This is a genomic window from Paracoccus endophyticus, from assembly GCF_003286075.1.
Lineage (GTDB): Bacteria > Pseudomonadota > Alphaproteobacteria > Rhodobacterales > Rhodobacteraceae > Paracoccus > Paracoccus endophyticus.
Genome location: NZ_QLUV01000002.1, coordinates 165676 through 222465, shown reverse-complemented (window position 1 = coordinate 222465; position 56790 = coordinate 165676). Strand labels below are relative to the sequence as shown.

The following is a 56790-nucleotide window of genomic DNA, read 5'->3' as shown; positions in this document are numbered from 1 at the left end:
CGGGCGATGTCCTCGTGCGCGGCGGTTTCGGCCAGATGCAGGAAAAACCGCTGCGCCTGCTGCGGCTGGCCGGCCGCCACCAGCCAGATGCCCGCCTGGAACACGCGGTGGTCCAGCAGCGCCGCGCCGCGCCAGTCGGGCAGCGTCTCGACCGCCCGACCCGGCACGGCCAGGGCGGGGGTCATCCGCGCGCCGGTGCGTTCGGCGGCAAGCTGGCCGTAAAAGGCGGACTGATGCACCGCCGCGCGGGCAAAGGCCGCATCGGCGGCGGCGGTGTCGCCCGCCGCCTCGGCCGCGCGGCCGCGCCAGTAATGCGCCCGCGACAGGGTGATGGGGCCGCTGTCGCGGTCGGGCAGCCGGGCGAAATGCGCGGCCGCGCGGTCGGCGGCGCCTGCGCGCAGCGCCGCATAGCCGGCCAGCCAGTCCAGATCGACCGCGTCCTCTCCGCCCGGCAGGAAATGCCCGGCGGCCAGCCGTTCGGCCAGCGCCCAGTCGCCCGCCCGCAACGCGGCGCGGGCAAAGTCGCGGCGCGCGTCCGCCCAACGCGCGGGATCGCGCAGCGCCTCGGCCGATGTCGAGCGGTCCAGCATCAGCGCCCGCGCGGCGTCGCGCTGCTTGACCGCAAGGCGCCAGCGGAAACGGTCCATCGCCAGGCCCGCGTCCTCGCGCAGGGCCGCGGGCAAGGCCAGGATCAGCGCATCGACGCCCGTGCGGCGCGCCTGCACGGCGATCCGCGCGCGGGCCAGATCGGCATCCGGCCCGGGCACAAGGGCCAGCATCCGTTCCGCAGGCGCCCATTCCCCCGCATCCAGCAGCGTCCGCAGGCGGGCGGCATGGTGCGGCGCGACCTCGGGGCCCCAGGCGGCAAGGAAGGCGGCCTCGTCGGCGGGCTCCAGCGCGGTATGGGTCCAGAAATCGGCGACGGCCGCCGCGCGCGCGGGCCCCTCCAGCGCGGCGAACAGCGCCCGCGCGCCGGTCAGCGTCTGCGGGCGCCGGCTGCCGAACCAGGCCAGCACCTCGGCCGCGGGCGGGGCTGGGTCCATCCGCGCCTCGCCGCGCTCGAACAGCAGCTCCAGCCCCGGCCAGCCGGGGTTGCGGGCGGCAAAGTCGCTGTAGTGCGCCCAGGTGCCATGGCCCGCGCGCAACTGCTGCCAGGCGATCAGGTCCGCGGCGATCGGGCCCGACTGCGCCGCAGCGGCGGCGGCGGCCGTCCAGTCCCGCGCCTCGGCCGCGGCAAGCGCGCGGCGCAGCGCCGACGCATCCTCGGCCCCGGCCATGACCGGCAGGGTCAGCGCCACGGCGGTCAGCCAGGCGGTCAGGGTCGGACGGATGCGCCTCATGCGCGCAATCTGGGGGCAGGCGCGGGCTGCGGCAACTCACATCCTCGGCAGGCCTGCTTGGCAACACCGGTCTGCGGTTGTATGCCGCCCCAAACAAGCTGTCAGGACGCCCCCATGTTCAAAGGTTCCATGCCCGCGCTGGTCACGCCGATGACGGCCGATGGCGCCGTCGATCTGGCCGCGCTGGAACGCCTGGTCGAATGGCAGATCGAACAGGGCAGCCACGGCCTGGTCCCCGTCGGCACCACCGGCGAAAGCCCGACGCTGAGCCATGATGAGCATCGCCGGGTGGTCGAGGAGGTCGTCCGCGTGGCCGCGGGGCGCGTGCCGGTGATCGCCGGGGCCGGGTCGAACGCCACGGCCGAGGCGATCGGCCTTGCCCGCCACGCACAAGAGGTGGGCGCCGACGGCGTCCTGGTCGTGACCCCCTATTACAACAAGCCGACGCAGGCCGGGCTGATCGCCCATTTCACCGCCGTCCACGACGCCACCGACCTGCCGATCATCATCTACAACATCCCCGGCCGGTCGGTCGTGGACATGACGCCCGAGACGATGGGCGAGCTGGCGCAGCTGCCGCGCATCGCGGGCGTCAAGGACGCCACCGGCAAGCTGGAGCGGGTCTGCTTCCAGCGCATCACCTGCGGCCCCGATTTCATCCAGCTGTCGGGCGAGGACGCGACGGCGCACGGCTTCAACGCGCAAGGCGGGGTCGGCTGCATCTCGGTCACGGCCAACGTGGCGCCCGCCCTGTGCGCCCAAATGCAGGAGGCCTGCCTGCGCGGCGACTATGCCACGGCCCTGGCCCTGCAGGACCGGCTGATGCCGCTGCATGTCGCCATCTTCCTGGAACCGGGGCTGGTCGGGGCGAAATACGGGCTGTCGCGGCTGGGCAACGGGCTGTGCGGCGAAACCGTGCGGCTGCCGCTGACGCCGCTGTCGGCGGGCGTGCGCAGCCGCATCGATGCCGCCCTGGCCCACGCCGGGCTGATCTGACCGCGGCGCAGGGGGGCGGGACCGTGGCCATGGCCTATGCCGTCCTGATGATCGCCATCGTCCTCGAGGTGATCGCCACCTCGTTCCTGATGCTGTCGCAGCAGTTCACCCGCCCGCTGCCGACCGTCATCATGGCGCTGTGCTATCTGGCGTCGTTCTATTTCCTGTCCCAGGCGCTGCGCCACGTGCCCCTGGGCGTGGCCTATGCGGTGTGGAGCGGGCTGGGCATCGTGCTGACGGCGGGGATCGGCGTCGTCGTGTTCCGCCAGACGCCCGACCTGCCGGCGGTGATCGGGATCGGGCTGATCCTGGCGGGGGTGATCGTCATCAACGGGTTCTCGCAGGCCGTGCCGCACTGACGGGCGGCGGGACCCGACGCCACCGGGGCTAGCCCCGCGCCGCCGCCAGCGCGCCGGGCAGCGCCTCGGCCAGCGCGTCAAGTTCCGGGTCGGGGCCGCAGCTGATGCGGATGCAGCGGTCCTGGGGCGCGACCCAGGGCATGCGCGCAAAGACGCCGCGATCGGCCAGCCCGGCCAGCACCCGGCGCGACAGCGCGCCGTTGCCGCCGCAGTCGATGCTGACGAAGTTCGTGGCCGAGGGCAGCGGGTCCAGCCCGTTGTCGCGCGCGATGACGGCGATGCGGTCGCGCGCGGCGGCGACCTGCGCCACGGTGCGCGCCAGCCACGCGGGATCGTCCAGCGCCGCCAGCGCGCCCGCCTGCGCCATGCGGTTCACGCCGAAATGGTTGCGCACCCGGCCGAACGCCCGGATCAGGTCCGGCGCGCCCAGCGCATGGCCGATCCGGGCGCCCGCCATGCCATACGCCTTGGAAAACGTGCGGAACCGCAGCACGCGCGGGTCGTCGGGGTCGATCCGCGGCAGCGCGGGGGCGAACTCGGCATAGGCCTCGTCCAGCAGCAGCACGCAGCCGTCGGGCAGCGCGGCCACGGCCGCCTCGATCACCGCGGGCGCGTGCCAGCCGCCCATCGGGTTGTCGGGGTTGCACAGATAGATCACCCGCGCGCCGCTGTCGCGGGCGGCGTCGATCAGCCCCTCGGGGTCCTGCCGGTCGTCGCGATAGGGAACGGCGTGGCGCAGGCCGCCAAAGCCCGCGACGTGGAAATCGAACGTCGGATAGCCGCCCAGCGAGGTCACGACCCTGTCGCCGGGACCGACCAGCAGCCGCACGGCCAGGCCCAGCAGCCCGTCGATCCCCTCGCCCACGACCAGGTGGTCGGGGGTGCAGCCCAGGTGCGCCGCCAGCGCCGCCCGCAGGTCGTGGCTGGTTGGATCGCCATATTTCCAGGCCTCGGCCGCGGCGGCCTGCATCGCCGCCACGGCGTGCGGCGGCGGGCCGAAGCCATTCTCGTTCGCACCCAGCCGCGCGCGGAACGGCGCGCCGCGCTGACGCTCCAGCGTCTCGGGGCCGACGAAGGGGACCGCGTCGAGCAGGCTGGCGGGGATGGGCGCAAGGCGTGGGGTCATGGCGCAGGCAAAGCGCAAAGCGGCGGCCCGCGCAAGCATCCGGCGGCAGGCCCGCGGGCGCGGCCGGGTGTCGCGGGTGCCGCGAACCGCCCGCGGGCCGGGGCTCCGATGCGCCAGATGTGGCACCTAAGCGACGCAATCTCATAACATATGTTCCGGCTTGCAACCAATCCGTCACGGCCTCGTTATCACCCCGACAAGGCGCCGGCATCCTGGCCCTTTTGCAGTCAGGAGAAGGCATGAAAAGACGCATCGTGGCCGTGTCGGATTTCTGCGACCCCTCGCCTTCGGGCCCATCCGCACTCGACTATGATCATTTTCATGCTGCCTGGACGCAGATCTCCGTCCCTTCGTCCAACCCGCCCGGCCCGGTGGTCGGCGGCTATCTCGAGCGCCTGCCCCTGGCGGCGGTGGCCGCGGGGCTTGCCGACACGGCCGAGGTCTGGAGCTTTGCGGGCGCCGACGACCGGCCGCGCGACAGCGCCGGGCTGATCACCCCCGGGCCTGCCGGGCTGACCCGCCGCGTCTTTCGCGCCGACGGCCATGCCGCGCCCTACGGCTCGGCCGATGCGCTGGCCCATATCGCCGTCCATGGCGCGCCCGACATCCTGTGCGTCTGGGGCCTGGGCGTGAACGAGGCGCTGCTGGATGCCTGCCGCGACAGCGTCATCATCTACAACTCGATCGACGCGCCCGCGATCCGCATCCCGCCCGCCGTCAGCCGTCATGTGGACATCTTCCTGACCGGGGCCGACTGGCAGTCGGCCGAGATCCGCGCCCGCCATCCCGGCGCGCTGTGCGCGGTGCTGCCGATCGGGCCGGAATTCGCGTCGGACCTGACGTTCCATCCAACCGGCGCGGCCAAGGACTATGACGTGGTCTATGTGGCCGCGACCCAGCCTTACAAGCGCCACGACCTGCTGCTGGACGCGCTGGCCGCGCGGCCGGGGACGCGGGCGCTGTGCGTCGTGGGCTATGGCCACATGGCGGACGCGCTGCGCGACGAGGGGGTGGCCCGCGGCCTTGACATCGACTGGGTCGGTCCCGTCAGCCATGACGAGGTCAACGCGCTGATCAACCGCGCCCGCGTGGGCGTCGTCTGCGGCGTCCAGGACGGGGCGCCCGCCATCCTGACCGAATACATGCTGGCCGGGCTGCCCGTGCTGGCCAATGCAGGGCTGGTCTGCGGCCGCCAGTACATCCGCCCGGACACCGGGCTGACCGCAGCCGAGCCTGACTTCGCCGCCGCGCTGGACCGGCTGATCGCCCGCCACGCAACCTATGACACCCGCTCTGTCGTCCAGGCGAACTGGACATGGCGCCATTCGATCCAGCGCCTGTCCGACCTGATCGACACAGCCTTGGACCGGCACGCCAGAAAGGTTTCCGCATGACCATCGCCCCCCTCAACACGCCCGCAATGCCCGTCCACGCCCCGGTCGTGGCCCCGCTGATCTGTTTTTCGCATCTGCGCTGGGATTTCGTCCTGCAGCGCCCCCAGCACCTGATGGGCCGCTTTGCCGCCGACCGCCCCGTCTGGTTCTGGGAGGAGATGATCCCCGCCGATCACCATTTGCCCTATCTGGAGTTCCATGCCTTTCCCGGCACCACCGTGCAGGCGGTCCGCCCCCGCGTTCCCCGCCATTTCTCGCCCGAGGACACCACCCGTGCGCTGGCGGGCCTGCTTGACCAGTTGCTGGTCGTGACGGGCGCAAAGGCGCCCGTGCTGTGGTTCTACACCCCGCAGATGTGGCCGTTCGCCCGCCACGTCGAGGCATCGGCCGTCGTCTACGACTGCATGGACGAACTGTCGAACTTTCGCTTTGCGCCCCATGACCTGCGGCAGAACGAGGCCGACCTGCTGGCGGCGGCGGACGTGGTCTTCACCGGCGGCCACAGCATCTACGAGGCCAAGCGCAGGCGGCACGACAACATCCACCCGTTTCCGTCCAGCGTCGATGCGGCGCATTTCGCGCGCGCCCGCATGCCCTGCCCCGATCCCGCCGACCAGGCGGCGATCCCCCGGCCGCGGCTTGGCTATTACGGCGTCATCGACGAGCGGCTGGACCTGGAGCTGATCCGCGCCACCGCCGCCGCCCGCCCCGACTGGCAGATCGTGATGATCGGGCCGGTCGCCAAGCTGTCGCCCCACGACCTGCCCCGCGCCCACAACATCCACTGGCTCGGCCAGAAATCCTATGGCGAGCTGCCGTCCTATCTGGCGGGGTGGGACGTGGCGCTGATGCCCTTCGCCATCAACGAGGCCACGCGCTTCATCAGCCCGACCAAGACGCCCGAATACCTGGCGGGCGGCTGCCCCGTGGTGTCCACGCAGGTGCGCGACGTGGTGCGCCATTATGGCGACATCGCCGCGGTGCGGATCGCCGACGGGACGCATGACTTCATCGCCGCCTGCGAGGCGGCGCTGGCCGGCCGCGCCGATCCCGCGCCCTGGCGCGACGAGGCCGATCGCGCGCTGGCGACGCTCAGCTGGGACAGCACCTTCCGCCACATGAACCGCCTCGTGGCCGAGGCCGTGCAGGCCCGCGCCGCGACCCGCGGCCCCGACCGCTTTCCCGCGCCGGGCATCCGGCGGGGCGCGCGCGCCTATGACGTGGTGATCGCGGGCGCAGGCTTTGCCGGATCGGTGCTGGCCGAGCGGCTGGCGCAGGCCTCGGGCCAGCGGGTGCTGGTGGTGGACAAGCGCGACCATGTGGCCGGCAACGCCTATGACCACGCCGACGCCGCGGGCCTGCTGGTGCACCGCTACGGTCCCCACATCTTCCACACCAACAGCGACGAGGTGGTCAGCTATCTCAGCCGCTTCACGCGCTGGCGCCCGTACGAGCATCGGGTCCTGGCGCAGGTGGGCGACCGGCGGCTGCCGATGCCGATCAACCGCACGACGATCAACGGCCTGTACGGGCTGGACCTGACGACCGAGGCCGAGGCGGCCGCCTTCCTGGCCGCGCAGGCCGAGCCGGTGGCCGAGATCCGCAACAGCCGCGACGTGGTGGTGAACGCGGTCGGCACGCGGCTCTACGAGACGTTCTTTCAGGGCTATACCCGCAAGCAGTGGGGGCTGGACCCGTCGCAGCTGGACAAGTCCGTGACCTCGCGCGTGCCCACGCGCACGAACGCCGACGACCGGTATTTCACCGACAGCTTCCAGGCGATGCCGCTGGAGGGCTATACCCGGATGTTCGAGCGGATGCTGGACCATCCCCACATCGACCTGGCGCTGGGGCAGGATTTCCACGACCTGCCCGCAGGCGACCTGGCGCCCCTGACGATCTATACCGGGCCGATCGACGCCTTTTTCGGCCACCGCTATGGCCCGCTGCCCTATCGCAGCCTGTCGTTCCGCCACGAGACGCTGGACACCCGCCGCTTTCAGGAGGTGGGCGTCGTCAACTATCCCGCCGAGGACGTGCCGTGGACCCGCATCACCGAATACAAGCACCTGACCGGGCAGGTGCATCCGCAGACCTCGATCACCTACGAGATCCCGTCGGACGAGGGCGAGCCCTATTATCCGATCCCGCGACCGGAAAACCAGGCGCTGTTCAAGCGCTACGAGGCCCTGGCGCTGGAGCGGCCCGACGTGATCTTTGCGGGACGGCTGGGCAGCTATCGCTACTACAACATGGATCAGGTCGTGGGGCAGGCGCTGTCCATCCATCGCCGCATGGCGGCACGGCTGGCCGAGCGCCGCCCGGCGGGAACGCTGGTCGCCGGGGAATAAGGCGTGATCCTGACGAAGACCGCGACGGTCGTTCTGGCGACCGACAGCCCCGAACCGTCCGGCGTGGGCCGCCACATGCTGACGCTGGCGGCGGCCCTGGCGGGCGACCGCACGGCGCCCGCGCCGCGGCTGCTGTTTCCCGACCACGCCGCGGGCCGGGCCCTGGTGGCCGAGGCCGCATCCCGCGGCCTGCGTGCCGACGCCGTGCCGCCGCAGGGCTGGCCCGCCGCGCTGGCGGGCGCGGCGCTGGTCCATGTCCACGCCGGCATCGGCTGGGAGGGCCACGGGCTGGTGGCCGCCGCGCGCAAGGCGGGGGCCGCGGTGGTGCGCACCGAGCATCTGCCGTGGCTGGTCACCTGCCCCCACCAGCACGCCGAGTATGCGGCGATGGTCGAGGGCGTCGATGCCGTGATCACCGTCAGCCGGGCGGCCGCGCACGGCTGGCGGCGGGTGCTGGCGACGATGCCCGGCCCGCGCCTGCCCATGACCTGCATCCCGAACGGGATCGAGCCGCCGAAGCCCTGCCCCCAGGGTGGCCTGCCACCCTGGCCGCAGCGACCGGGCGCGCCCGTGATCCTGTGCGTCGCGCGCTTCACCCGGCAGAAGAACCACCGCACGCTGATCGCAGCCCTGGCGCGGCTGCGCCGCCGTCATCCCCGCGCGCATCTGGCGCTGGTCGGCACCGGCCCCGAGGAGGCGGCGATCCGCGCCCGCGTGGCCCGGCTGGGCCTGACCCGCGCGGTCGATTTCCTGGGCGACCGCCGCGATGTGCCGGCGCTGATGGCGGCGGCGGACGTGGTCGTGCTGCCCTCGGACTTCGAGGGGTTGCCGCTGGTCGTGCTGGAATCCATGGCGCTGGGCACGCCCGTCGTCGCCACCCGAATCGGCGGCGTGGTCGAGGCGCTGGGCCCCGAGCATCCCTGGCTGGTCGCGCCGGGCGATGCCCGCGCCCTGGCCGCGGCGCTGTCCGACGCGCTGGACGACGGCGCGCAGCGGGTCAAGACAGGGCTGGCGCAGCGCGCGCGTTTCGACGATTTCTACACCGCAACCCGCATGGGCGGCGACACCGCCCGACTTTACGCCGCCGTGCTGCGCGGCAGACCAAGGACCGACGACATGACGACACGGCTGGGCTTCATCGGGGCGGGCGGCATCGCGCACCGCCATTTCGGCGTGCTGGAGCAGATGGACGATGTCCGCATCGTCGCCGTGGCCGATCCCGACCTGCCCCGCGCCGAGGATGCCGCGCGCCGCTTTGGCGCGCAGGCCTTTGCCGATCATGCCGCGATGCTCGGGTCGGTCGAGCTCGACGCCGTCTACATCTGCGTGCCGCCCTTTGCCCACGGCGACGCCGAGCGCGCCTGCATCGCGCGCGGCCTGCCGTTCTTCGTGGAAAAGCCCCTGTCGCTGGACCTGGCGCTGGCCGAGGAGATCGCGGCCGAGGTCGAGCGGGCGGGCCTGATCACCGCCGTCGGCTATCACTGGCGCTATCTGGACACGGTAGACGAGGCGCGCGCCGTTCTGGCAAACAATCCCGCGCAGTTGATGACCGGGTTCTGGCTGGACCAGACGCCGCCGCCGCAGTGGTGGTGGCGCGAGGATGCCTCGGGCGGACAGGTGGTCGAGCAGGCGACCCACATCATCGACCTCGCCCGGTTCCTGTCGGGCGACGTGACCGAGGTGTTCGCGCTGGCGACCCACCGCGACCGCGCCGACTTCGACGGGCTGACCGTGCCCACGGCCACCACCGCCACGCTGCGCTTTGCCTCGGGCACCATCGCCAACCTGTCGGCGACGTGCCTGCTGCGCTGGAACCACCGCGTCGGCCTGCACGTCTTCGCCGACGCCCTGGCAATGGAGATCACCGACCACGACATCATGATCGACGTGGGCCAGGGCCGCCCCGTCCGCAAGGCGCAGGGCGACCCCGTCTGGCGAGAGGACCGCGACTTCATCGACGCGGTGCAGGGCCGCGAGAACCGCATCCGCTGCCCCTATGCCGAGGCGCTGGAAACGCACCGCGTGGCGCTGGCCGTGTCGAAATCCGCCCAGACCGGCGCCCTCGTGACCATGGAGGTGCTGCGGTCCAACCCGCAGCCCTTTTTTCGCCAGGCCTCTGCGTAGGATGCCGACCCTTCCGCACGAGCATCGCCACATCCGCAGCCTGGGGATCGAGCGCCCGAACGAGCCCTATTTCTTCGGCTACGACGAGGGGCCGGCGGGCGAGGGCCAGGTCCGGCTGGACCTGATGTACACCGGACTGTCCGCCGGGACCGAGCTGACCTTCATGAAGGGCACGAACCCCTATCTGCACAGCCGCTGGGACGACTGGCACGGCGTGTTCGTCCCCGGCGAGCCGTCGGCGCACTATCCGGTCAACTTCCTGGGCTACATGGAGGTCGGGCGCGTCATCGACAGCCGAACCCACGGGTTCCGCCAGAACGACGTGGTCGCCACGACCTTCGGCCACAAGACCGGCCACACCGCCAATCCCGCGCACGACCTGCTGCTGAAGATGCCGCCCGACATGGACCCGATCCTGGGCATCTTCGCGGCGCAGATGGGGCCGATCGCGGCCAACGGCATCCTGCACGCCGACGCCGAGCAGTTCGGCGCGGCCGTGCCCTGGCTGGGCGCGGGGGTCGAGGGGCGGCCCGTCCTGGTCTGGGGCGGCGGCACCGTGGGCCTGTTCTGCGCGATGTTCGCGCGGGCGGGCGGCGCGTCCGACATCGTCGTCGTGGACCCCTCGCCCTGGCGGCAGGACCTGGCGCGGCGCATGGGATTCGACGCCATGGGCGAGGACGAGGCATGGCGGCACGCCAAGGCGCGCTGGCACCACAAGGTCGGCGGCCGCGGGGCCGAGGTCGTGTTCCAGACCCGCGCCCGGTCCGAAAGCCTGAACCTTGCGCTGCGCGCGCTGCGCCCGCAGGGCACGGTGATCGACCTTGCGTTCTATCAGGGGGGCCTGGACGGCGCCCGGCTGGGCGAGGAATTCCACCACAACGGCCTGGCGATCCGCTGCGCGCAGATCAACCGGATGCCGCGGCCGCTGGCCCATGCGTGGGACCAGCGCCGTCTGGCGCAGGAAACGATGCAGCTCTTGGCCGACGAGGGCGACCTGATCCGGGAACACATGATCACCCATGTCGTGCCCTACGACGAGGCGCCCGGCTTCCTGCGCCACCTGGTCAACGACCGGCCCGAGTTCCTACAGATCGTGTTCGCCCATGAATGACCATCATCCGCTGAACGAGGCCGAGGCCGCAGCCGTCACCCTGACCCCCGCGGCCCTGGACGAGCAGCCCGCCCACCACGGCGCGGGGCTGAGCCAGCGCGAGCTGGACGACCGGGCGGCCGCGGCGGCGCTGTCGTCGGGACATATCCCGCGGCCGCACCATGACGCCGGCAAGATCCGCATCCTGTGGGTCTTTGCGTGGCTGGTCGTGGGCGGCGAGGAAACCGAGGTGCGGATGCTGGCCCGCACGCTGGACCGTTCGCGCTATCGCATCGACGTGATCCCGTGCTTTCGGCGCGAGGGGATGCCGGACCAGAGCCACGAGCAGTTGCGCGCCCTGGGCGTGCATGTGGACACGACGCCCTACGGGCTGAGCTTTGACGACACCGTCGACTATCTGCGCCGCAAGCTGAACGGCGCGGACATCGTGATCTCGTCGCAGGACGTGGCCGACATCTATCCGGCGCTGGAACGGCTGGCGGTGCGCCCGCCGCTGATCGAACACGGCGGGCTGGTGCGCGAGGCGCTGTCGGGCCCCAAGCATTTCACCGCCCGCTATGTGGGCGCCTGCGACAGTATCCGCGATGCCGCCGCGTCGAAGATGCCCGACCGGCGCCACCATGCGGTCCAGATCCCCTCGATGGTGGACCTGGCCGAGTTCCGCCCCGAGGCGCGCGACCCCGTCCGGGCCAGCCTGGGCATCGCCGGCGACCAGATCCTGATCGGCTGGGTGGGGCGGCTCGACCGCAAGAAGCGGGTCGAGGATTTCATCCGCGCCGCCGCGATCGTCGCGTCGGCCGAGCCGCAGGCCCGCTTTGTCGTGGTCGGCGGCCCCGACGCCTTCATGCCGGAATACCGCGACGAGCTGCACCGGCTGGCCCACCAGCTGGGCCTTGACGGGCGGCTGATCTTTACCGGCGACCGCAAGGACGTGCCCGACCTGATGGCGGCGATGGATGCGTTCTGCTGGCTGTCGCGCGGCGAGGGGATGCCCCATGTGATCGCCGAAGCCGGCGCCGCGGCCCTGCCCGTGATCGCCACGCCCGACAACGGCGCCTGCCAGCAGATCCGCGACGGCGAGACGGGCCTGTTCGTCGCGCACGAGGACCCCGGCGCGGTCGCGGACGCGATGCGTCGGCTGATCCGCGACCCCGCGCTGCGCCGCCGCCTGGGCGAGGGCTTGCGCGCCCATGTCGTGGCCAGCTATTCGGCCGAGGTGGTCGTGCCCCAATGGGAACAGCTGATCGCCACGGTGCTGGCCGAACGGCCGGCCGCGCCGCCGCCGTCCACCTTCTCCAGCTTCGTGCTGGGGGGCTGGGAATGCTCGACGCACCGGCTGCACCACGGGCGGCGGCTGGACGTGCTGGCGACGACCGGCCACGACGTCCACGCCGCGCAGGATTACCGGCAGTTGCAGGACCTGGGCATCCGCGCCTGCCGCGACGGCATCCGCTGGCATCGGATCGACCAGGGGGGCCGGCACGACTTCTCCAGCCTGACCCCGATGATCGAGGCGGCGCGCGACACCGGCACGCAGGTGATCTGGGACCTGCTGCATTACGGCTGGCCCGATGACGTGGACATCTGGTCGCCCGCCTTCGTCAACCGCTTTGCGGCGCTGGCCCGCGCGGTGGGCGAGCATCACCGCAGCCTGACCGACGCCGTGCCGTTCTGGTGCCCGGTGAACGAGGTCAGCTTCTTCGCCTGGGCGGGGGGGGATGCGCGCTATCTGAACCCCTTTGCCGCGGGACGGGGCTATGAGCTGAAGGTGCAGCTGGCCCGCGCCTGGCTGGCCGCCGCGGCCGAGCTGCGGGCGGTGGATTCGCGCGCCCGCTTCCTGATGGCCGAGCCGCTGATCGCCATCCACCACGTCGACTGGAGCGGCCGCCCCCTGTGGGAGGCGCATGGCTGGCACGACGCGCAGTTCCAGGCCTTCGACCTGGTGTCGGGGCGCATCTGGCCGCAGATCGGGGGCGATCCGTCGTTCCTGGACCTGGTCGGGGTCAACTATTACTTCGCCAACCAGTGGATTCACGGCGGCAGGCCGGTGGACGTGGACGACGTGATCTATCGCCCGCTGTCGGACCTGCTGGTCGAGGTCGCGGCCCGCTACGACCGCCCGGTGGTGGTCGCCGAGACGGGGACCGAGGGGATCCGCCGCGCGGCCTGGTTCGACTATGTGATGGACGAGACCCGGCGCGCCCGCGCCCGTGGCGCGCGGGTCGAGGGGGTGTGCCTGTACCCGATCGCCAATCACCCCGGCTGGGACGACGACCGGCTGTGCCCGAATGGCCTGCTGGGCGACCATGTGCAGGGCGGCCGCCGGGACGAGCATGGCCCCCTGGCTCACGCCGTGCGCCGCGAGGCCGCGCTCTGGGGGCCGCGCTAGGGCGGGGCGCCCGTCAGTCGCCCCGTCAGGCGCCCCGTCAGTCCCCGGCCCGGCCGTGCTGCGCAGCCAGGCCCTGCGCCCGCACCTGCGACAGGGTCGCGCCGGGGGTCAGCGCCTCGGGGTCGAGGCGCAGCTCGATAATGGCCATCCGCCCGGCCGCCACCGCCCGCGCGAAGGCGGGCGCAAACGCGGCGTCGTCCGTCACCGTCTCGCCGTGCCCGCCATAGGCGCGCGCCAGCGCGGCAAAGTCCGGGTTGGCCAGGTCGGTCCCCGACACCCGCCCCGGATAGTGCCGTTCCTGGTGCATGCGGATCGTGCCGTAGCGGCCGTTGTTGGCCACCACCACGATCACCGCCGCGCCGTGCTGCGTGGCGGTGGACAGCTCGTTGATCGTCATCTGGATGTCGCCGTCGCCCGCGATGCAGACCACCGTGCGGTCGGGGTGGTGCAGCTTGGCCGCGATCGCCGCGGGCAGGCCGTATCCCATCGACCCCGAGGTCGGCGCAAGCTGCGTGCCCACCCGCTTGAACCGGAAATAGCGGTGGATGAACGACGCGAAATTGCCCGCGCCGTTGGTGATGATCGCGTCCTCGGGCAGGTTGCCCGACAGCCAGGCCATCACACGCTCCATCCGGACGGCGCCGGGGGTGTCGCGCGGCGTCTGCCAGGCCAGATAGGCGGCGCGCAGCCCCGCCGTCCAGGCCTCGGGGCGGCGCGCGGGCGCAGGCGCGTCCGCCAGCGCGGCCAGCATGGCGCGCGGGCAGGCGGCGATGCCCGGATCGGCGCGCCACAGGTGCCCGATCTCGTCGGGGTCGGGGTGGACATGGACGATCCGGCGGCCCTGCCCGCGCGGGTTCATCAGCGTGAACCCGTCGGTCAGCGTGTCGCCCAGCCGCGAGCCCAGCGACAGCACGCAGTCCGACACCGCCAGCGCCCGGCCCAACGCCGGGTTCATGCCGATGCCCAGGTCGCCCACATAGACCGGCAGGCGGTTGTCGATCATGTGCTGGCGGCGGAACGGCACGGCCACGGGCAGGCCCCAGGCTCCTGCAAAACGCGCCAGCCGGTCGGCGTCGCGCTGATCCCAGACCGAGCCGCCGGGAATGACCAGCGGGCGTTCGGCGGCGGCCAGCGCGTCGATGACCGCCGCCCGCTGCGCCTCGGACACGCCGGGCACGGGGCGCGGCGCGGGCGGCAGGTCACGCGCCTCGCAGCGGGCCGACAGCATGTCCTCGGGCAGGGACAGCACCACCGGGCCGGGACGCCCCGACATCGCCAGGTCGAAGGCGCGGGCGACATATTCGGGGATGCGGTCGGTCTGGTCGATCTCGGCCACCCACTTGGCCAGCCCGCCGAACATCCGGCGATAGTCCACCTCCTGAAAGGCGTCGCGGTCGCGGTCGGCGCGCGCGATCTGGCCGACGAACAGGATCATCGGCGTGGAATCCTGCCGCGCGACGTGCACGCCCGCGCTGGCGTTCGCCGCCCCCGGTCCGCGGGTGACAAAGCACACGCCGGGCCGGCCGGTCAGCTTGCCCTGCGCCTCGGCCATCATCGCGGCGCCCCCCTCTTGCCGGCAGACGATGTTGGGAATGCCCACGTCGCGCAGCCCGTCCAGCGCGGCCAGAAAGCTTTCGCCCGGCACGGAATACACCCGCCCGACCCCGTGCGCCGCCAGCGCATCCGCCAGTATCCGCCCGCCATGCCGCATGATCGCCCCCCTTCGTGCGTGACCGCCGCGCCAGCTTGGGACGCCCGCCGCGCGGGGGCAACCCCGCGGCGCGCGCGGCCACCGGCTTTACACGCGCGGCCCCTGCCCCTATCTCTCGCCGATCATGGCGCAGCAGAAATCCGACCCCAACTACAAGATCATCGCCGAGAACCGGCGCGCGCGCTTCGACTATTTCATCGAAAGCGACCTCGAGGTCGGCATCGTGCTGACCGGGTCCGAGGTGAAGTCCCTGCGCACCGGCCAGTCCAACATCGCCGAAAGCTATGCCAGCGTCGAGCAGGGCGAACTGTGGCTGATCAACGGCTATATCGCCGCCTACAAGCAGGCCGGCGTCTTCGGGCACGAGGAACGCCGCCGCCGCAAGCTGCTGGTCAGCCGCAAGGAACTGTCGCGGCTGTGGCAGGCGATCGGGCGCGAGGGGATGACCCTGGTGCCGCTGGTGATGTATTTCAACGACCGCGGCATCGTGAAGCTGAAGATCGGCGTCGCCAAGGGCAAGAAGAACCACGACAAGCGCGACACCGAGGCCAAGCGCGACTGGGGCCGCGAAAAGCAGCGCCTGCTGAAGCAGGGCTGACCCGTCCCTTTGAAAGCCGCGCCACCGGCAGCGATTGCAGCCCCCCGCCCCGTTGGCTAAACCCGGCCAGAGGGGTTGGGAGAGGTGACATGACTGACGATCCGCGCACTGTGGTTTCGACCGACTGGCTGGCCGCGCATCTGGACGACCCCGACCTGCGGATTGTCGATGCCAGCTGGCACATGCCCGCCAGCGGCCGCGACGCGCAGGCGGAATACCGTGACGCCCACATTCCCGGCGCGCGGTTCTTCGACATCGACGCCATCGCGGACACGCGCAGCGACCTGCCCCACATGGCCCCCCAGCCTGAGCTGTTCATCAGCCGCCTGCGCGCGATGGGGATCGGCGACGGCCATCAGGTCGTCGTCTACGACAACTCGGACGTTCATTCGGCGGCCCGCGTCTGGTGGACGTTCCGCCTGATGGGCAAGACCGACGTGGCAATGCTGGACGGCGGCCTTGCCAAGTGGCGCGCCGAAGGCCGCCCGGTCGAGGACATGGCCCCGATCACGCGCGACCGCCACATGACCGTGCAGCGCCAGGCGGCGCTGGTGCGCGACGTGACCCAGGTCGCCGCCGCCGCCAAGCTGGGCGACCACGTCATCATCGACGCCCGCAGCCCGGCCCGCTTTCGCGGGGACGAGCCGGAACCCCGCCCGGGCCTGCGCGCGGGCCATATCCCGGGGGCGCGCAACGTGCCGCTGGGCCAGATCTACAACGCCGACGGCACCATGAAGTCCGAGGGCGAGCTGCGCGCCGCGTTCGAGGCGGCGGGCGTGGACCTGTCGCGCCCCGCCATCACCACCTGCGGGTCGGGCATCACCGCCGCCAGCCTGGCGCTGGCGCTGGAACGGATCGGCAAGCGGGACTGGTCGCTTTACGACGGCAGCTGGACTGAATGGGGCAGCTTTCCCGACCTGAAAATCGCAACCGGAGACGCCTGATGTTCGCCGCCCTCAAACCGCAAGCCCCCGACAAGATCCTGGCCCTGATGGGCGAGTTCAGGGCCGACACCCGGCAGGGCAAGATCGACCTGGGGGTCGGCGTCTACAAGGACCCGACGGGCGTGACCCCGGTGATGCGCGCCGTCAAGGCGGCCGAGCAGCGCATCTGGCAGACCGAGACGACCAAGGCCTATACCGCGCTGGCGGGCGAGCCTGCGTATCTGGCCGCGATGGGCCGCATGGTGCTGGGCGACGCGCAGGACGGCGCGCGCACCGCGTCGCTGTCCACCGTGGGCGGCACGGGCGCGATCCGGCAGGCGCTGGAACTGGCGCGGATGGGCAACCCGGACGTGACCGTCCATGTCTCGGACCCGACCTGGCCCAACCACCTGTCGATCATGCAGTTCATGGGCGTGCCCTTCGTCCAGTACCGCTATTTCGACGCCGCCACCCGCGGCGTCGACTTCGACGGGATGAAGGCCGACCTGGGGCGGGCGAAACGGGGCGACCTGGTGCTGCTGCACGGCTGCTGCCACAATCCGACCGGCGCCAACCTGACCGCGGACCAGTGGGCCGAGGTGGCGGACGTCCTTGATCGCACCGGCGCGGTGCCGCTGATCGACCTGGCCTATCAGGGCTTCGGCGACGGGCTGGAGGAGGACGCGGCCGGCACCCGCCTGATCGTGTCGCGCGCCCCCGAGGCGATGGTGGCGGCGTCCTGTTCCAAGAACTTCGGCATCTACCGCGAACGCACGGGGATGCTGATGGTGCAGGTGGCCGATCCGGCCGCGCGCGACGTGGCGCAGGGCACGCTGGCCTATCTGAACCGCCAGACCTATTCCTTTCCGCCGGACCATGGCGCGCGCATCGTTCAGACCATCCTGGACGACGAGGGGCTTGCCGCCGACTGGCGGGCCGAACTGGAGGAGGTGCGGCTGGGCATGCTGGCGCTGCGCGGGCAGCTGGCGGGCGAGCTGCGCGCGCTGACCGGGAGCGACCGCTTCGACTTCATCGCGCGGCACCGCGGCATGTTCTCGCGCCTGGGGGCGTCGCCCGAACAGGTGCAGCGCATCAAGGAGGATGCGGCGATCTACATCGTGGGGGATTCGCGGCTGAACATCGCGGGGCTGAACCGCGACAGCGTTCCGGTGCTGGCCCGCGCGATCGTGGACGCGGGCGTCTGACAGGCGCGTGCCGGGCCGCCTGACGGGCGCCCGGCCTGGGGGGCAGAACGACAAAAGGCCGGGCAAGACCCGGCCTTCATCAAGAACTCAGCAGTCTTGCGCGGTGATCAGAGGCCGCGCGCGATGCGGTCGATGTCGCTGCGGCACAGGCCGATGTCGTTCAGCTCACGGTCGCTGAGGCGGTTCAGTTCCTTGCGGGTGACCTGGACGTTGACCCAGGACGAGATCGTCTCACGCACGCGGGCGATCAGGCCGAACGAGGGGGCGGGGGTGCTTCTGCGGAAGGTTTCGATAGTGGCCATGATACACCTGTTTTTCTTGCGGGCCTGCCGGATGCAGGCATCAGCGGGGGATGCCGGAGATATAGCCACCCCCCCGCCCGCTCACCACGCACAGGCCGGCAGCCCAGTCATGCAGGGCGCGCAAGTCACGGGCTTGTTGCACGGCTGAAACATGGCTCGCAGCACCGTGAGGCCTGCAAGGATCGTCTGGAAACACTGGCGCGAACGCGCCCCCTTTGCGCGCAATCCCGCTTGTGCAGCAGAAACTTGACTGAAAAAGCCTTGTGTCAGAATGATGACCCTTTAAGGGCCGCGCCTGCCTGCGCATGCCTGACGCTACGTCAAGCGCGGCCCTTGAGTCCCGCTTCGCCCTTTGCCCGCCAATCGCCCAAGGCGGCCTGCCACAACGCCAGCGCAGCGACGGCGGCGGTGTCGGCGCGCAGCACGCGCGGCCCCAGGCTGATGCGCGTGACGCCCGCCATCCCCGACAGCCGCGCGCGTTCGGCGGGCGACCAGCCCCCCTCGGGTCCGATCAGGATCGCCCATGGTCCCTGCGGCAGCCCGGCCAGCGTTTCGGCGGGTCCCGCCAGCGCCTCGTCGGCCCACAGGATGCGCCGGCCGCCGTCCCAGCCGTCCAGCAGGCGCGACAGCGGCTGCAACGCCTCGACCGGGGGGACAAAGGTGCCGCCGCATTGCTCGGCCGCCTCGACGGCGTGCGCCTGCAGCCGGTCGCGGGCGATGCGGTCGGCGGCGGTGTGGTCGGTCTGCACCGGCAGGATGCGCGCGGCCCCCAGTTCGGCCGCCTTTTCCACGATGAAGTCGGTGCGCGCCTTCTTCAGCGGGGCAAACAGCAGCCACAGGTCGGGCGGATCGACCTGCGGGCCGCTGGGGGCCAGCGGTTCGACCTGGCCGCCACGCTTGCCGGCCTGTGTCAGCCGCGCGCGCCATTCGCCATCGCGGCCGTTGAACACCGCAAGCTCGTCCCCCGGGGCCAGCCGCATCACGCCGGACAGGTAATGCGCCTGTCCCGCGTCCAGCGGCACGGGTTGTCCCGCGCCCAGCGGGTGGTTAATGAACAGCCTGATCCGTCCCATCAGGCCGACCCTATGCAACGCCCTGCCCCGACGCAAACGGTCTTGGACGCGCCCCGCGGCAACTGGGTGGACCAGCGGGCGCCCGCGTCCTGGCGGCCCTGGCTGCGGCTGTCGCGGGCCGACCGGCCGATCGGCACCTGGCTTTTGCTGCTGCCCTGCTGGTGGGGGGTGGGGCTGGCGATGATCGTGGACCGGCCGCGCTGGATCGACCTGTGGATCGTGGTGGTCTGCGCGCTTGGCGCGATCCTGATGCGCGGGGCGGGCTGCACCTGGAACGACATCACCGACCGCGAGTTCGACGCCCGCGTGGCGCGCACCCGGTCGCGGCCGCTGCCCTCGGGCCAGGTAACGCTGCGCGGGGCCTATGGCTGGCTGGCCGTGCAGATGGCGCTGGGGGCGCTGGCGCTGTTCACGCTGAACGCGGCGGCGGTGCTGCTGGGGATCGCCTCGCTGGCGCTGGTGGCGGTCTATCCCTTCGCCAAGCGGTTCACCTGGTGGCCGCAGGTGTTTCTGGGCCTGGCATTCAACTGGGGCGTGCTTCTGGCCTTTGCGGCGCATGGCGGCACGCTGCATCCGGCCGCGGTTCTGGCCTATGCGGCGGGGATTTCCTGGACGCTGTTCTACGACACGATCTATGCCCATCAGGACACCGAGGACGACGCGCTGATCGGCGTGAAATCCACCGCGCGGCTGTTCGGGGCGGCCACGCCGCGCTGGCTGCTGACATTCGCCGCGACCGCCGTGCTGCTGCTGGGGCTGGCCCTTGCCGCGACGCGGCCCACGCCCGCGCAGGCGGGGCTGGCGACCCTGGGCCTTGCGGGCTTTGCCGCGCATCTGTGGTGGCAGATGCGGCGCTTTGATCCCGACGACAACGACCGGCTGCTGGCGCTGTTCCGGTCCAACCGCGATGCGGGCCTGTGGGTCGCGCTGTGCCTCGCCCTGGCCGGGCTGGTCTGATTGCGCCAGCGCGGCCGAGGGTGTAAGTCCCGTCAACCGCCCCCAGCGACAAGGCAGGCCTGATGGCCCGACCCTCTCCGCCCCCGGACACCCATGACAGCGCCCCCCCGTCGGTCGGCCGCGCCCGCCGCGGGCGGCCTGTACACCGCGCCCTGGTGGTGCTGGCCGTGCTGGGCCTGGCCGGTGCCGGGGCCTGGCAGGCGGCTCATCTGGCCGCCGACCTGATCGAGCAGCGGTCCGCCCAGGACGTGCGCGCCGCGCTGGACCGGGCGGGCCTGACATGGGCGCAGGTCGCCACCGACGGATTGCAGGTTCGCCTGACCGGCACCGCCCCCGACGAGGTCGCGCGGTTCCGCGCGACGACCGCAGCCGGCAGCGCGGTCGATGCGGCGCGCGTGCGCGACGACATGACCGTCGCACCGCCCAGGGCGGCGCAGCCCCCGGCGTTCCGGGTCGAGCTGCTCAGCAACGACCAGGGCATCTCGGTGATCGGGCTGGCCCCGGCCGGGCTGGACCGCGCGGCGCTGGTCGCGCGTCTGGAACGCAGCGCCGGGGCGGGGCGGGTCACGGACCTGCTGGACCTGGCCGATTATCCCGCCCCGCCCAACTGGGCCGCGGCACTGGACTTTGGCGTGCAGGCGGCCGGCCAGGCGCGCCGGGGCAAGGTGTCCATCACCGCCGACCGGGTCGTTGTCACCGCCATCACCGACGGCACGGCCGAGCAGACGCGCCTGACCGCGGCCCTGCGCCGCGCCGTGCCCGCGGGCGTCCGGCTGACCGCCGACATCAGCGCGCCGCGTCCGGTCATCACCCCCTTTACCCTGCGGCTGGTCCGCAGCAGCACGGGACTGCGCTTTGACGCCTGTTCCGCTGACAGCGAGGCCGCCCGCGACGCCATCCTGTCGGCCGCCGCCGCCGCTGGGGTGACCGGGCAAGCCGACTGCACCCTGGGGCTGGGGGCGCCCTCGCCGCACTGGGGCAAGGCCGCCGTCGCCGCGATCGAGGCGCTGGCCCGTCTGCCTGCCGGGTCCGTGACGCTGACCGGCGCGGCGGTGGCGCTGGACGCGCCCGCCTCGGTGCCCCAGGCGCTGTTCGACGAGCAGGCCGCGCGGCTCGACCAGGCCCTGCCGGCGGTGTTTTCCCTGACCGCGACGCGCGAACAGCCCACCCAGGCCAAGGCGCCCGCCCCGGCCGAGTTCACGGCCGAGGTCACGCCGGACGGCGTTCGCCTGCGCGGGCGGATCACCGACGCGCCGATGCGCGCCGCGGTCGAAAGCCTGGCCGCCGCCCGATTCGGCCCGATCGACAGCGCCCTGCGCGAGGATGACAGCGTGCCCTCGGGCTGGACGGTGCGCGTGATCGGCGCGCTCGAGGCGATGGGCCACCTGGACCGCGGCACGGTTACGGTCACGCCCGACCTGATCCGCCTGACCGGCGTGTCGGGCAGCCGCACCGCCACGGCCGAGGCGGCGCAGCGGCTGGGCGCGCGGCTGGGGCCGGGCGCGCGCTATGAGTTGGAGATCGCGTATGACGAGCGGCTGGACCCGGCGTTGGGACTGCCCAGCGGGCCGGACTGCGTGGCACGGCTGAACGCCGCGCAGGCGGCGACGCCGCTGGACTTTGTGGTGAACCGCGCCGTGTTCGACGGCGACCCCGCACCTGCGCTGGACGCGCTGGCCGGGGTTCTGGCCGACTGCGCCGATTTCAGGATCGAGGTCGGCGCGCACACGGATTCGCAAGGCTCCGACAGCTTCAACGCCCAGCTTTCGTCGGACCGGGCGCAGGCGGTTCTGACCGCCCTGCGCGAGGCGGGCGCGCCCACCGAAAACCTGACCCCCCGCGGATACGGCGAAAGCGAGCCGCTGGCCGACAACGGCACGGACGCGGGGCGCGCCGCGAACCGGCGCATCGCGTTCCGGCTGCTGTCGGATGTCGCGGTCAGCCCCGCCCCCGCGCCCGCGGCCGTCACCGGCGTCACCGCCGAGGGGGCGACCCTGCCCCCTGCGCCGGACGTTCCCGGTGCCCCGAACGCCGCAACCGACCGGCTGCCGGCGCTGCCCCCGGGGCTTGCGGGTCCGCCCGCCGCGGGGGCCACGCGTCCCGGGTCCGGGGCGACCATCGTGACCGCCCGCCCGCCTGCGGCGAACGGGGCGCAGCCCCCCGGCGCACTGCCGGACCCTGCGTCCGAAGCGCCCGACCTGAACCCGGACCCCGGCGCCATCGGCGGGCCGGACCAGGACGACGCCGCCGCACCGCAGACCGCCCCCGAGGCGGAACCCGACGGCGAGGACCCCGCGGCCGGCGAATCGGCCGCCGGACCGGACGGCGCCCTGCCCGACGCCCCGCCCACCCCCGACGAGATCGCGGCCGAGGAAGGGATCGCGCTGCGTCCGGCCCAGATCACCGTGGACGGCGCGCGCATCACCACGCCGGTGCCCCCGATCCTGCCGGGGTCGGCCGCCTCGACGGCGGGGCTGGGCGCGCCGGGCGACCAGGATGACCGCCCGCCCGCACGTCCCGCCACTCTGCCCTGAGCCGCGCCGCCCCGGCGGCGGGACCGCGCCCCCTTTCACGGCCCCGCGCCGCGTGCATAAGATGGCGGCATGGATCGATCCGCGTTCATCATCGCCACGGCCGTCGCGCTGTTTGCGGCGTTCCTGCTGGGCTGGTTCGCCAGCTGGCTGGTCCATCGGCTGACCCGTCCCACCGCGGCCGACCTGGGCGAGCTGGACCGCATGGCCCGGCGGCTGCACGATGCGGGTGTCGCCCGCGACCGCGCGCTGGGCGATCTGGAGGCCCTGCGGGCCGAGCACGCCACCCGCCTGGCCGCCGTCGAGGCAGAGGCCGCGGCCGCCGCCGAGGGGCTGCGCGAAAGCGGCCTCGAGATCGAGGAGCTGCGCCACTATATCGAGACGCGGCTGTCCCGAAACCGGCCGGTCTGACCGCGCGCCTGCCCGCCGCAGGGTGGCGCGCCCGCCCTGCGCCTCAGCCCTTGCGGACGACCAGCGTGGTCCAGTCGCCCAGATCCTCGCGGCGCTCGACCGGCGCGCCGGCGGCGGCATAGGCGTCGGCCACCGGCTCGGCCTGGGTGGTCAGGATGCCCGACAGAATCGCCCGCCCGCCCGGTTCAAGGTTGGCGGCCATCTGCGGGGCAAGGTCGATCAGCGGCTGCTTGAGGATGTTGGCGAAGATCAGCCCGTAAGGCGCGGCATCGGCCAGCAGGGGATGGGCAAAGCCTTCTGACACGACGCATTCCACCCGGCCCGCCAGCCCGTTGGCAATGACATTGGCGGCGGCCGTCTCGACCGCCTGCGGGTCGATGTCGCCCGCCAGCACCACGCCGGGCAGCACCCGCGCCGCCGCCATGGCCAGAACCGCAGTGCCGCAGCCGATGTCCGCCACGCGCCCCGACAGCGCCTCGGCCGTGACCAGGCGGTCCAGCGCCAGCAGGCAGCCGCGGGTGGTGTCGTGGTGGCCGGTGCCAAAGGCCATCGCGGCCTCGATGCACAGGGCCTGCGCGCCGGGCGGCACCCGGTCCGCGTCATGCGCGCCGTGAACGAAGAACCGCCCCGCGACAACGGGGGTCAGCTCGCGCCGCACATGCGCCACCCAGTCCACGTCCGGCAGCTCGGACACCGCAAAGGGGCGCGCGCCGTGGGCTGCGGCCAGCAGCGACAGCGCGATCTGGTCGGGGGGGTCCGTGAAATAGGCCCCGACCTCCCACAGGCCCGAGCCGTCCTCGATCTCGAAGACGCCGGTGCCGGACGGCTCGGGGGCCAGCCCCTCGCAAGACAGCGCCAGCGCCTCGGCGGCGTCGCGGCCTGCGGCGGTGGTCAGCGCCGTCCAGGTGGCCATCAGGCCGCGCCGCCGACCACGGTCGATCCGCCGCCCGCCGACGAGGGCGACGGCTCGGGGTTGCCGTCGCCGGCGCCGACCGCGGCCTCGTGCAGGGCGGCGGCCTGCGACGCCTGCACGCCGGTCCCGCGCAGCCCGCAATAGCCGTGCGGCACCTTGTGCAGATACTGCTGGTGATCCTCTTCGCGCGCGCGCCAGAACCGGGTCAGCGGCGCGATCTGGGTGGTGATGGCCGGAAAGCCTGCGACCGCCAGGCGGTTGTCGTAATCGACGCGGCTCGCCTCGGCGGCGGCAAGCTGGCTGTCGTTGGTCGTGAAGATGACCGAGCGGTACTGGTCGCCCACGTCGTTGCCCTGCCGGTTGCCCTGCGTGGGGTCGTGGTTTTCCCAGAAGATCTTCAGGATCTGCTCGACGCTGATGCGGCTGGGGTCGAAGACGACGCGCACCACCTCGGCATGGCCTGTGCGGCCCCCGCAGACCTGCTTGTAGCTGGGGTCGTCCACGCTGCCGCCCGCAAAGCCGACCTCGGTCAGCCAGACGCCGTCCTGCTGCCAGAACAGCCGCTCGACGCCCCAATAGCAGCCCATGCCCAGAACGATCTCCTCGAACCCGTGGGGGGCGGGCGCGCCCATGGGACGGCCGAATATCGCGTGATTGGGGGCTGTCATGGCGGGCTCCTGTTCCTGGTGGGCCACAGTTAGGGGCGAGGGCGCGATTGCACAACGCCTTGCGCCCTCGCCCGGTTCTGCCAAGCTGCGCCGGGGCGGAAATTCAGGCGGGCGGAGGGGATGGCGATGCGGCTCAGCGGCAAGACGGCGATCGTGACGGGCGGCGGGTCGGGATTCGGCGCCGGCATTGCCCGCAAGTTCGGCGCCGAGGGGGCGCAGGTGATGGTCGCCGACATCAACCCGGATGCTGCGGCCGCGCTGGTGTCCGAGGTGGGCGGGCTGGCGCAGGCGGTGGATGTATCGGATGCCGACAGCGTGGCCGAAATGGCCGCCGTGGCGCTGGAGGCCTGGGGCCGCGTGGACATCCTGGTCAACAACGCCGGCATCACCCACCTGCCCGCCTGCCTGCACGACGTCGACGAGGAAACGTTCGACCGCCTGTTCGCCGTCAACTGCAAGTCGGTCTACCTGACCGCGCGCGCGCTGATTCCCGCGATGGCGGCGGCGCGGCACGGGTCGATCATCAACATCGCGTCCAGCGCCGCCCTGTCGCCGCGCCCGCGGCTCAGCTGGTACAACGCGTCCAAGGGCTGGATGGTCGCGGCGTCCCGGTCGATGGCGATCGAACTGGCGCCCATCGGGGTGCGGGTCAACGCGCTGTGCCCGGTGGCGGGGGACACGCCGATGCTGTCGTCCTTCATGGGCGAGGACACCCCCGAGATGCGCGCCAAGTTCCTGGCCACGATCCCGATGGGCCGCTTCTCGACGCCCGAGGACCTGGGCAACGCGGCCTGCTTTCTCGCCTCGGACGAGGCGGCCATGATCACCGGCGCGGTGCTGACCGTGGACGGCGGCCGCTGCATCTAGCCGATGCGCCCCGGTCGGCTGAACCTCATCACCGATGTCGCCGGCCTGCGGGTCGGCCATGCCGGGGACGGCGCCCTGAAATCCGGCGTGACGGTGCTGACCGCCGAGGCGCCGTTTGCGGCCGGGGTCCATGTGATGGGCGGGGCGCCGGGGACGCGGGACACCGACCTGCTGGCCCCCGACAAGCTGGTGCAGGCGGTCGATGCGCTGGTGCTGGCGGGCGGGTCGGCCTTTGGCCTGGGGGCCTGCGACGGGGTGATGGCGGGCCTGCGCGCGGCGGGGCGCGGCTTTGCGGTGGGACCGGCGCGGGTGCCCATCGTCCCCGGCGCGATCCTGTTCGACCTGCTGAACGGCGGCGACAAGGACTGGGCCGACTCGCCCTATCCCGCGCTGGGGCGGCGGGCGTTCGAGGCGGCCGGCGTCCGCTTTGCCCTGGGCAGCGCGGGCGCGGGGACCGGCGCGCTGACGGCGCAGTGGAAAGGCGGGCTCGGGTCGGCCTCGGCGATCCTGTCGGACGGGACCACCGTGGGCGCGCTGGTCGCGGTCAATGCGCTGGGGTCGGTCAGCGCGCCCTCGGGCCAGTTCTGGGCCGCGCCCTGGGAGCTGGGGTCCGAGTTCGGGGGCCTGGGCCTGAATGGCCCGTTCCGCGCGGACGACGAGCCCGCCGCGCAAAAACGGCTGGGCGAGGCCACGACCATCGCCATCGTCGCGACGGATGCGACGCTGGACAAGGCGGGGCTGACCCGGATGGCGACGGCGGCGCATGACGGGTTGGCGCGCGCGATCGTGCCCTCGCACAGCCCCCACGACGGCGACCTGGTCTTTGCCGTCTCGACGGCGGCGCGGCCTGTGGCGGACGCCTTTGCCCTGTCGCACGCCGCCGCCTGCGTGCTGGCGCGGGCGGTGGCGCGCGCGGTGTTCAGCGCCACCCCGGCGCCGGGCGACCTGCAACCCTGCTGGTCGAACGACCAGGGGCGGGACCCTGCGGCCCCGCCCCCTCGTCCTGCGCGGGCAGAGGGATCACCCGGCGACGATCAGCGATAGATATAGACGATGCGGCGGTCTGCCGGATTGACCAGAACGGGCTGGCCGTTGACCACGACGTACTTGTAGTCGGGCTGCTCGGGAATGTCGTACAGCGTCACCGTCTCGGGGATGCCCGCGCCGACCACGACCTCGCCGTCCAGGACCACCGGGGTCTGGGGGTTCGCGGTGATGTAGGTGCGCACCTCGGGGGCCGGCTCGACGTTCGCGGCGGTGCCGCCCATCGCGGCGCCCACGACCGCGCCCACAGGACCGGCGATCAGCGCGCCGACCGCGGCACCCGCTGCCCCGCCCACCGCGGTGTCGGCCGCCTGGCGGGCGTCACTGACCGCCGGCGCCTCGACCACGGTGACGCCGATGGCCTGGCGGTTGGGATACAGCGGCTCGATCTTGTCGCCGACCTTGGTGGTCAGGTAATCGCCATAGGCCCAGCCGGTCTGGTCCTTGTAGGTGACCTGGCACCAGTTGGCCTGCTCGATGCAGCCGGTCACCGATACCTCGTCGCCGTTGGCGATGACGCCCACGACCTCGGCCGTCGAATTGGGCCCCGAGCGAAGGTTCAGGTCGGTGCCGGCCGTGGCCATCGTCTGGGCCGCGGCCGCGCCGGCAAGAGTGGCCGAGGCAAGAAGGGTGGTCAGGAAAAAGCTGCGCATCTGATCGTTCCTTGAAATCGACCGCCTTGCAGCGGCCCACGGGACGACAACCGTCCGCGGGCGGATCGGTTCGTTCACAACCGCGTTGCCGCAGGCGGCCGCTGGACAAGCCCGGCATCGCAGGGTCAGGATACGGGCCAGCAACCGCATCCGCCGAGGTTCCCATGACCGCCCATTCGACCGACCTGCGCACCCTGCTGCGCGACCCCTCGCTGCTGGAAACGCGCGCCTTCGTGGCAGGCGAGTGGGTGGACGCCGACGACGGCGCGACATTCCCGGTCAGGAACCCCGCGCGCGGCGATGTCATCGCCGAGGTCGCCGACCTGTCGCGCGCCGAGGTGCGGCGCGCCATCGAGGCCGCGGCGGGCGCGATGAAGGCCTGGGCCGCCCGCACCGCCAAGGAGCGCGCGCAGGTCATGCGCCGCTGGTTCGACCTGATGATCGAGAACCAGGACGACCTCGCGCGCATCCTGACCGCCGAGATGGGCAAGCCCCTGCCCGAGGCCAAGGGCGAGATCGCCTATGGCGCCAGCTTCATCGAGTGGTTCGGCGAGGAGGCCAAGCGCGTCTATGGTGAGACGATCCCCGGCCACATGCCCGACAAGCGCCTGACCGTGCTGCGCCAGCCGATCGGGGTCGTGGCCTCGATCACGCCGTGGAATTTCCCGAACGCCATGATCACCCGCAAATGCGGCCCGGCGCTGGCAGTGGGCTGCGGCTTTGTCGCGCGCCCCGCCGCGGAAACCCCGTTGTCGGCGCTGGCGCTGGCGGTGCTGGGCGAACGCGCGGGGCTGCCCAAGGGGATCCTGTCGGTCGTGACCTCCAGCCGGTCCTCGGACATCGGGAAAGAGTTCTGCGAGAACCCCGCGATCCGCAAGCTGACCTTCACCGGCTCGACCGAGGTGGGCCGCATCCTGCTGCGGCAGGCCGCCGAGCAGGTGCTGAAATGCTCGATGGAGCTGGGTGGCAACGCCCCCTTCATCGTTTTCGACGACGCCGACCTGGATGCGGCGGTCGCGGGCGCGATGGCGTCCAAGTTCCGCAACAACGGCCAGACTTGCGTCTGCGCCAACCGCATCTATGTGCAGGCGGGCGTCTATGACGACTTCGCGCGCAGACTGGCGGCGGCGGTGGACACGCTGACCGTGGGCGACGGGTTGACCGAGGGCGTGACCACCGGCCCCCTCATCAACGAGGCCGCGCTTGAAAAGGTCGAGGAACATATCGCCGATGTGCTGGCGAACGGCGGCCGGATCGTGACCGGCGGCAAGCGGCACGAACTGGGCGGGTCGTTCTTTCAGCCGACGGTGGTGACGGGCGTTCCCGCCGATGCCAAGGTCGCGACCGAGGAAACCTTCGGCCCCCTCGCGCCCCTGTTCCGCTTCGAGACCGAGGACGAGGTGGTCGCGAAGGCGAACGACACGATCTTCGGCCTTGCCGCCTATTTCTATGCCCGCGACGTGGGCCGCATCACCCGCGTGCAGGAGGGGCTGGAATACGGCATCGTCGGCGTGAACACCGGCATCATCTCGACCGAGGTCGCGCCCTTTGGCGGCGTCAAGCAGTCGGGCCTGGGCCGCGAAGGGTCGCGCCACGGGATCGACGACTATCTGGAGCTGAAGTACGTCTGCCTGTCGGTGTGACCGGCTGCGGCGCGCGCGGCCCGGTGCCTGACCGGGCGCGGGGTCAGGCCACGATCAGGTCGTCCTGCAGCAGGGCGACGGTCGTGCCGTCGATCAGCAGCCTTGTCCCGAACACCGTCAGGCTGACGCCCGAGACGGTGTCCAGCGCCGTGGCCAGAACGTCGGCCGCGGTCGCGCGGCCGGTCACGATCCGCAGCATGTCCAGATCATCCTGCCAGTCGGTGACGCGACCGCTGCTGCCGGGGCGGAACTGGAACACATCCGCCCCGCCGCCGCCCGACAGCACGTCCCACCCGCCGCCGCCGTCGATCACATTGGCCCCGGCGTTGCCGGCGATGCGGTTGGACAACCCGTTCCCCGTGACACGCGCCGCGGCGCTGCCGGTCAGCGTCACGTGTTCCACATGCGCGCCCAGCGTGACATCCCCGGGACTGAGGATGCGGTCGATCCCGCCGCCCGCCCGTTCCACGACGATGTCGCCCGCGGTGATGGCGAACACGTCGTTTCCCGGCCCGCCCGTCAGCCGGTCGATTCCCGCGCCGCCGGTCAGCGTGTCGGCCCCCAGCCCGCCCATCAGGCTGTCGGCCCCGCGGTTGCCCGCGATCCTGTTTGCGGCAGCGTTGCCCCAGACCACATCCGCCCCCGCGCCGCAGGACAGGTTCTCGATCACCGTGCCCCGCGCGATCGACAGGTTGCCGGTCAGGCCATAACAGCTGGACACTGTGCCGCCGGTCAGGTTGATGCGCTGTCCCCGACTGTCGTTGGCCAGGTTCAGCAGATCGACGCCGCCCTGGTCCTGGATCGTCATCGTGATGTCCGCGCCGGCGGCCATCAGGCGCGTGGCGGTGCCCATCGCGCCGCCGACGGTGCTGCCGGACCCCCATGTGGTGTTGCCCCCGAACAGCGCGCGCGGCGTGCCGTACAGGTCCTGAATGGCCAGAATGTCCGCGATCATCGGGGTCGCGGCAAAGGCGCGGGACGCATCGACGAAGGTGTTGTCCAGCTGGTCGAAATACGACATCACCGTCGCCTGCCAGCTGTCGTTGGGATAAAGTGCGTCGGTCGCATAGTCGCCGCTGCCGTTGTACAGCCCCGCATGGCCCAGGCCCAGGGCATGGCCGATCTCGTGGATATAGGTGTGGTATTCATAGCTGGCGTGGCCCGTGCCCGGGCTGCCGAACCAATAGGCCGGGATGCGGACCAGCGCCTGCGTGACGATGGCCCCGTTCAGGGCGGTGACGGTGCTGTAGGCGCCCTGGCCGTCGTCCACCTCGTCGAACACGATGTTGGCATCGGCGCGGGTCACGGGTTTGAACTGCAGCCCCGACACCTGCGCCCAGCTCGACAGCGCCGACAGCGCCAGGTCGCGCGCCACCGGCCGCAGCGCGGTCAGGTTCACCGTCAGCGTGTCGGCCGTCTGCGCGTCGAAGTGGTGCCGGGCCCACCCGCTGTCCTGCCAGTAGCCGTCGGTCAGGTACCGTGCGACATGGTCCATCGACCAGGGCTGTCCGGGCGACGGAAGGCGGTCCAGCCGCAGCGCATAGTCACCCTGCGATCCGCCGTAGCCGCCCGCGTCGATGTAATACGTCCCGCTTGTCGCCGCGGTCCAGGTCACGACCGAGTTGTCCCATGCGCCCGTGTCGTCGTTCGCGGCCAGCAACGCGCCCCCGGGCCCACGCACGGCGACGACCGTGTCGCGCATCGCGCCCGGCCCGTTCCCGGTCATCGTGACGCGATAGGTGTGCCCGGCGGCCAGCGTGATCGCCACCCAGTCGTGATCGTGGCTGCCCAGGATGGCGCCGCCGAAGACCTGGCCCGGCGCCATCCGCGCCGTGGTCGCGCGGCTTGCGGCGGCGTCCCCCTGTTCCAGGGTGGTGGGCCGCAGGTCGGTGGCCGATAGCGGCGGGACGCCGGTCGGGATCAGGGGTTGGGGCATGGCGGCTCCGTCAGCCAGGGCGGCGGGTCGCCTGGACCCGGTCCCCGTTGCTTAGCACCGCACCCGTTACGATTCGGTTAGCGCCCTCACAGCCGTTCGATGGCGATGGCCGTGCCTTCCCCGCCGCCGATGCAGATCGCGGCGATGCCGCGGGTCTTGCCGCGCCGCGCCAGTTCGTTCAGCAGCGTCACGACGATCCGCGCGCCCGAGGCGCCGATGGGGTGGCCCAGCGCGCAGGCGCCGCCATTGACGTTCACCCGGTCGGCATCAAGGCCCATCTTCTGCATGAAGGCCATGGGCACCACGGCGAAGGCCTCGTTGACCTCCCACAGGTCCACGTCCGAGCGGTCCCATCCCAGCTTGTCCAGCAGCTTTTCGGCTGCGGGAACGGGGGCGGTCGGGAAATCCGCAGGGGCCTGCGCGTGGCCCGCGTGGCCCACGATGCGCGCCAGCGCCCCTTCGGCCCGGTCCGACAGCACCAGCGCCGCCGCCCCGTCGGAAATCGACGACGAGTTCGCCGCCGTCACCGTCCCGTCCTTGCGAAACGCGGGCTTCAGCGACGGGATCTTGTCGGGACGGGCGTTGCCGGGCTGCTCGTCGGTGTCCACCACCATCTCGCCCCCCCGTCCGCGGACCGTGACCGGCACCACCTCGGACGCGAATCGCCCCTCGTCGATGGCGGCCTTGGCGCGGGTCAGCGACCGCAGCGCATAGGCGTCCTGCGCCTCGCGGGTGAACTGGAACTGCGCGGCGCAATCCTCGGCAAAGGTGCCCATCAGGCGGCCCTTGTCATAGGCGTCCTCCAGCCCGTCAAGGAACATGCTGTCCTTGACCTCGGCATGGCCCAGCCGCGCCCCGCCCCGCATCTTGGGCAAAAGATAAGGGGCGTTGGTCATGCTTTCCATGCCCCCGGCGACGATGGTGCGGGCCGACCCCGCCCGGATCGAATCGGCCGCCGACATCAGCGCCTGCATGCCCGAACCGCACATCTTGTTCAGCGTGACCGCCGGCACCGACTGCGGCAGCCCCGCGCCCAGCGCCGCCTGACGGGCCGGCGCCTGGCCTTGGCCCGCGGGCAGCACGCAGCCCATCAGCACCTCGTCCACGGCCTCGCCGGCGACACCCGCGCGTTGCAGCGCGCCCGCGATCGCCGCCGCCCCCAGTTCGGGGGCGGTCAGGCCGGACAGCGCGCCCTGCATGCCGCCCATCGGCGTGCGGACGGCGGCGTGGATATAGACTTCGGCCATGATCGCTCCTGTCGCGGTAACGGGATGGTAAGGGTTTCGGCGTAGGCATGGGCCAAGCAAGGATTCGCCGCAAGGGGGCCGCAATGCCGCTGATGACCGAGGAACTGGCCGACGGGGTCAGGGTTCGCGTCCTGGAAAACCGCCTGGACGCCGCGCTGGCGATCCGGTTCAAGGACCGGCTGCGCGAGATCGCGGCCCGCAACGGCCCGGTGATCCTGCTCGATCTGTCCCGCGTCGACTTCATGGACAGTTCGGGCCTGGGCGCGATCCTGGCGATCCGGCGCACCCTGCCGCCGGACCGCCGGATCGAGCTGACCGGGCTGACGGCCAATGTCGAACGCGTCCTGCGGCTGACCCGCATGGACATGGTGTTCGTCATCCATCCGCCGATCGGCCCCGACAGCGACGTTCCCGTCCCCGCCGCCGCCGGATCGCCGCAGGAGCGTGCGCCATGATCGACCAGGACCACAGCGCGGGACCCACCCCCGCATCCGGGGCACCGCCCGCTTACGACCTGTGGCGGCGCGTCGCCGGCGCCGGCCATCGCCGCGACGGCGCGGATCGCGCCCTGCCGGCACAGACACGGGGCTGGCCGATGTTTCACCGCGTGCTGCCGGCAGACCCCGGCGCGATCCAGGCGACCCTGCTGGAATTGCAGGACCGCTTCGGCCCCGACGTGGACGGGGACGCGCTGGCGCGCGTCGAACTGGTGCTGGCCGAGGTGATGAACAACGTGGCCCAGCATGGCACCGGGCACGGCAAGGGCCCGCATCCGGGGACGCCGGCACGGGCGCTGACCATCCACCTGTCGGTGACCGCGCATGAAGGCGGGCTGGCCTGTGCCGTCACCGACGATGGCCCGCCGCTGCCGCCTTCCTGCCTGTCGGCGCCCGAGTTCGCACGCTCGCCAGAACGGGCGGCGCTGGCGGCCGGCGGCTTCGGCTGGATCATCATCCGCGACCTGACCCAGTCGCTGTTCTATTTCCGCGAGGCGCAGCGCAATGTCCTGTGCTTCAACATTCCCGGCCAGTTGCACCTGAGCCCCCGCTCGCAGTCCGACGTGGCCTGAGGCGCCGGGCCCGGCGGCCCGCCCGCGCAAAAGGCAGCGCACGCGGGCCTGAGCCCGGCCCCGGCCTAGCCCTTGGCCTGGAAGTGGTCGTGGATCGTGCGGGCCAGCGTGGCCGAGATCCCCTCGACCGCCTGCAGGTCGGCCAGACCCGCGCGGCCGACCGCCTTGGCGCTGCCGAAATGCGCCAGCAAGGCCCGCTTGCGCGAGGCGCCCACGCCCGCGATCTCGTCCAGCGGATTGGCCATCACCTGCCGGGTGCGCCGGGCCCGGTGGGTCCCGATGGCCCAGCGGTGCGCCTCGTCCCGCAGGCGCTGGATGAAATACAGCACCGGATCGTTCATCGGCAGCGCCATCGGCCGCTTGCCGGGGCGATGGAACTCCTCTTTCCCGTGATCGCGGTCGACCCCCTTGGCGACGCCGATCACGGGAATGTCCTCGACCCCCAGCTCGGCCAGGATGCCCGACACGGCCGAGACCTGTCCCGCGCCCCCGTCGATCAGCAGCAGGTCCGGCCAAGCCTCGGACTGCCGGTCGGGGTCCTCCTTCAGCAGGCGCGCGAAACGGCGGGTCAGCACCTCGCGCATCATGCCGAAATCGTCCCCGGGCGTGATCTCGGTCCCCTTGATGTTGAACTTGCGGTACTGGCTTTTCATCCAGCCGTCGGGGCCGGACACGACCATGCCGCCGACCGGGGCCGTGCCCTGCATGTGGCTGTTGTCATAGACCTCGATCCGCCGCGGGGCCGCGGGCAGGTCGAATGCCTCGGCCAGCCCCTCCAGCAGGCGGCGCTGGGTGGCGCTTTCCGCCAACCGGCGGGCCAGGCTTTCGCGCGCATTGCGGGCGGCGTTCGCGACCAGATCGGCCTTTTCGCCCCGCTGCGGCACGCCGACCGCGACGCGCCGCCCGGCGCGGGTCCGCAGCACCTCGGCCATCAGGTCCGCGTCCTCGACGCCGTGGCTCAGCAGCACCAGCCGCGGCGGCACCTTGTCGTCGTAGAACTGGGCGACGAACGCCTGCATGATCTCGGCCGGGTTCTCGGCGCCGCCGGTCTTGGGATAGAAGTCGCGGTTGCCCCAGCTCTGGTTGCCGCGGATGAAGAAGACCTGCACGCAGGCCTGTCCGCCGTCGAGGTGCAGGGCAATCACGTCGGCCTCGGCCACGCCGCGCGGGTTGATCGCCTGCACCGACTGCACCGCGGTCAGCGCCTTGATCCGGTCGCGCAGGGCGCCCGCGCGCTCGTATTCCATCGCCTCGGCGGCGGCGGCCATCTCGGCCGCCAGATGGGCCTGCACGGCCGTGGACTTGCCCTGCAGGAAGCGCTCGGCATCGCTGACCAGGGCACGGTACGCCTCCTGCTCGATCCGGCCCACGCAGGGGGCGCTGCACCGCTTGATCTGGTGCAGCAGGCAGGGCCGGGTGCGCGAGGCGAAGGTCGCGTCGGTGCAGGACCGCAGCAGGAACACCCGCTGCAGCTGGTTCAGCGTGCGGTTCACCGCGCCCGCGCTGGCAAAGGGCCCGTAATAGTCCCCCTTTTCCGACTTTGCCCCGCGGTGCTTCTTGATCTGGGCAAAGGGATGGGACTTGGCGACCAGGATGTTGGGGAACGACTTGTCGTCGCGCAGCAGCACGTTGTAGCGCGGCTTGAGCTGCTTGATCAGGTTCTGCTCCAGCAGCAGCGCCTCGGTTTCCGTGCGCGTGGTCAGGAACATCATGCTGGCGGTTTCGCGGATCATCCGCGCGATCCGCCCCGAATGCCCCGAGGGCCGGGCATAGTTCGACACCCGCGCCTTGAGGTTGCGGGCCTTGCCGACATACAGCACCGCCCCCTGCGCATCGAGCATCCGATAGACGCCGGGGCTGGAATCGAGCCTGCGGACGTAATCCTGGATCAGCGCATGGCCGGTCAGCGCCGGCCGCTCGGGGGTGTCGTCGCGGCCGCCGGACACAGGGTCGGACGGCGAATGCGGGGGGGGCATGCGGGTCATGGCGTCAAGAAAGTGATTCCTTGGCCCGCCCGCAAGTGCGCTGCTGGCACAAGCGGAAACCTGTCCACGGAATCTGTGGATAAAGCTGTGGACCTGCTGTTGCCTCAGCGGTCCCACAGCAGCAAAGACTGGCCCTCATCCGGTCTGCACATTTATTAGGCATATTTCCACGCCGCTGTTTTTGTTCATTATTTTTACGATGCTGCGGAAGGTGCTGGAATCACGACACCTTTCCTGACAGTCGCGTGACGGTCCCGGGAAACGTGGACAAGCTGCCGCAGCGGCAGACCGGCGGGTCAGTCCAGGCCCAGCACGTCCGGGGTGCGCCAGCCCAGATGCTGGCCGCCATCGACGCAGATCAGCTGCCCCGTGACCGACCGGGCGTCGAGCAGATACAGCAGTGCCGCGGTCACGTCCTGCGGGTCGGCGCCGCGTTGCAGGATGGTCGCGGCGCGCTGGCGGGCAAAATGCGATTCGGTCTGGCGCGCGGCCCGCAGGGTGGGACCGGGGCCGATGGCGTTCACGCGGATGCGCGGGGCCAGCGCCTGCGCGGCGGTGCGGGTCAGCGACCACAGCGCCGCCTTGGCCAGCGAATAGGTCATGAACTCGGGCGTGGGCTTCAGCACGCGCTGGTCGACCATGTTGACGACCAGCCCCCGCGCCTCGGGCTCGGCCCCGCCGACGGGGTCGGGCACCTGCGCGGCGAACTGCTGCATCAGCACGAAGGGCGCGCGCAGGTTCGACCCCATGTTGCGGTCCCATCCCGCGCGCGTCGCCCCAGGCAGGGTGTCATGGTCAAAGGTCGAGGCGTTGTTGACCAGCACCCCCAGCGGGCCCAGCCGCGCCGTGACGGCGGGCACCAGCGCCTGCGTGGCGTCCTCGTCCAGCAGGTCGGCCCGGAACGTCTCGGCGCGCACGCCCAGCGCGCGGGCCTCGGCGGCGGTCGCCTCGGCATCAGTGGCCGAGCGGTCGTAGTGGATCGCGACGTCGTGGCCGCGCCCCGCCAGGGCCAGCGCCATGGCCCGGCCCAGCCGCCGCGCCGCGCCTGTGACCAGCGCCGCGCCCTCAGCGGCCACGGGTCAGCCCCAGCAGGCGCGCCACGATGCGGCGGAACCCCGGCCCCGCCGCCAGCGCGATCGCCACCATGATCAGCAGGAACAGGATCACCGTCTTGACCATCGCGCGCCCCTATCCCTGCGGCGTAACGCGGGCAAAGGCCGCGCGTTCGCTGGCCGCGTCCACCCAGTCGTCCGCCGAGATGCCGAACCGGCGCAGAAAGGGCACCCGCTGGCCATAGGGGACCAGCCGCACCCTGTCGCCGAACAGCTGGCGCATCGTGGGGTCGAGATGGCCGATCCCGTCGGCGAGGCCCAGTTCCACGGCCTCGCGCCCGACCCAGATCTCTCCGCTGAACAGGTCGCGGTCGGCCGCCAGCCGGTCGCCGCGCCGGGCCGTGACCTGCGCCTTGAAGGCGGCGTGGATCGGCTCCAGCAGGCGGTGCAGGCGGGCCACGTCCTCGGGCGTCTCGGGGCGAAACGGATCCAGCCAGGACTTTGACCGTCCGGCGGTGTGGACGCGGCGCTCGATGCCGTGGCGGGCGATCAGATCGGCGAACCCGAAGCCTGCCGAGATCACGCCGATCGAACCCAGCACCGACGACTCGTCGGCCCAGATCCGGTCGGCCGCCGTCGCCAGCCAATAGCCGCCCGAGGCGGCCACATCCTCGACAAAGGCGTGGACGGGCACGCCGTGACGCTCGGACAGGCGGCGGATGCGGGCAGCGATCAGCGCCGACTGGACGGGCGAGCCGCCGGGCGAGTTGATGGCCAGCGCCACCGCCACCGGCCGCCCGCGCCGGAACGCCCGGTCCAGCAGGGTGGCAAGGCCCGCGTCCGACAGGCCCGCCGCGCCGTGGCGGGCGGGAAGGCCGATCGCGCCCTGCAGGCGGATGACAGAGACGGTCGGGCGCCGGCGGCTGAGGAACGGGATGCGCATCTGGGGCAGATAGGCGCGCAGCCGGCCGCAGGCAAGCGTCACGCGCATCAAGGCCCCGGGGTGCCTGGTCGAGTCAGGTCCGGGGCTGGGGTCTGGCGGACAGGAATGCCGCGACCTCGGCCCGGTCGGGCATGGCGTCGCCGGCGCCCGCGCGCGTCACCTGGATCGCGGCGGCGGCGGCGGCCTCGCGCAGCGCCTGCGGCACGGCAAGGCCCGCATCCAGCGCCGCGGCGAACCATCCCGCAAAGCAGTCCCCCGCCCCGGTCGTGTCCACCGCCTGCACCGCAAAGGCGGGCTGGCGCGTCACGCGGCCAGTGCCCAGGTCCCGGTATTCGGCCCCGCGCGCGCCGCGCGTGACCAGCATCGCCGGAACCGGCGGCGCGGTTCCCAGCGCCTGTTCCAGCGCCGCGGCCTCGGGCTCGTTCAGGGCCAGGATCGAGACATGGGGCATGACGTCGCGCAGGGCCGCCACATCGAAGGGGGCGGCGCTGCAGATCACGCGCGCGCCCGCGGCCCGGGCCTGCCCGGCGGCCTCGGCCTGCAGGCTGGTCTCGTTCTGGATCAGCAGCGTGTCGGCGGGACCGATGCCCGCCAACGCCGTTTCGACCGCGTGGCGCGACAGCGCGCGGTTCGCACCGGGATGCACGACGATCGCGTTCTCGGCCGCGTCGTCCACTAGGATCAGCGCGTGGCCGGTGGCGTGGTCCGCCAGCCGGGCGACGTTGGCGCAGTCGATCCCCGCCCGGATCATGCGCGCGATCACCCAGTCGTCGCCCGTGCCCATGGCACCCACATGATGGACCTGCGCCCCCGCGCGGGCCGCGGCCACGGACTGGTTCGCCCCCTTGCCCCCCAGCCCCAGCGACAGGCCGGTGGCCGTGACCGTCTCGCCCGGCGCGGGCAGGCGGGTCAGGCGATAGACATGGTCGATGTTGATCGACCCCAGGTTCCAGATCGCCATGGCCGTTCCCCTGCCGTCCGTGCCCCTGACATGCGAACGCGCCCCGCAGGGCGCGTTCGGCTGGCCTTTCGTGATGCGGTCACATGCCGTCGCCGGGCACGTCCGGGCGATGCTTGACGCGCCACCACAGCCGCTTGTTGGTCAGGTACAGCAGCGCCCACAGCACGATCAGGAACAGCACGGACACCAGCCCGGCCTGCTTGCGATCCATCATCTTCGGCTCTGCCGCCCACATCAGGAACGCCGAGACGTCCATGGCGGCGCTGTGCAGGTCGGCGGGCGAGCCGTCCTCGAACGTGACCTGATCGTCCGCCAGCGGCGGCGGCATCGAGATCCAGCCGCCGGGGAAGGCGGTGTTCGCATACAGCGTCGTGCCGGCCTCTTCCTTTTCCTCGCCGGTATAGCCGTTCAGCAGCGACACGATATATTCCGGCCCGCCGATGCCGTTGAACAGCTGGCTGAGGCCGGTGCCGTAGGGTCCGTGGAACCCGGCACGCGCCTTGGCCATCAGCGACAGGTCCGGCCCCATGCCCTCGCCGGTGACGGTGGGGAAATGGTCGGTCGGAACGCGGGGGCGGTCCTCGCCGGTCTCGGCGTCGGTGATCGACATCTGCGCGGCATAGGCGCGGACCTGATCCTCGGGCAACTGCGGCCCGCCCTCGTCGGCCAGGGTGCGCAGCGCCACCTGCTTCATGCCATGGCAGCCGGCGCAGACCTCGGTATAGACCTGCAGGCCGCGCTGAAGCTGGAACTGGTCGAACCGGCCGAACGGCCCTTCAAAGCTGAAGGCCACGTCCTCGATGTGCTGCTCGTGCGTGACGCCGGGGGTCTCGGTGTGCGCCTCGGGCTGCGCGGGACCGCCGCCCTCGCTGGCCGTGTCGGTCTGCGCGGTGTCCTCGCCCGGCTCGGGCTCGGCATCGGGGACAACCTGGGCCTCGGGCGCGGATTCGGCGGCCGGGCCCGCCTCGACCGCGGGGGCGGCGGCCGGGTCGACCCCGGCATCCGCCGCGGGCGAGGCGTTGGCCTCGGCCGGAGGCGCGGCACCCTCGGCAGCAGCCGCGTCGGCCGCAGCCGCGTCAGCCGGTGCGGCATCGGCGGTCGCAGGTTCGCCCTCGCCCGACGCGGGCGCCAGGCTCTGGGTCGGCTCCTCGACGGGCGCGGCCTCGGCGTCGGGCGCGGGCGCGCCCACCTCGGTCGGGGCCGCAGCGTCCACCGGCGCGACATCGGCCGAAGGCGCGACATCGGCCGCAGGCGTGGCGGCAGCGTCCGCCATGCCCTCGGTCGCGCCGTCGGTCGCCGCGGCGGCCTCGGCCGGAGCTGCCGTGTCCACGGGCGCGGCATCGGCGGACGGCGTGGCGGCAGCGTCCGCCGCACCGTCGGTCGCGCCCCCTGTCGCCGCGGCGGGCAGGCCCTCCTGGGGGGCGGCCGGCGGCTCGCCCGGGGTGCCGGTGGGTTGCGGCGTGACCGGGTCGACGCCCGTTGCGGCCGTTCCGGTTTCAGCGGCGGTCGCCGCCTCGGCCAGGGACGACGCGGGCGCCGGTGTCTCGGCCGTGGCGACGGTGTCCGCCGCGGCCGGGCCGGCAGTCGAGTCGATCGTGGTCGTGCCGTCGGGGTTCCGCGTCACCGTGGTGCCCGGCGCAGTCGGCGCGGGCGCCGCGGTGCCGGGTTCGTTCATCGGCACGGTGATCGTGCGCGTCTGGGCATGCGCCGCCATCCCGAAGGACAGGGCCGCGACCGCCGTGAGCGTAACGTTTCTCAGGGACATTCGCGCCTCTCCTTATTCGGCCGGGTGTTTGGCAAGCCCGTAGTGGGCGTTGAAGTCTTCCTCGATCGTCGCGGGCATCGGCTCGGGACGCTCGATCACACCCAGCAGCGGCATGATGATCAGGAAATAGGCGAACCAGTAGGCGGAGCCGGCCAGCGCGATATAGGGATAGATCCCCTCGGCCGGTTGCGCGCCCACCCAGGTCAGCACGACGAAGTTGATGGCCAGCAGCCAGAACCACCATTTGAACTGCGGGCGATAGCGGCCCGACCGGACCCGGCTGGTGTCCAGCCACGGGACCAGCGCCATCACGATGATCGCGCCGAACATCGCCAGCACGCCGAAGAACTTGGCGTCGATGATGCCGAAGGACAGCCAGTCCACCGCCATCACGACCCACACGTCCGCGGTGAAGGCCCGCAGGATCGCGTAGAACGGCAGGAAGTACCATTCCGGCACGATGTGGGCGGGCGTGACCAGCGGGTTCGCCTCGATGTAGTTGTCGGGGTGGCCCAGATAGTTCGGCATGAAGCCGACGACGGCGAAGAACAGGACCAGGATCAGCGCCAGCGCGACCAGGTCCTTGATGACGAAGTAGGGCCAGAACGGCAGGGTGTCGCGGTCGGCCTCCTCCCGCGAGGTGCGGCGCACCTCGATGCCGGTCGGGTTGTTGTTGCCGGTGGTGTGGAACGCCCAGAAGTGGACGATCACCAGCGCCGCGATCACGAACGGCAGCAGGTAGTGCAGCGAGAAGAAGCGGTTCAGCGTGGCGTTGTCCACGGCCGGGCCGCCCAGCAGCCATTCCTGGATCGGCGCGCCGATGCCGGGGATGGCCCCGAACAGGCCGGTGATGACCGTGGCGCCCCAGAACGACATCTGCCCCCAGGGCAGCACATAGCCCATGAACGCCGTCGCCATCATCGCGACATAGATCAGCATCCCGATGATGTAGGTGATCTCGCGCGGCGGCTTGTAGCTGCCGTAATACAGGTTGCGGAAGATGTGCAGATAGACCGCAAAGAAGAACAGCGACGCGCCGTTGGCGTGCAGATAGCGCAGCATGTGCCCGCCGTTCACGTCGCGCATGATGTGCTCGACCGACCGGAACGCCAGGTCCACGTGCGGGGTATAGTGCATCGCCAGCACGATGCCGGTGACGATCTGCAGCACCAGGCAGAAGGTCAGGACGATGCCCCAGATCCACATCCAGTTCAGGTTGCGGGGCGTGGGCAGGGTGACGAAATCGACGATCAGCTCGACGATCGGCAGGCGGCGGTGGATCCACCGCTCGGCCTGGGTCTTGGGTTCATAGTGGTCCGTGGGAATGCCGGCCATGCTCGCGTCTCCTCAGCCCAGCTGGATGGTGGTGTCGTTCACGAAGGACGCGACCGGAATTAGCAGGTTCTGCGGGGCCGGACCGCGGCGGATGCGGCCCGAGGCGTCATAGTGCGACCCGTGGCAGGGGCAGAACCAGCCGCCGAAGTCGCCCGCGCCGTCGCCGATCGGCACGCAGCCCAGGTGGGTGCAGACGCCGATCATCACCAGCCACTTGCCTTCCTCGTCCATGGTGCGGTTGGCATCCAGGGCCGGCTCGCCCGGCTTGTTGGCGTTCTCGGCGTCGGGGTCGATCAGCGCGGCGCCGTCGTCGGCGCGGGCGCGCTCGATTTCCTCGGCGGTGCGGTGGCGGATGAAGACGGGCTTGCCCAGCCACTTGACGGTCAGCTGCGTCCCTTCGGCGACCCCGCTGATGTCGACCTGGATCGACGACAGCGCCTGCACGTCGGCCGAGGGGTTCATCTGGTTGATGAGGGTCCAGGCTGCAGCCCCGGCCGCGACCGCGCCGGTGCCGGCGGTCGCGTAATAGAGGAAGTCCCTCCGGGTGGCGCCGTGGTCTCCTGCGTGATCGTCAGCGTGGGACACGGTGGTTCTCCAATTTCGTGGCCCTTCGGACGGGCCGGTACGACAGGTCAGGCCGAGCCTTTCGGCACGCCCTCGCAGGCGGGGTTCTAGCGATTGATATCCTGCCAGTCCAGCGGCCTGCCGCCTTTGGCCTGATGCATTTGGCCGCAGTGTGGAATTTGTGACGCGAGGCCCGACAGCCCCCCACAGGCGCGCGCGGGGCCGCGCCAGGGGTCCGGTCACGCCGCCTTGGGGCCGCGGGCGGGCGTCGGTCCCGGCAGGTGCCGGGCGCGGGCGGGGCCGGTGCGGGCAGCATCGCCGCCGCAAGGCACAGCAGCCACCCTGTTGCACGCTCGACCGCCTCATCGAGGCGCCCGGCCTGCGCGTTCACCGGCGCGGGGAGGACGATCCCGATGGCCCGCACCCTGCGCCCCCGCCTGTCCAGCGCCTTTGGCCAGAACCGTCGCGCGGTTGTCCAACCACCCCAGCGCCAGACGCATCGCCGATGGAATGGTGGCCAGAGGGATCGGGCTTGATGGGGCCCGCATGGCCCTGGCCCGGTCCCGTGGCCGCCCCGGACCCGGGCGACGAACGGATGACCGGATCACGGCTGGCGCTCAGCCCCCCGACGCCGGGGCGCTGGGGACGGGCCCGGCGGGCGCGTCGCCGTCCGACACAGGGGCGCCCGACGCGGCTGGTGCCGCGTCCCCGGCCACCGGATCGTCCCCCCCATCGCCCGGCGGGGCGGCCCCCGCATCGCCCGGCGGGGCATCGCCCGGCGGGGCGGCGGCCGAGGGGGCGGCGGCCGGCGGGGCGGCGGCCGAGGGGGCGGCGGCGGGCGGAGCGGCGGCCGGATCAACCGGCGGGGCGGCGCTTGCCGCGCCCTCGTCGTTCAGCCGGTCGTCGCGCCATTCGCCCTCGGCGACGCGGCCGCCGGCATAGGTCATCACCCCCTGCCCCTGCCGCTTGCCCCCCACGAAATGACCCTTGTAGACATCGCCGTTGGCATAGGTCGCCACGCCCTCGCCGTCGATCTCGCCCGCCGTCCAGCCGCCTTCATAGCGGAACCCGTCGGCGGTGGTCAGCACCCCCTGGCCCTGGCGCAGCCCGTCCACGAAACCGCCCCGATAGACGGTGCCGTCGGGATAGGTCGCGGTGCCCGTGCCGTGGCGCTGCCCGGCCTTCCAGTCCCCGTCATAGACATAGCCGTCGGGATAGGTCATGCGGCCCCGCCCCTCGTTGCGGGCGGCCTTGAAGTTGCCCTCATAGACCATGCCGTTGGCATAGGTGGCCCGGCCCGGCCCCTCGATCACGCCGCCGACCCAGCCGCCCTCGTAGGTCGCGCCGTCGGCATAGGTGATCTTGCCCGTGCCCTCGGGCTGGTCGGCCTTCAGCGTGCCCTCATAGACCGAGCCGTCGGGATAGGCGATGCGGCCCTGCCCCTCCATCCGGCCCTCGACCCACTCGCCCTGATAGACATAGCCGTCCACCCCGGTGAACACGCCCTGCCCGTGGCGCTTGTCGGCCCGGAAGCCGCCGTCATAGACGTCGCCGTTGGCATAGGTGGCCCGGCCCAGCCCCTCGCGCCGGTTGGCGCGCATCTGCCCCTCGTACACGTCGCCGTTGGCCTGGGTCAGCGTGCCCTGCCCCGACATCTGCCCGCCCGCCCACAGGCCGTCATAGACAAGACCGTCGGGCATTGTCAGCACGCCCTTGCCCGCCCGCATCCCCGCCAGCATCCCGCCCCGATAGACCGAGCCGTCGGGATAGGTGATCGTGCCCTGCCCCTCTTTCGCGCCCGCCACCCAGTCGCCGTCATAGCGATAGCCGTTCTGCTGGGTCAGCACGCCCTTGCCGTGGTGCAGCGCCTTCAGGAACCCGCCGCGATAGGTCGATCCGTTGGCATAGGTGGCGGTGCCGGTGCCGGTGATCTCGCCCTCCTGCCACTCGCCCTCGTAGCTGCCGCCATCGGCATAGGTGATCTTGCCCGTGCCATGCGGCTTGCCCCTGGCGAACTGCCCTTCATAGACAGACCCGTTGGGATAGGTCGCGCGGCCCTGCCCGCTGATCTCGCCGTCGATCCAGTCGCCCTCGTAGCGATAGCCCGAGGGCAGGGCATAGCTGCCGCGCCCGTGCTGGCGGCCGTTGCGGAACGTGCCTTCATAGACGCCGCCGTCGTCATACTGCTTGGTCACGACCGGCTGCGCCTGTCCCATCGTCGGCGCGGCCGCACCGGCCGCGAGCGCGAGGGCCACAGCGGCAGCCCGGATTGCGGGGTTCATCGCCTGAGCCTTCCCATTGCGCGGGACCGGCGCCCGCCTGCGGCCCCCCGTCTAACCCAGCGCCGGGGCCGACGCAAAGCCTGACGGCCCCCTGCCGCGCCCGCATCCCGCCGGGCGGCGGCGGATCGCCGGCATCTTTCCCTTGCCCCCGGCCGGCCCTATCGTTGCCCCGGCGCGCCTGACCCCCCGTCGCGCGACCCGCGCATGAGGCCCACGATGACCGACCGGTTCCGCCTGACCCTCGCCCAGCTGAACGCCACCGTGGGCGACCTGGACGGCAACGCCGCCAGGGCGCGCGACGCCTGGCAGCAGGCGCGCGCGGCCGGCGCGGACATGGTGGCCCTGCCCGAGATGTTCATCACCGGCTATCAGACCCAGGACCTGGTGCTGAAGCCCGCGTTCCTGCGCGACGCCATGGCCACGGTGCAGCGGCTGGCGGACGACTGCGCCGACGGCCCTGCGATCGGCATCGGCGGCCCCTGGTGCGAGGGGGACAAGCTGCACAACGCCTGGCTGGTCCTGCAGGGCGGGCACATCACGGCCCGCGTCTACAAGCACGAACTGCCGCACAAGGAGCTGTTCGACGAGCTGCGCCTGTTCGACCCCGGCCCGATCAGCGGCCCCTTTGCCGTCGCGGGCGTGCGCATCGGATCGCCCATCTGCGAGGATGCCTGGTGGCCGTCCGTGACCGAGACGCTGGCCGAGACGGGGGCCGAGATCCTGGTGGTGCCCAACGGCAGCCCCTATCACCGCGACAAGCTGGACCTGCGGATGGGCCACATGGTCGCCCGCGTGGTCGAAAGCGGGCTGCCGCTGGCCTATGTCAACATGGTCGGCGGACAGGACGATCAGGTCTATGACGGCGCGTCCTTCGTGCTGAACCCCGGCGGCCACAAGGTGGTGCAGCTGCCCGCCTTCGAGGAGGCGCTGGCCCATGTCGATTTCACCCGCACCCCCCAGGGCTGGCGGGCCGAGCCGGGCGCGATGGCGCCGCAGCCCGAGGCGTGGGAACAGGACTATCGCGCGATGGTGCTGGCGCTGTCGGACTATATGCGCAAGTCGGGGTTCCGCCGCGTGCTGCTGGGCCTGTCGGGGGGCATCGACAGCGCGCTGGTCGCCGCCATCGCCGCCGACGCGCTGGGGCCGGACAACGTGCGCGGCGTGCGGCTGCCGTCGGGCTATTCCAGCCGGCATTCGCTGGACGACGCGGCCGAGCTGGCGGCGCGGCTGGGCATCCGCATGGACACCGTCCCGATCAACGGGCCGGTCGATGCGGTGGCGCAGGCCCTGGCGCCGGTGATGGCCGGGACCGCCCCCGACCTGACCGAGGAGAACATCCAGTCCCGCCTGCGCGGGCTGCTGCTGATGGCGATGTCCAACAAGTTCGGCGAACTGCTGCTGACCACCGGCAACAAGTCCGAGGTCGCGGTCGGCTATGCGACCATCTACGGCGACATGGCGGGCGGCTACAACCCGATCAAGGACCTCTACAAGACGCGGGTGTTCCAGACCTGCCGCTGGCGCAACGAACACCACCGCGACTGGATGGCCGGGCCGGCGGGCGAGGTGATCCCGCCCGCGATCATCGACAAGCCGCCCTCGGCCGAGCTGCGCCCCGACCAGAAGGACGAGGATTCGCTGCCCCCCTATGACGTGCTGGACGCGATCCTGTACGGGCTGGTGGAACGCGACGCCTCGGTCGCGGATCTTGTCGCGCAGGGCCACGACCGCGAGACGGTCAAGCACGTGGAACGGCTGCTCTATGGCAGCGAATGGAAACGCTATCAGGCGGCGCCGGGGCCGCGCGTGTCGCCGCGGGCGTTCTGGCTGGACCGGCGCTATCCGCTGGTCAACAAGTGGCGCGACGAGGGCTGACGGCGCGATCCGAACCGCTCGCCCAGGCGCCGACGTTCGCCCACCGGCTGTTCGACGGGGCCGCCTGGCGCCAGCGGCCAGACGATGACGGCCGACCGCCCCGGCGCGGGCCGCCTGGCGCGCCAGCGGTCAGACGATCACCGTGGACTGCTGCTGGTCGCCCACGCCGAAGACGCGCTTGTAATGGGCGATCAGGTTGGCGGGGCCGGTCGCCTTGGTGGGGTTGTCCGACAGCTTGACCGTCGGCCTGCCGTTCGCCGCGACCGCCTTGCACACCAGCGAGAACGGGGCCAGCCCGTCGCCGGGCACCAGCCCGCGAAAGTCGTTGGTCAGCAGCGTGCCCCAGCCGAAGCTGACCTTGACCCGGCCGTGAAAGCGCCGGAACAGCGCGGCGATCTGGGCCACGTCCAGCCCGTCCGAAAAGATGACCCGCTTTTGCGTCGGGTCCTCGCCGCGCGATGTCCACCAGTCGATCGCGTATTCCGTCATGGCGACGGGATCGCCGCTGTCCACGCGGATGCCCGTCCAGCCCGCCAGCCAGTCGGGCGCCCCCGACAGGAACCCCGGCGTGCCGTAGGTGTCGGGCAGGATGATCCGCAGATTGCCCTCGTGTTCCTCGTGCCAGTCGGCCAGCACCTTGTAGGGGGCCTGGCGCAGCGCCTCGTCGCTGTCGGCCAGCGCGGCGTAGACCATCGGCAGCTCATGCGCGTTGGTGCCGATCGCCTCGATGTCGCGGCGCATGGCGATCAGGCAGTTCGACGTGCCGGTGAACCGCTCGCCCAAGCCCTCGATCAGGGCCTGGACGCACCAGTCCTGCCACAGGAAGGAATGGCGCCGGCGGGTGCCGAAGTCGGCGATCTTCAGGTCCGGGCCCAGCGGGCGCAGCGCCTCGATCTTTTCCCAGATGCGGGTCATGGCGCGGGCATACAGGACCTGAAGCTCGAACCGGCCCAGATCCTTCAGCACGGCGCGGGACCGCAGTTCCATGATGACGGCGAGGGCGGGGATCTCCCACAGCATGACCTCGGGCCAGCGCCCCTCGAAGGTCAGCTCGTACTGGCCGTCGCGGCGTTCCAGGTGATAGGGCGGCAGGCGCAGCCCCTCGAGGAACTCCATGAAGTCGGGGCGGAACATCTGGCGCTTGCCGTAGAAGGTGTTGCCCCGCAGCCAGGTGCTTTCGCCGCGGCTCAGAGACAGATCGCGCACATGGTCCAGCTGCTCGCGCAGCTCGCCCTCGTCGATCAGATCGGCCAGGCGGATGGATTTCGTGCGGTTGATCAGGCTGAAGGTGACGGTCACGTCCGGCCGGTTGCGCAGCACCGACTGGCACATCAGCAGCTTGTAGAAGTCGGTGTCGATCAGCGACCGGACGATCGGGTCGATCTTCCACTTGTGGTTGTAGACGCGGGTGGCGATGTCGATGGTCGGGATCATCATGCCAGATGCACCCCGGCCGCGCGCATCGCCGCCTGCGCCGCCGCGCGCGAGCCGTCGAGGTCGATGGCGCGGGTCGCCTTTTCGATGACGGTGGCGCGGAACCCCAGCCGGGCCGCGTCGATGGCCGACCACGCGACGCAGAAATCATGGGCAAGGCCGACGAATGTCAGGTCGCGCAGGTCCCGCTCGCGCAGGTATCCCGCCAGCCCGGTGGGGGTGGTGCGGTCGTTCTCGTGGAAGGCCGAGTAGCTGTCGATCTGCGGGCGGAACCCCTTGCGGACCACCAGGTCGGCCACGTCCACCGCCAGCCCGGGATGGAACGCCGCGCCGGGCGAGCCGATCACGCAATGGCGCGGCCACAGCACCTGCGGGCCGTAGGGCATCTGCACGGTCGCATAGGGGTCGCGGCCGGGATGCGCGTCGGCAAAGCTGGAATGGTCGTGGGGGTGCCAGTCCTGGGTCAGCACCACGGCGTCGAAATCGGGCATCAGGTCGTTGACCGCGTCCACGATCTGATCCCCGCCGGGCACGGCCAGCGCGCCGCCGGGACAGAAATCGACCTGCAGGTCAACGACGATCAAGGCCCGCATGGTTTTCCCCCCTGTGATGGGCGGACCCTAGGAACGTCAGGCGGTTGCGTCAATGTCGCGCCGCCGCTATGGCCCCGCCATGCTGACCGTCGCCGCGCTGTACCATTTCGCCCCCCTGCCCGACCCCGCCGCCCGGCGCGGGCCGCTGCTGGCCGCCTGCGCCGCGGCAGGCGTGCGCGGCACGCTGATCCTGGCGGCCGAGGGCGTGAACGGCACCATCGCCGGACCGCCCGACGGGATCGCCGCGGTGCTGGCGCATCTGCGCGGCCGGCCGGGGTTCGCCGCGCTGCGCTGCAAGGAAAGCGGCGCGGACGCCATGCCCTTTGGCCGCATGAAGGTCCGCGTCAAGGCCGAGATCGTGACGATGGGCCAGCCCGGCGTAGACCCGGCGGCACGTGCCGGCGCGCGGGTCGCGCCCGCCGACTGGAACGCCCTGATCTCTGCGCCCGACGTGGCGGTGATCGACACCCGCAACGATTACGAGGTGGCGATCGGCACGTTCCGCGGCGCCGTCGATCCGGGCACGCGGTCTTTTCGCGACTTTCCCGCATGGTGGCGCGCCAATGCCGGCCGCTTTGCCGGCCAGCGCATCGCGATGTTCTGCACCGGGGGCATCCGCTGCGAGAAATCGACCAACTTCCTGCTGGCCGAGGGCGTGCCCGAGGTGTTCCACCTGGACGGCGGGGTGCTGAAATACCTTGAGGACGTGCCCGAGGGCGACAGCCTGTGGGACGGCGCCTGCTTTGTCTTCGACCGTCGCGTCAGCCTGACCCACGGGCTTGCCCCCGGCGGGCATCTGCTGTGCCACGCCTGCCGCCGCCCGCTTGCGCCCGCCCACACGGCACGGCCCGAGTACGAGGAGGGCGTCGCCTGTCACCTGTGCGCGGACGACTACACCGACGCCGACCGCGCCCGCTTTCGCGAGCGCCAGCGGCAGGTCGCGCGGGGCGAGCTGTTTTCAGGCTGAGCCGAGGGAGGCGAAGATCTCGGGCCAGTCCGGCGGCGCGTCGCTGACCCGTTCGGCAAAGCGCAGCATCGCCGCAAAGTCGGGTTGCTTTCGGATGACCGAGAAAAAGCGCGGCTGCGGGTCGATGCCGACGCGGCCCAGGGTAAAGCGATCAGCGTCGAAGCAGGCGCCGACAAGCGGCTGGTCCGGCCGGGGCGCGCCGCCGTTGTGATGCCGGCACGCCTCGGCCACCAGGTCCGCGCGCGACGGTCCCAGCAGCGCAGGCAGCACCGTGCTGCCCCGCGCCACGCGCGCCGCGGCCGCGCCGTGCAGGGGATCGCGGGTTTCGCTGACCCGGCGGCAGTCGTGCAGCACCGCAAAGGCCACGCAGATGTCGGCCGCCACCCGCGCGTCGGCCCGGGCGATCCGCAGGCCGACCGCGGCCACCGCGCGCCAGTGCCGTTCGCCGTGGGCGGCCGAGGCGCGCAGGGCCGAGCCCTGCCGCGCCTCGGCCAGCAGCTCGGGCCAGCTCACCTTGCCTGTCCCAGCCGGCCCGCGGCAATCGCGGCCATGTTCAGGATGTCGCTGACGGTCGAGTTGGTGGCGCAGATCTGGATGGGCTTCGGCACGCCGGTCAGGATCGGGCCGATCACCGTGGCGCAGGCCAGTTCCTGCATCAGCTTGACGCTGATCGAGGCGGAATGGCGCGCCGGCACCACCAGCACGTTGGCGGGGCCGGTCAGGCGGCTGAAGGGATATTTCGCCGCCTGGTCGGGGTTCAGGGCCACGTCCGCGGTCATCTCGCCCTCGTATTCGAAATCGGCGCCGCGCCGGTCCAGCACGCGGGCGGCATCGGCCATCTTGGTCGCCCGCTCGCTGACCGGATAGCCGAAGGTGGAAAACGACAGGAACGCCACCCGCGGGTCCAGCCCCAGGCCGCGGGCCACATGGGCGCCGCGGGTGGCGATCAGGGCCAGGTCCTCGGCCTCGGGCCATTCGTGGACCAGCGTGTCGCCGATCAGCACGATCCGCCCGCGGTGCAGGACCGCGGTGATGCCGACCGCGCCGTCCTGCGGGCGCACGTCGAAAACCTGCCCGATCTGGGCCAGCACATGGGGCGCCTTGCGCGTCGCCCCCGTCACCAGCCCGTCGCCATGCCCATGCGCCAGCATCAGCGCGGCAAAGACGTGCCGGTCGCGGCGGACCAGCTTGGCCGCATCCTCGCGGTCCACGCCCTGACGTTGCAGCCGCCGATACAGGAAATCGTGATAGTCCCCGAAATGCGCCGTGTTGCCCGAGTTGACCACGGCCAGTTCCCGCACCGCGTCCCCCAGGCCCGCAAGGGTCAGCTTTTCGGCCACGTCCGCCTCGCGCCCGACCACCAGCGCCTGGCCCATGCCGCCGCGCTGCCAGGCGACGGCGGCGCGCAGGATGCGCGGGTCGTCGCCCTCGGCAAAGATCATGCGCGCCTGCGCAGCCCGTGCCCGGGCATGAAGGCCCTGCATGATCGTGGCGGTCGGGTCCATCCGCGCCTTCAGCGACTGGACATAGGCGTCCATGTCGATGATCGGACGGCGCGCCACGCCCGTATCCATGCCGGCGCGCGCGACCGCCGGGGGCACCACGTGGATCAGCCGGGGGTCGAAGGGCGTGGGGATGATATAGTCGCGCCCGAAGGTCAGCTTGCGCCCATAGGCCACCGCGACCTCGTCGGGCACGTCCTCGCGCGCCAGTTGCGCCAGCGCGCGGGCGCAGGCGATCTTCATCTCGTCGTTGATGGCGCGGGCGTGGATGTCCAGCGCGCCACGGAACAGATAGGGAAAGCCCAGCACGTTGTTGACCTGGTTGGGATAATCCGACCGCCCGGTGGCGACGATGGCGTCGGGGCGGACCTCGTGCGCCTCCTCGGGGGTGATCTCGGGGTCGGGGTTGGCCATGGCGAAGATGACCGGGTTCGGGGCCATCGACTGCACCATCGCCTGCGTTACCGCGCCCTTGGCCGACACGCCCAGGAACACGTCGGCCCCGCGCATCGCGTCGGCCAGCGTGCGGGCGTCGGTGTCGGCGGCATGGGCCGATTTCCACTGGTTCATGCCCTCGGTCCGGCCCTTCCAGATCACGCCCTTGGTGTCGGCCATGATGCAGTTGTCGTGCCGCGCCCCCATCGCCTTCAGCAGTTCAAGGCAGGCGATCCCCGCCGCCCCCGCGCCGTTCAGCACGATCCGGCAGTCCTCGATCCGCTTGCCCGACAGTTCCAGCGCATTCAGCAGGCCCGCCGCGCAGATCACCGCCGTCCCGTGCTGGTCGTCATGGAAGACGGGGATGTCCATCAGCTCCTTCAGCCGGCTTTCGATGATGAAGCATTCGGGCGCCTTGATGTCTTCCAGGTTGATGCCGCCGAAGGTCGGCCCCATCAGGCGCACGGCCTGGATGATCTCGTCGGGGTCCTCGGTGTCCAGCTCGATGTCGATGGCGTTCACGTCGGCAAAGCGCTTGAACAGCACCGCCTTGCCCTCCATCACCGGCTTCGAGGCCAGCGCGCCGAGGTTGCCGAGGCCGAGGATCGCCGTCCCGTTCGAGATCACCGCGACCAGGTTGCCCTTGGTGGTATAGTCATAGGCCAGTTCCGGGCGCGCGGCGATCGCCTCGACCGGGACGGCGACGCCGGGGGAATAGGCCAGGCTCAGGTCGCGCTGGGTGGCCATCGGGGTGGACGGCACCACGTCGATCTTGCCCGGCCGCGGCTCCAGGTGATAGGCCAGCGCCTCTTCGGCCGTGATGCGCGACGTGCGCGGCGCGTTGCTGTCGGTCATGCGTCCCCCCGTTTTGGCAACTGTATGCACCCACGGCCCGCCGCAGCAACAGCCGCGGCGCTGGAACGGCCAGCGCCCGCGTGCTAAGGGCTGCCGCGCATTTTCCCGCGAGGCCCCCATGACCGATCCCGACCGCTTGCGTTCCACCTGGCTTGCCCGCGTCGCCGAGGCCGAGGGCGTCGCCGCGCTGGAGGAGGTGCGCCTGGCCGCCCTGGGGAAAAAGGGCGAGATCGCGCTGATGATGCGCGAACTGGGCCGCATGACCCCCGAGGAGCGGCAGACCACCGGCGCCGCCCTCAACCGCCTGAAGGACGAGATCGACGCCGCGCTGCGCGCCCGCAAGCTGGCGCTTGAGGACGCGGCGCTGGACGCGCGCCTGGCGGGCGAGTGGCTGGACGTCACCCTGCCCGGCCGCCCGCGTCCGCAGGGGACGATCCACCCCGTGTCTCAGGTCATGGACGAGGTGACGGCGATCTTTGCCGACATGGGGTTTTCCGTGGCCGAGGGGCCGCAGGTCGAGAGCGACTGGTTCAACTTCGACGCGCTGAACATCCCGCCCGAACACCCCGCGCGGCAGGAACACGACACGTTCTTCATGGCCCGCGCGACAGGCGACACCCGCCCGCCCCATGTGCTGCGCACCCACACCTCGCCCGTCCAGATCCGCGCCATGCAGGCGCAGGGCGCGCCGATCCGCGTGATCGCGCCGGGCCGCGTCTATCGCATGGACATGGACCAGACCCACACGCCCATGTTCCACCAGGTCGAGGGGCTGGCGATCGGGAAGGACATTTCCATGGCCAACCTGAAATGGACGCTGGAGGAATTCTGCCGCGCCTTCTTCGAGGTCGATCAGGTCGAACTGCGCTTCCGCGCCTCGCATTTCCCCTTCACCGAGCCGTCCGCCGAGGTGGACATCCGCTGCGACTGGTCGGGCGGGCAGCTGAAGATCGGGCAGGGGGAAAGCTGGCTGGAAATCCTGGGGTCGGGCATGGTCCATCCCAAGGTGCTGGAGGCCGGGGGGATCGACCCCGCCGAGTGGCAGGGCTTTGCCTTCGGCATGGGCATCGACCGGATTGCCATGCTGAAATACGGGATTCCCGATCTGCGCGCGTTCTTCGAGAGCGATTTGCGCTGGCTGCGGCATTACGGGTTTGCGGCGGGGGATGTGCCGTCGGTGAGTGGGGGGTTAAGCAGATAAATGGCTGAGGTACATGCATCGGCTGATAGTGAAGTCAAACTTACTGATCCTGCACGGGAGATAGTCCAACTTTTAAATGGATTGCGGCAAGGCGAGACACATCTCCCCGGGGGAGAGTTCCTAGGACAACACTTCGACGTTGAGCCTTGGACTCCTGATTTCTATCGGATACTTACTGCTATAATTGAGCGCATTGATGAGCTGCGATCTCTGGTTCGACTGGTGCAGATAGATGACGATCACCAAAGCGACCTGCTGGCGGCAATTGACGAGATCCAACTTGCGTTTAGTCATTCTGGATTCGCGCATCCTTGGGTAAATTTTGGCCTGAACCAGATATCACAGACAAATATCGCCCTCCTTCGAGGACTATCCCCGCCACTTCGTCAGGTTTTTTCATATCGAAGAATCTCAGACGATGAACGAATCGAGCTGATCGACATGGTTGCGCAGCTTTCGTCTTGGCTGAAGGAGCGGCAACTTTCAGAGCAAGATTTCTTAAGAGAGGCCCTACTTACTGGGTTGGCGTCACTTGAATTTAGATTGTCAATGTTTCCCTTTTTTGGTCATCGATATACGCTTCAATCTTTGCAAGATACCGTTGCGGCCTACATGGCGCTAGAGCGAAACTTTCCTGATCTTAAGAATAATCCTGACGCAGAGGCGGTGCTGAATAAGACAGAAACTGTGATAAAGGACGTATATGCGAAGCTGCGGTCTGCCAAAGAACTATGGGAAATTTCAGACTGGCTGCTCAAGGTATATGGAGCGACGACTCTGGCGATCACGACTGCCCGCCCAGTTATTGCTCTGCTGACTGGTCCATGACTCTACGGACACTGCCACATGAAACTCACCCTCTCCTGGCTCCGTCGCCATCTCGACACCACGGCGACCCTGACCGAGATCACCGACGCGCTGACCGACCTCGGGCTCGAGATTGAGGAGGTCGTCGATCTTGCCGCGGGGCTTTCCTCCTTCACCCTCGCGCGGATCGCGCAGAGCTAGCCGCATCCCGAGACCTGTCGGCTGCGAGTGGAGGCCCGCAGGAACGAGAATCCCGCCACGTTCCGCGCCCCACAGACGCGGGACCGACCCTCTCCTGACACCCTGCCCACCCCCGCCCGCTGGCGATCCGTCGCGTCGGCATGGCAGATCGCCCTTCCCTCTCGACATCGTGACCGTTGCCAAGGCAACCTGCCCGCCAATCACGCAGAGGGGGGACAGGATGGGCGGCATCCACGACTTTTTCACATGGCTCAACGGCATCGTCTGGGGCGTGCCGATGATCGTGCTGATCCTCGGCACCGGGCTTTACCTGCAGATCCGGCTGCGCTTCATGCCGCTGCGCAAGATCGGCTACGGCTTCCGCATGGTCTGGCAAAGCCGCCGGCCCGACAGCGAGGCGGACGGCGAGATCTCGCCCTATGCCGCGCTGATGACGGCGCTGTCGGCGACCGTGGGCACCGGCAACATCGCCGGCGTCGCCACCGCCATCGCGCTGGGTGGCCCCGGCGCGGTGTTCTGGATGTGGATGACGGCATTCGTCGGCATGGCCACGAAATACGCCGAGGTCGTGGTCGCCGTGCAATACCGCCAGCTTGACGACCAGGGCGAACACGCGGGCGGCCCGATGTATGCGATCAAGAACGGCCTCGGGCGGCGCTGGGGCTGGCTCGGCACGGCGTTCGCGCTGTTCGGCGGGCTGGCGGGCTTTGGCATCGGCAACATGGTGCAGTCCAACAGCATCGCCGAGGCGATGGGCAACGCCTTCGGCCTGCCCAGCTGGATCACCGGCGTGGTGCTGACGGTGCTGACCGCGGCGGTCGTTCTGGGCGGCATCCGCCGCATCGGCGCGGTGGCCGAACGGCTCGTCCCGGCGATGGCGGTCGGCTATATCCTGGCGGTGCTGGTGGTGCTGGCGGTCAACATCCAGGCGGTGCCCGCGGCCTTCATGACCATCATCACCTCGGCCTTTACCCCCACGGCGGCGACCGGCGGGTTCATCGGGGCCAGCGTGCTGGCCGGCATCCAGCGCGGCGTCGCCCGCGGCATCTTCTCGAACGAGGCGGGCCTGGGCACCGCGGGGATCGCCCAGGCGGCGGGGGCCACCCGCGACCCGGTCTATTCCGGGATGATCGGGATGATGGGCACCTTCATCGACACCATCGTCATCTGCACGATGACCGCGCTGGCGATCATGGTGACGGGCGTCTGGACCTCGGGCGCGACCGGCGCGGTGCTGTCGGCCTCGGCGTTCGAGCAGGCGATGCCGGGCGTGGGCGAGGAGATCCTGGCGATCCTGCTGGCGGTCTTTGCCTTCACCACCATCCTCGGCTGGGCCTTCTACGCCGAGAAATGCTGGGAGTTCCTGGCCGGCTCGGTGGTCGAGACGCCGTTCCGCCTCTTGTGGGTGGCGGCGGTGTTCCTGGGCACGGTGGTGTCGCTGGATTTCGCCTGGCTGATCGCGGACACGCTGAACGCGATGATGGCGATCCCGAACCTGATCTCGCTGCTGCTGCTGTCGCCGGTCATCATCAAGCTGACAAACGAATACCTGGCGCAGGGCGGCCATCACGTGCCGGACGCCCCGCGCTGACGCGATTCCACTGCGCGGCCCCGTTGCGGGCCGCGCAGGCTTGACCCCGCGCGCGCGGGACGGTTCAAGGCGACAGCCGCCCCGCCCCCAGGGCCCGGGGCACCCGGAACCCGAGGCGCTGCGATGAAATTCACCCTTTCCTGGCTTCGTGACCATCTCGACACCACGGCGACGCTGGCCGAGATCACCGAGGCGCTGACCGACCTGGGCCTCGAGGTCGAGGAGGTCGCCGACCCCGCGGCGAAGCTGGCGCCCTTCACCCTGGCGCGGATCGAACACGCCGAGCAGCACCCCGATGCCGACCGGCTGCGGGTCTGCCGCGTGCTGACCGACCAGGGCGAAAAGCAGATCGTCTGCGGGGCGCCCAACGCGCGGGCGGGGATCACGGTCGTTCTGGCCAAGCCCGGCGACTACGTCCCCGGCATCGACACGACCCTGGGCGTGGGCAAGATCCGCGGCGTCGAATCGCACGGCATGATGGCGTCCGAGCGCGAGCTGGAGCTGTCCGAGGAGCATGACGGCATCATCGAGCTGCCCTCGGGGACGGTCGGGCAGCGCTTTGTGGACTGGCTGGCGGACAATGCGCCCGACAGGATCGACCCGGTGATCGAGATCAAGATCACACCAAATCGCCCCGATGCGCTGGGCGTGCGCGGCATCGCGCGCGATCTGGCGGCGCGGGGCTTGGGGGTGCTGAAGCCGCTGATCGTGGCCCCGGTGCCCGGCGGGTTCGACAGCCCCATCGGCGTGACCATCGCGGCGCAGGCGGCGGCGCGGGCCCCGCATTTCACCGGCCGGCTGATCCGGGGGGTGACGAACGGCCCCAGCCCCGACTGGCTGCAACGGCGGCTGCGGGCGATCGGGCTGCGGCCGATCTCGGCCCTGGTGGACATCACCAACCTGTTCACCTTTGACCTGAACCGTCCGCTGCATGTGTTCGATGCGGGCAAGGTGTCGGGCGATCTGGTCGTGCGCGGCGCGCAACCCGGCGAAACCCTGCTGGCGCTGGACGGCAAGGCGTATGACCTGCGGCCCGGCGACCTGGTGATCGCCGACGCCCGCGGCCCCGAAAGCCTTGCCGGGATCATGGGGGGCGAGGCGTCAGGCGTCACCGCCGAGACGACCGACGTGTTCCTGGAAAGCGCCTGGTGGCAGCCCATCGGCATCGCCGCCACGGGCCGCGCGCTGCGGATCAGCAGCGATGCGCGCTATCGGTTCGAGCGCGGCGTGGACCCGGCCTTCACCCGGCCGGGGCTGGAGCTTGCCACCCGGATGATCCTGGACCTGTGCGGGGGCGAGGCCAGCCGCGTGGTCGAGGCGGGCGCCGTGCCGGACACCGGGCGCGCCTATCGGCTGGACCCCGCGCGGACGGCCAGCCTTGTGGGCATGGACATCCCCGAGGCGCAGCAGCGCGCCACGCTTCAGGCGCTGGGGTTCCGGCTGGAGGACGACATGGCCCATGTGCCCAGCTGGCGCCCCGACGTGCAGGGCGAGGCCGATC

At 71.2% G+C, this 56790-nt stretch carries 46 protein-coding genes and 1 pseudogene (2 of these 47 cut by a window edge); 25 read left to right on the top strand and 22 right to left on the bottom strand.

The features are described 5' to 3' along the window. On the bottom strand, positions 1-1340 hold the 5' portion of the coding sequence (locus DPQ23_RS04655) for a lytic transglycosylase domain-containing protein (RefSeq protein WP_205961413.1). 1087 nt of this gene lie to the left of the window's left edge; only the first 1340 of its 2427 coding nucleotides appear in the window; the start codon lies at positions 1338-1340; its stop codon lies beyond the left edge, outside the window. Positions 1341-1454: 114 nt separating this feature from the next. On the opposite strand from DPQ23_RS04655, the gene dapA reads away from it, so the two are divergent. Together dapA and DPQ23_RS04645 are read left to right on the top strand one after the other, a co-directional pair. Further along, positions 1455-2336: a 4-hydroxy-tetrahydrodipicolinate synthase gene (gene dapA, locus DPQ23_RS04650; RefSeq protein WP_112873513.1), complete on the top strand. Its 882-nt coding sequence runs from the start codon at positions 1455-1457 to the stop codon at positions 2334-2336. 29 nt (positions 2337-2365) lie between these two features. Further along, positions 2366-2695, top strand: a complete 330-nt coding sequence (locus DPQ23_RS04645; protein WP_112873512.1) for a DMT family transporter — start codon at positions 2366-2368, stop codon at positions 2693-2695. Between the two features lie 28 nt (positions 2696-2723). Here DPQ23_RS04645 and DPQ23_RS04640 read toward each other — a convergent pair whose 3' ends face one another. Next, on the bottom strand, positions 2724-3821 hold the full coding sequence (locus tag DPQ23_RS04640) for a pyridoxal phosphate-dependent aminotransferase (protein ID WP_112873584.1): 1098 nt from the start codon (positions 3819-3821) through the stop codon (positions 2724-2726). A gap of 239 nt (positions 3822-4060) precedes the next feature. Here DPQ23_RS04640 and DPQ23_RS04635 point away from each other — a divergent pair, with 239 nt between their 5' ends. The 5 genes from DPQ23_RS04635 to DPQ23_RS04620 are packed head-to-tail and all read left to right on the top strand — an operon-like array spanning position 4061 to position 13190. Further along, the gene (locus DPQ23_RS04635) at positions 4061-5215 is read left to right on the top strand and encodes a glycosyltransferase family 4 protein (RefSeq protein ID WP_112873511.1); all 1155 of its coding nucleotides are present in this window, start codon (positions 4061-4063) and stop codon (positions 5213-5215) included. Then, positions 5212-7566 carry a UDP-galactopyranose mutase gene (gene glf / locus DPQ23_RS04630; protein ID WP_205961412.1) on the top strand — a complete coding sequence of 785 codons (2355 nt, stop codon included), beginning with the start codon at positions 5212-5214 and terminating at the stop codon, positions 7564-7566. Before DPQ23_RS04635 ends, glf begins: the two co-directional genes overlap by 4 nt. 3 nt (positions 7567-7569) lie before the next feature. Then, positions 7570-9690, top strand: a complete 2121-nt coding sequence (locus DPQ23_RS15715; RefSeq protein WP_205961411.1) for a glycosyltransferase — start codon at positions 7570-7572, stop codon at positions 9688-9690. A gap of 1 nt (position 9691) precedes the next feature. Beyond that, complete coding sequence (locus DPQ23_RS15710) at positions 9692-10801, top strand: zinc-dependent alcohol dehydrogenase (RefSeq protein ID WP_205961410.1); 1110 nt, start codon at positions 9692-9694, stop codon at positions 10799-10801. Then, a complete protein-coding gene (locus DPQ23_RS04620) occupies positions 10794-13190 on the top strand; it encodes a glycosyltransferase (protein ID WP_205961409.1) in 2397 nt (798 codons plus the stop codon). The genes DPQ23_RS15710 and DPQ23_RS04620 overlap by 8 nt, the downstream gene beginning before the upstream one ends. Before the next feature lie 37 nt (positions 13191-13227). Here the strand turns inward: DPQ23_RS04620 and DPQ23_RS04615 are convergent, their stop codons facing one another. After that, positions 13228-14901, bottom strand: coding sequence for a thiamine pyrophosphate-binding protein (locus tag DPQ23_RS04615; protein ID WP_112873510.1), 1674 nt, complete (start codon positions 14899-14901; stop codon positions 13228-13230). Between the two features lie 124 nt (positions 14902-15025). Between DPQ23_RS04615 and smpB the strand changes: the two genes are divergently transcribed. From smpB to DPQ23_RS04600, 3 genes are all read left to right on the top strand, one after another. Continuing rightward, positions 15026-15499 (top strand): SsrA-binding protein SmpB, encoded by a 474-nt coding sequence (smpB, locus tag DPQ23_RS04610; RefSeq protein WP_112873509.1) that lies wholly within the window; start codon positions 15026-15028, stop codon positions 15497-15499. Positions 15500-15588: 89 nt separating this feature from the next. Next, on the top strand, positions 15589-16443 hold the full coding sequence (sseA, locus tag DPQ23_RS04605; RefSeq protein WP_112873508.1) for a 3-mercaptopyruvate sulfurtransferase: 855 nt from the start codon (positions 15589-15591) through the stop codon (positions 16441-16443). Continuing rightward, the gene (locus DPQ23_RS04600) at positions 16443-17627 is read left to right on the top strand and encodes an amino acid aminotransferase (protein ID WP_112873507.1); all 1185 of its coding nucleotides are present in this window, start codon (positions 16443-16445) and stop codon (positions 17625-17627) included. Before sseA ends, DPQ23_RS04600 begins: the two co-directional genes overlap by 1 nt. 107 nt (positions 17628-17734) lie before the next feature. Here DPQ23_RS04600 and DPQ23_RS04595 read toward each other — a convergent pair whose 3' ends face one another. Next, the gene (locus DPQ23_RS04595) at positions 17735-17929 is read right to left on the bottom strand and encodes a DUF1127 domain-containing protein (protein ID WP_112873506.1); all 195 of its coding nucleotides are present in this window, start codon (positions 17927-17929) and stop codon (positions 17735-17737) included. 320 nt (positions 17930-18249) lie between these two features. Further along, on the bottom strand, positions 18250-19002 hold the full coding sequence (locus DPQ23_RS04590) for a 16S rRNA (uracil(1498)-N(3))-methyltransferase (protein WP_112873505.1): 753 nt from the start codon (positions 19000-19002) through the stop codon (positions 18250-18252). A gap of 12 nt (positions 19003-19014) precedes the next feature. Here DPQ23_RS04590 and ubiA point away from each other — a divergent pair, with 12 nt between their 5' ends. From ubiA to DPQ23_RS04575, 3 genes are all read left to right on the top strand, one after another. Next, on the top strand, positions 19015-19959 hold the full coding sequence (gene ubiA, locus DPQ23_RS04585; protein ID WP_112873504.1) for a 4-hydroxybenzoate octaprenyltransferase: 945 nt from the start codon (positions 19015-19017) through the stop codon (positions 19957-19959). A 62-nt stretch (positions 19960-20021) separates the two neighbouring features. After that, positions 20022-22493, top strand: coding sequence for an OmpA family protein (locus DPQ23_RS04580; protein WP_112873503.1), 2472 nt, complete (start codon positions 20022-20024; stop codon positions 22491-22493). Between the two features lie 69 nt (positions 22494-22562). Further along, complete coding sequence (locus DPQ23_RS04575) at positions 22563-22901, top strand: hypothetical protein (RefSeq protein ID WP_112873502.1); 339 nt, start codon at positions 22563-22565, stop codon at positions 22899-22901. Between the two features lie 43 nt (positions 22902-22944). Here DPQ23_RS04575 and DPQ23_RS04570 read toward each other — a convergent pair whose 3' ends face one another. Next, the gene (locus DPQ23_RS04570; protein ID WP_112873501.1) at positions 22945-23814 is read right to left on the bottom strand and encodes a 50S ribosomal protein L11 methyltransferase; all 870 of its coding nucleotides are present in this window, start codon (positions 23812-23814) and stop codon (positions 22945-22947) included. Then, positions 23814-24482 (bottom strand): peptide-methionine (S)-S-oxide reductase MsrA, encoded by a 669-nt coding sequence (gene msrA / locus DPQ23_RS04565; protein WP_112873500.1) that lies wholly within the window; start codon positions 24480-24482, stop codon positions 23814-23816. Before msrA ends, DPQ23_RS04570 begins: the two co-directional genes overlap by 1 nt. Before the next feature lie 126 nt (positions 24483-24608). On the opposite strand from msrA, the gene DPQ23_RS04560 reads away from it, so the two are divergent. Together DPQ23_RS04560 and DPQ23_RS04555 are read left to right on the top strand one after the other, a co-directional pair. Further along, positions 24609-25349, top strand: coding sequence for a glucose 1-dehydrogenase (locus DPQ23_RS04560; protein ID WP_112873581.1), 741 nt, complete (start codon positions 24609-24611; stop codon positions 25347-25349). A 3-nt stretch (positions 25350-25352) separates the two neighbouring features. Continuing rightward, positions 25353-26393, top strand: coding sequence for a P1 family peptidase (locus DPQ23_RS04555; RefSeq protein ID WP_112873499.1), 1041 nt, complete (start codon positions 25353-25355; stop codon positions 26391-26393). On the opposite strand, the gene DPQ23_RS04550 is transcribed toward DPQ23_RS04555, so the two are convergent. Next, entirely contained in the window at positions 26384-27046 is a 663-nt protein-coding gene (locus DPQ23_RS04550) for a DUF1236 domain-containing protein (RefSeq protein WP_112873498.1), read from the bottom strand. The two genes, DPQ23_RS04555 and DPQ23_RS04550, sit on opposite strands and share 10 nt — an antisense overlap. 164 nt (positions 27047-27210) lie before the next feature. On the opposite strand from DPQ23_RS04550, the gene DPQ23_RS04545 reads away from it, so the two are divergent. Continuing rightward, positions 27211-28689 carry an NAD-dependent succinate-semialdehyde dehydrogenase gene (locus DPQ23_RS04545; protein WP_112873497.1) on the top strand — a complete coding sequence of 493 codons (1479 nt, stop codon included), beginning with the start codon at positions 27211-27213 and terminating at the stop codon, positions 28687-28689. Between the two features lie 43 nt (positions 28690-28732). On the opposite strand, the gene DPQ23_RS04540 is transcribed toward DPQ23_RS04545, so the two are convergent. Both DPQ23_RS04540 and DPQ23_RS04535 read right to left on the bottom strand, forming a co-directional pair. Then, positions 28733-30625: a M10 family metallopeptidase gene (locus tag DPQ23_RS04540; RefSeq protein WP_112873496.1), complete on the bottom strand. Its 1893-nt coding sequence runs from the start codon at positions 30623-30625 to the stop codon at positions 28733-28735. A gap of 86 nt (positions 30626-30711) precedes the next feature. Then, entirely contained in the window at positions 30712-31872 is a 1161-nt protein-coding gene (locus DPQ23_RS04535) for a thiolase family protein (RefSeq protein WP_112873495.1), read from the bottom strand. Positions 31873-31955: 83 nt separating this feature from the next. Here DPQ23_RS04535 and DPQ23_RS04530 point away from each other — a divergent pair, with 83 nt between their 5' ends. Next, on the top strand, positions 31956-32327 hold the full coding sequence (locus tag DPQ23_RS04530; protein ID WP_112873494.1) for an STAS domain-containing protein: 372 nt from the start codon (positions 31956-31958) through the stop codon (positions 32325-32327). Further along, positions 32324-32941: an ATP-binding protein gene (locus DPQ23_RS04525; protein ID WP_112873493.1), complete on the top strand. Its 618-nt coding sequence runs from the start codon at positions 32324-32326 to the stop codon at positions 32939-32941. The genes DPQ23_RS04530 and DPQ23_RS04525 overlap by 4 nt, the downstream gene beginning before the upstream one ends. Positions 32942-33006: 65 nt before the next feature. Here the strand turns inward: DPQ23_RS04525 and uvrC are convergent, their stop codons facing one another. From uvrC to DPQ23_RS04485, 8 genes and pseudogenes are all read right to left on the bottom strand, one after another. Further along, positions 33007-34917, bottom strand: coding sequence for an excinuclease ABC subunit UvrC (gene uvrC, locus DPQ23_RS04520; RefSeq protein WP_112873580.1), 1911 nt, complete (start codon positions 34915-34917; stop codon positions 33007-33009). Positions 34918-35222: 305 nt separating this feature from the next. Further along, entirely contained in the window at positions 35223-36002 is a 780-nt protein-coding gene (locus DPQ23_RS04515; RefSeq protein ID WP_112873492.1) for an SDR family oxidoreductase, read from the bottom strand. Between the two features lie 112 nt (positions 36003-36114). Continuing rightward, positions 36115-36921 carry a S49 family peptidase gene (locus DPQ23_RS04510; RefSeq protein ID WP_112873579.1) on the bottom strand — a complete coding sequence of 269 codons (807 nt, stop codon included), beginning with the start codon at positions 36919-36921 and terminating at the stop codon, positions 36115-36117. A gap of 73 nt (positions 36922-36994) precedes the next feature. Next, positions 36995-37882: a PfkB family carbohydrate kinase gene (locus tag DPQ23_RS04505; RefSeq protein WP_112873491.1), complete on the bottom strand. Its 888-nt coding sequence runs from the start codon at positions 37880-37882 to the stop codon at positions 36995-36997. A 79-nt stretch (positions 37883-37961) separates the two neighbouring features. Next, a pseudogene (locus tag DPQ23_RS16105) lies at positions 37962-38693 on the bottom strand (cytochrome c1); the annotation flags it as partial. 966 nt (positions 38694-39659) lie between these two features. Next, a complete protein-coding gene (gene petB, locus DPQ23_RS04495; protein WP_112873490.1) occupies positions 39660-40982 on the bottom strand; it encodes a cytochrome b in 1323 nt (440 codons plus the stop codon). A gap of 12 nt (positions 40983-40994) precedes the next feature. Next, positions 40995-41567 carry a ubiquinol-cytochrome c reductase iron-sulfur subunit gene (gene petA, locus DPQ23_RS04490; protein WP_112873489.1) on the bottom strand — a complete coding sequence of 191 codons (573 nt, stop codon included), beginning with the start codon at positions 41565-41567 and terminating at the stop codon, positions 40995-40997. Positions 41568-42163: 596 nt separating this feature from the next. Further along, complete coding sequence (locus DPQ23_RS04485; RefSeq protein ID WP_112873488.1) at positions 42164-43828, bottom strand: MORN repeat-containing protein; 1665 nt, start codon at positions 43826-43828, stop codon at positions 42164-42166. A 216-nt stretch (positions 43829-44044) separates the two neighbouring features. Here DPQ23_RS04485 and DPQ23_RS04480 point away from each other — a divergent pair, with 216 nt between their 5' ends. Further along, complete coding sequence (locus DPQ23_RS04480) at positions 44045-45703, top strand: NAD+ synthase (RefSeq protein WP_112873487.1); 1659 nt, start codon at positions 44045-44047, stop codon at positions 45701-45703. 129 nt (positions 45704-45832) lie between these two features. On the opposite strand, the gene pncB is transcribed toward DPQ23_RS04480, so the two are convergent. Both pncB and pncA read right to left on the bottom strand, forming a co-directional pair. Further along, entirely contained in the window at positions 45833-47140 is a 1308-nt protein-coding gene (pncB, locus tag DPQ23_RS04475) for a nicotinate phosphoribosyltransferase (RefSeq protein WP_170310757.1), read from the bottom strand. Further along, on the bottom strand, positions 47137-47730 hold the full coding sequence (pncA, locus tag DPQ23_RS04470) for a bifunctional nicotinamidase/pyrazinamidase (RefSeq protein ID WP_112873486.1): 594 nt from the start codon (positions 47728-47730) through the stop codon (positions 47137-47139). The genes pncB and pncA overlap by 4 nt, the downstream gene beginning before the upstream one ends. Before the next feature lie 79 nt (positions 47731-47809). Here pncA and trhO point away from each other — a divergent pair, with 79 nt between their 5' ends. Next, complete coding sequence (trhO, locus tag DPQ23_RS04465) at positions 47810-48697, top strand: oxygen-dependent tRNA uridine(34) hydroxylase TrhO (RefSeq protein WP_112873576.1); 888 nt, start codon at positions 47810-47812, stop codon at positions 48695-48697. Here the strand turns inward: trhO and DPQ23_RS04460 are convergent. Next, positions 48689-49210, bottom strand: coding sequence for an HD domain-containing protein (locus DPQ23_RS04460; protein ID WP_112873485.1), 522 nt, complete (start codon positions 49208-49210; stop codon positions 48689-48691). The two genes, trhO and DPQ23_RS04460, sit on opposite strands and share 9 nt — an antisense overlap. After that, positions 49207-51489, bottom strand: a complete 2283-nt coding sequence (locus DPQ23_RS04455) for an NADP-dependent malic enzyme (protein ID WP_112873484.1) — start codon at positions 51487-51489, stop codon at positions 49207-49209. Before DPQ23_RS04455 ends, DPQ23_RS04460 begins: the two co-directional genes overlap by 4 nt. Before the next feature lie 118 nt (positions 51490-51607). Between DPQ23_RS04455 and pheS the strand changes: the two genes are divergently transcribed. The 5 genes from pheS to pheT all read left to right on the top strand — a co-directional run. Next, positions 51608-52690 carry a phenylalanine--tRNA ligase subunit alpha gene (gene pheS, locus DPQ23_RS04450; RefSeq protein WP_112873483.1) on the top strand — a complete coding sequence of 361 codons (1083 nt, stop codon included), beginning with the start codon at positions 51608-51610 and terminating at the stop codon, positions 52688-52690. Next, entirely contained in the window at positions 52691-53518 is an 828-nt protein-coding gene (locus tag DPQ23_RS15335; RefSeq protein ID WP_162630639.1) for a hypothetical protein, read from the top strand. It begins immediately after the preceding gene. Positions 53519-53536: 18 nt separating this feature from the next. After that, entirely contained in the window at positions 53537-53698 is a 162-nt protein-coding gene (locus DPQ23_RS15330) for a hypothetical protein (protein ID WP_162630638.1), read from the top strand. A 220-nt stretch (positions 53699-53918) separates the two neighbouring features. Further along, complete coding sequence (locus tag DPQ23_RS04445) at positions 53919-55289, top strand: alanine/glycine:cation symporter family protein (RefSeq protein ID WP_112873482.1); 1371 nt, start codon at positions 53919-53921, stop codon at positions 55287-55289. Between the two features lie 123 nt (positions 55290-55412). Continuing rightward, positions 55413-56790 carry the 5' portion of a phenylalanine--tRNA ligase subunit beta gene (pheT, locus tag DPQ23_RS04440; protein WP_112873481.1) on the top strand. It continues 1028 nt past the right edge of the window, so 1378 of the gene's 2406 nt are visible here — the first part of the coding sequence; the start codon lies at positions 55413-55415; the stop codon falls past the right edge of the window.

Bases quoted from the DNA above. Each gene is read 5' to 3' on its own strand.
- DPQ23_RS04510 (WP_112873579.1), bottom strand. From the start codon at position 36,921: ATGCGCATCCCGTTCCTCAGCCGCCGGCGCCCGACCGTCTCTGTCATC.
- petB (WP_112873490.1), bottom strand. From the start codon at position 40,982: ATGGCCGGCATTCCCACGGACCACTATGAACCCAAGACCCAGGCCGAG.
- DPQ23_RS04550 (WP_112873498.1), bottom strand. From the start codon at position 27,046: ATGCGCAGCTTTTTCCTGACCACCCTTCTTGCCTCGGCCACTCTTGCC.
- DPQ23_RS04505 (WP_112873491.1), bottom strand. From the start codon at position 37,882: ATGGCGATCTGGAACCTGGGGTCGATCAACATCGACCATGTCTATCGC.
- pncA (WP_112873486.1), bottom strand. From the start codon at position 47,730: ATGCGGGCCTTGATCGTCGTTGACCTGCAGGTCGATTTCTGTCCCGGC.
- uvrC (WP_112873580.1), bottom strand. From the start codon at position 34,917: ATGCCCCCCCCGCATTCGCCGTCCGACCCTGTGTCCGGCGGCCGCGAC.
- DPQ23_RS04545 (WP_112873497.1), top strand. From the start codon at position 27,211: ATGACCGCCCATTCGACCGACCTGCGCACCCTGCTGCGCGACCCCTCG.
- DPQ23_RS04590 (WP_112873505.1), bottom strand. From the start codon at position 19,002: ATGGGACGGATCAGGCTGTTCATTAACCACCCGCTGGGCGCGGGACAA.
- msrA (WP_112873500.1), bottom strand. From the start codon at position 24,482: ATGACAGCCCCCAATCACGCGATATTCGGCCGTCCCATGGGCGCGCCC.
- smpB (WP_112873509.1), top strand. From the start codon at position 15,026: ATGGCGCAGCAGAAATCCGACCCCAACTACAAGATCATCGCCGAGAAC.
- DPQ23_RS04480 (WP_112873487.1), top strand. From the start codon at position 44,045: ATGACCGACCGGTTCCGCCTGACCCTCGCCCAGCTGAACGCCACCGTG.
- DPQ23_RS04595 (WP_112873506.1), bottom strand. From the start codon at position 17,929: ATGGCCACTATCGAAACCTTCCGCAGAAGCACCCCCGCCCCCTCGTTC.
- DPQ23_RS04535 (WP_112873495.1), bottom strand. From the start codon at position 31,872: ATGGCCGAAGTCTATATCCACGCCGCCGTCCGCACGCCGATGGGCGGC.
- DPQ23_RS04640 (WP_112873584.1), bottom strand. From the start codon at position 3,821: ATGACCCCACGCCTTGCGCCCATCCCCGCCAGCCTGCTCGACGCGGTC.
- DPQ23_RS15710 (WP_205961410.1), top strand. From the start codon at position 9,692: ATGCCGACCCTTCCGCACGAGCATCGCCACATCCGCAGCCTGGGGATC.
- DPQ23_RS04530 (WP_112873494.1), top strand. From the start codon at position 31,956: ATGCCGCTGATGACCGAGGAACTGGCCGACGGGGTCAGGGTTCGCGTC.
- DPQ23_RS04525 (WP_112873493.1), top strand. From the start codon at position 32,324: ATGATCGACCAGGACCACAGCGCGGGACCCACCCCCGCATCCGGGGCA.
- DPQ23_RS04455 (WP_112873484.1), bottom strand. From the start codon at position 51,489: ATGACCGACAGCAACGCGCCGCGCACGTCGCGCATCACGGCCGAAGAG.
- trhO (WP_112873576.1), top strand. From the start codon at position 47,810: ATGCTGACCGTCGCCGCGCTGTACCATTTCGCCCCCCTGCCCGACCCC.
- DPQ23_RS04575 (WP_112873502.1), top strand. From the start codon at position 22,563: ATGGATCGATCCGCGTTCATCATCGCCACGGCCGTCGCGCTGTTTGCG.
- DPQ23_RS04485 (WP_112873488.1), bottom strand. From the start codon at position 43,828: ATGAACCCCGCAATCCGGGCTGCCGCTGTGGCCCTCGCGCTCGCGGCC.
- ubiA (WP_112873504.1), top strand. From the start codon at position 19,015: ATGCAACGCCCTGCCCCGACGCAAACGGTCTTGGACGCGCCCCGCGGC.
- pheS (WP_112873483.1), top strand. From the start codon at position 51,608: ATGACCGATCCCGACCGCTTGCGTTCCACCTGGCTTGCCCGCGTCGCC.
- DPQ23_RS04555 (WP_112873499.1), top strand. From the start codon at position 25,353: ATGCGCCCCGGTCGGCTGAACCTCATCACCGATGTCGCCGGCCTGCGG.
- DPQ23_RS15335 (WP_162630639.1), top strand. From the start codon at position 52,691: ATGGCTGAGGTACATGCATCGGCTGATAGTGAAGTCAAACTTACTGAT.
- DPQ23_RS15330 (WP_162630638.1), top strand. From the start codon at position 53,537: ATGAAACTCACCCTCTCCTGGCTCCGTCGCCATCTCGACACCACGGCG.
- glf (WP_205961412.1), top strand. From the start codon at position 5,212: ATGACCATCGCCCCCCTCAACACGCCCGCAATGCCCGTCCACGCCCCG.
- sseA (WP_112873508.1), top strand. From the start codon at position 15,589: ATGACTGACGATCCGCGCACTGTGGTTTCGACCGACTGGCTGGCCGCG.
- DPQ23_RS04445 (WP_112873482.1), top strand. From the start codon at position 53,919: ATGGGCGGCATCCACGACTTTTTCACATGGCTCAACGGCATCGTCTGG.
- DPQ23_RS04540 (WP_112873496.1), bottom strand. From the start codon at position 30,625: ATGCCCCAACCCCTGATCCCGACCGGCGTCCCGCCGCTATCGGCCACC.
- pncB (WP_170310757.1), bottom strand. From the start codon at position 47,140: ATGATGATCCCGACCATCGACATCGCCACCCGCGTCTACAACCACAAG.
- DPQ23_RS04645 (WP_112873512.1), top strand. From the start codon at position 2,366: ATGGCCTATGCCGTCCTGATGATCGCCATCGTCCTCGAGGTGATCGCC.
- dapA (WP_112873513.1), top strand. From the start codon at position 1,455: ATGTTCAAAGGTTCCATGCCCGCGCTGGTCACGCCGATGACGGCCGAT.
- DPQ23_RS04580 (WP_112873503.1), top strand. From the start codon at position 20,022: ATGGCCCGACCCTCTCCGCCCCCGGACACCCATGACAGCGCCCCCCCG.
- DPQ23_RS04635 (WP_112873511.1), top strand. From the start codon at position 4,061: ATGAAAAGACGCATCGTGGCCGTGTCGGATTTCTGCGACCCCTCGCCT.
- DPQ23_RS04600 (WP_112873507.1), top strand. From the start codon at position 16,443: ATGTTCGCCGCCCTCAAACCGCAAGCCCCCGACAAGATCCTGGCCCTG.
- DPQ23_RS04615 (WP_112873510.1), bottom strand. From the start codon at position 14,901: ATGCGGCATGGCGGGCGGATACTGGCGGATGCGCTGGCGGCGCACGGG.
- DPQ23_RS04560 (WP_112873581.1), top strand. From the start codon at position 24,609: ATGCGGCTCAGCGGCAAGACGGCGATCGTGACGGGCGGCGGGTCGGGA.
- DPQ23_RS04570 (WP_112873501.1), bottom strand. From the start codon at position 23,814: ATGGCCACCTGGACGGCGCTGACCACCGCCGCAGGCCGCGACGCCGCC.
- DPQ23_RS04620 (WP_205961409.1), top strand. From the start codon at position 10,794: ATGAATGACCATCATCCGCTGAACGAGGCCGAGGCCGCAGCCGTCACC.